The organism is Thalassotalea loyana, assembly GCF_030161435.1.
GTDB classification, from domain to species: domain Bacteria; phylum Pseudomonadota; class Gammaproteobacteria; order Enterobacterales; family Alteromonadaceae; genus Thalassotalea_G; species Thalassotalea_G loyana.
The window spans coordinates 1-57671 of the sequence record NZ_BSSV01000004.1 but is presented as its reverse complement, the minus strand read 5'-3'; the positions used below and the strand labels follow the sequence as shown (position 1 = coordinate 57671).

Genomic DNA, 57671 nt, shown 5'->3' with positions numbered 1-57671 from the left:
GAGTTTTTGTCATGGTTATCGACAAAATTCATTTTTATTGCGTTGTCTGGCCACGCATTTAATGAATGTGCAAAGTAATGGTATACACCTGAAGCATCTTTGTGTCCTTTATAAACGTCTTCTAATGTGTCATGTAATTTCCATGCATAACTCATATCAAATGCTTTTTTGTGTAAATCGCGTGAATCCCACTCCGCAAGCATAAAGACAGGTTTTATTTCATCTAACTCAGACCTTACATTGTCCCAAAAGTCTGTTGGTATGAAGCCCGCAACGTCTGCACGGTAACCGTCAATATTCGCTTCTTTAACCCAGAACTTTAATGCGTCGGTCATGTATTCGCGCATTTCAGGATTTTCAAAATCGAAATCGATAATATCGCTCCAGTCCCACCATGGTGTCGGTTGAAAGTTGCCATTGTGATCTTTGGTATACCACTCTGGATTCGTTTCAGTGAGCGGATTATCCCAAGCACTATGGTTAGCCACCCAATCTAAAATCACGTACATGCCCATACTGTGTGCTTTATCGACTAAGGCTTTTAAGTCATCCATTGTGCCGAACTCAGGGTTTGCCGCCATGTAGTCTTTGACCGCATAGTAGCTTCCTTTTTCACCTTTTCGATTTTTCTCCCCAATAGGATGTATAGGCATTAACCACAGAATGTCGACGCCCATTTCTTTTAATCGAGGCAAGTGCTCAGAAAAAGCGTTAAAGGTACCTTCTGGCGTATATTGTCGAACATTGACTTCGTAGATAGTCGCGTTTTTTGACCACTGCGGATGTTCTATTTCAACATAAGGGGTGGGTTGGTATTTCGACATTTGAGTTTGCTCACTTGTTGTACTTGCTTGCTCGCCACAACCACTTAACCATAGTGACATGATGGTAAGTGGAATAAGCCCAAATTTATTTAACCTACTTTTATTATTCATTTTTATTTCGCTCGCTATGCAAATTTCCTAGCCTCATTGTCTATACATCAGCATGAATAAAAAATAGCAGATGAGAAAATCTCTGTTTCTATATGGAAACAATGGGGTTAATATTTACAAAAATGAATTAATCAGCAGGGCGATTATGCACCTTGAACAACTGAGATTATTTGCTGAACTCGTCAATCACGGCAGTTATACAAAGACCGCCGATGTACTAGGCGTCTCAAAAGCATATATTTCTAAACAAATTAAAGCGTTAGAAAGTGATTTGAAATGCCAACTGCTGTTACGGAACACGCGTTCGATGCGGCTAACGTCAGCCGGTGCGACACTTAATGAACGAGCGCAAAAACTGACATCATTTTGGCAAGAAACACAACAACTGATTCAGCGTCAAGAAGAGGAACTTGAAGGCGTTGTTCGCTTCACTGCGCCCACAGGTTTAATGCAGTCTGCACTTTTTCAACTAGTTGAAGTTACTCATAAAATGTATCCGGGAATTGAGTTGGTTTGTGAGACAGGTAATGAAACTCATAACTTGGTCAGTGAACCATACGACTTTGCAATACGAATAACCAATACGCCTCCGCAGGATATGGTCGCCGTAAATTTAATGACATCCAATTACGTCTGTTGTGCTAGCCCCAAGTTTATCGCTGAGCATGGCCAACCTACTGTGCCCGCGGAGCTTAATGATTTTTCGTGTATCTCTTTATTTTACTGGCGAAATTGGTCGTTTATGGAAAGTGGAAAACATGCTGAAGTTAGTGTGAATCCCAAATACCAGTTTTCTGACAATAGCTTGTTAAAACAAGCATCATTAGCTGGGTTGGGAATCACTCGACTACCTAAATATTTAATTGAAGAGGAATTGGCCGCAGGTTCGTTGGTACCTATACTGAAGGATTATCAAGGCGAAAGCCGAGATGTTTACTTGTTGTATCCACAAGACCTTAACCGGTCGGAACGAGTGAAACGGATTCTTAACGTTGTTAAGCAATGCTTTGCTCAAGATTAATAACAGGTGATGCGGCAAGTAAACGACTCAATGGTTGTTTGGAAATGTGAGTTTTAGTGATAAAACCTTGGATAATTGTCAAAAAAACTTTAGTTAACCTGCCGTTTTGCTTAAACTGTAATCAATATTTAGCGGTTTTTTATTCATATGACACAAGCACTTCTTTGGCAAAATGACGTTGAGCATAATGATGAATATGCCAAGTTGTGTAATGCGTTATATGAAAGAGAGCTTGCGGTACTTGCCGTCGCGGATACATCGAGTGTTCAAGGGTTACAATCTCGTTTAAAAAGCCTGCCTTACTACATTAAGCGCACGGCTGATTACATGACGCTTTGTGAAAGTCCAATGACGCTTGATGTGCAAAATGGCAGTTGGACACTCAAACAGCCAACGAAGATGCCTGACTTTGCGACTGATCATGAAGGAATTCTTGCTTGGTATGCAGCAAAGCCTTTGCCACTGGGCTTAGTTATTCCATTTCAAACAAATACAGGGTTTGTGCTCGACTCGATAGATCGAGTGGATATTGCTAATAATCGTTTTCGTACAAATACCCATGGCTGGTTTCATCTTGATAAGCCAATGCCAAATACCTTAGAAGAAAAGGGCTGGCAGATAATAAAACCTGCAAAAAAAGTAATGATGCTCGCTTGTGCTGGCCACCGTTGGGTAAACCAGCAAAAGATCCAACCTAAACGTTTATCGTTACGTGAGTTACTGCTTTCATGCAATATTCATTGGAAAAATCTAAGAAAAGCCGCTCCACCACTTCGTTAAGTGTAAATTTCCGAACATTTTAATTTACTTAACCGATCACGCTTTTATAATACCTATTAACACATATCAATAATAAGTTTACTCAGCGCTATGCGTGTCGTTTCAATAATCTTAATCACATTTTTACTGCTACTTCAGTATCGACTTTGGTTCGGTAAAAATTCAGTGCCAGATTATTTAGAATTAAAAGAAGAAGTTACTCGACAAGCTGCTGACAACGACAAACTTAAACAACGTAATAAAATCCTTTATGCAGACATCGACGATTTGAAATCTGGTGTTGAAGCTATCGAAGAGCGCGCAAGAAACGAATTAGGCCTAATCAAAGAAGATGAAGTGTTTTTTCGTGTGATCCCAAAACATAAAGAAGAAGCGTTAGATAATCAATCCAAGGAAATCATCATTGAATAAGCAAGAAGCGCCGAGCTTAGCTGTTGTTGTACCCGCAGCTGGCGTAGGAAAGCGAATGAAGTCTGCTTGTCCTAAACAATACTTGACGATTAAAGAGCAAACCGTACTTGAACACACTGTGCTTAGATTGTTATCGCATCCAGCGATAGAGCAAGTCGTTATCGCGTTAGGCAATAACGACGAATACTATCAAGACACAAGTTTGATCAATCACCCTCAAATAAAAACCGTAGTAGGTGGTCAAGAGCGTGTAGATTCAGTGCTAGCGGGCCTGAAATACCTGCAGTCTCAAGGATTTGAATGGGCGCTAGTGCATGATGCGGCAAGACCTTGTATTACGGTTAAAGATATCGATACGTTAGTACAGCAGTGCATAAGTACAAGTAAAGGAGGGTTACTAGCATACCCTGCCAAAGACACGATTAAGCGAACAGCCAATCAACAGGATGTTGATGTGACGGTTGACCGCAGTGTGTTATGGCATGCACTGACACCGCAAATGTTTAAAACAAATGAGCTTGTCGACTCGATAGAGTATGGCCTAGCAAAAGGGCTTACGATCACTGATGAATCATCGGCAATAGAACAAGCGAATTTAGCAAGCCAACTTGTTGAAGGCTCAAGTGACAATATAAAAATTACCCGCCCAGAAGACTTAGCACTTGCTGAGTTCATCTTAACGAATCAAGAAAAATCACAGCAGGAAAAATTATGCGAATAGGTCATGGTTTCGACGTACATAAATTTGGTGGCGAAGGGCCAATCGTTTTAGCTGGGGTAAAAATTGACTACCCACAAGGGTTCGTCGCTCATTCAGATGGCGACGTTGCGCTGCATGCGTTATCTGATGCTATTTTAGGCGCCCTTGCGCTTGGTGATATTGGCAATCATTTTCCTGATACGAGTGACGAGTATGAAAATATCGATAGTCGTATTTTACTTCGCCATGTTGTTGGTCTTATGACTGAGAAAGGCTACAAGCTTGGTAATGCTGATGTCACTATCGTGGCCCAAGCGCCTAAAATTGCTCCGCATTTATTGGCAATGCGTACCTGTATTTCAGACGATCTGATGTGCGATATCGACCAGGTTAATGTAAAAGCAACCACTACCGAGAAGCTTGGCTATGTAGGTCGTAAAGAAGGGATTGCGGTTCACGCCGTTGTACTATTAGAGAAAGTGTCAAATGAGTAATGTCGTTAATTTGCCTTATTTGTATGGCGCCCCTCAAGCCACAGGTAAGTTGCGTGAACAAATGAGTGACTTCAAGGTATTTGAGATTTTACCATTCGAACCCTGTGGAGAGGGTGAACACCTCATTATTCACATAAGAAAAACGGGTGCGAATACGGTATTTGTCGCACGCGAGTTAGCCAAATATTTTGGCATCTCGGAGAAGCTTGTTACTTACGCTGGTTTGAAAGATAGGTTTGCCGTATGCGAACAATTTTTTGGTGTTCATGTACCGGGAAAGCAAGAATTCGACTTATCAAACGTCAATATTGACGGTGTAGAAGTTCTTAGCTGGAAACGTCACAACAAAAAATTAAAAACAGGTGCGCTGATCGGTAACCGTTTTGAAATTAACCTCACTTATGTTAGTGATGTTGACGCAGTAGAAGCGCGTTGGCAGCAAATCTGTAACACTGGTGTGCCGAATTATTTTGGTGAGCAACGTTTTGGTATTGAAGGTGGAAATATCGAACGTGCCCAGAGTATGTTTGAAGGCAAAAAAGTCAAAGACAAAAAGAAACGTAGTATTTACCTGTCAGCAGCTCGCTCATTTATCTTCAACAATATCATTGCCAAGCGTATCGAAACTAACACGTACCATGACCTTCAAACGGGTGATGTATGCATGTTGGCCGGCACTCAATCGGTATTTCTTGCTGAATATATTGATGAAACACTGAAAAACCGCTTGCAGGAAAAAGATATCGATATTACTGCACCTATGTGGGGAGCTGGTGAATTGATGTCAACGGGTGACGTTGCTGCGCTGGAGCAATCAATTGCTGATGAACATCATGTGTTCGCCAAAGGGCTGGGTAAGTTTGGCTTAAAGCAAGAGCGAAGACGTATTCGTTTAAACATCACGCAACCGCAAATTGTACTTAATGAAGGCCAAGTGACGGTGACATTCTTTCTACCTTCAGGTTGTTTTGCAACGACGGTATTAAGAGAGCTAATTGACTATCAAGATATGACGGTGCGTGTAGAAAAAGCTCCGAACAAGGATCTAACATGAACATCTTAGTAAGTAATGACGATGGTGTTAACGCACCTGGAATGAAAGTTCTCGCTCAAGCGCTTTCTATGCTTGGCCAAACTATGGTGGTAGGGCCGGATAGAAATTGTAGTGGAGCAAGCAATTCATTGACGTTGATTAACCCATTAAGAACACAGCAATTAGAAAATGGGTTCATTAGTGTCAACGGTACACCGACAGATTGCGTTCATTTAGCCATTAGTCAGTTATGTGATACACCACCTGATTTGGTTGTTGCTGGCATTAACCATGGTGCTAATTTGGGTGACGACGTTTTATATTCGGGCACTGTAGCGGCGGCAACAGAAGGGCGTCATATGGGGATGCCTGCGATTGCCGTTTCATTGGTTGGTAAAGAAGAGAAACACTATGAGACTGCCGCACAGGTTGCCGTTAAAGTGATTGAACGATTAAAAGAACATCCGCTGAAGTCAGATCAAATACTTAACATCAATGTGCCAGACATCCCATTGAACGAGCTCAAAGGTATTAAAGCAACACGTTTAGGTCATCGACATAAAGCAGAAACCATGAAAAAAATGAAAGACCCTTGGAACAGGGATATTTATTGGTATGGTTCGCTAGGCCAGGAACTCGACGCTGGTGAAGGGACTGACTTTCACGCTGTGGCAAATGGCTATGCATCTGTCACACCGTTAACTGTTGATATGACTGCACATAACAGTTTAAATAATATGCAAGATTGGATAAGTGAAGTGAAATTATGAGTCGACTCGTTGGTAGTAGGATAGGTGGTAAGTCGGGCAGAAGTGGAGAAGTACTTGCTCAACAACTTGCCAACGAAGGCATAGCAGATCAGCGAGTGCTTCAAGCGATTGCGCGCTCACCAAGGCATATTTTTGTTCCTGAGATTTTAGCGCATAAGGCATACGAGAATAATGCATTGCCGATAGGCCAAGGACAAACTATTTCTCAGCCATATATTGTTGCAAAAATGTCTGAATTGTTACTTGAAGATGGTGTGCCTGACAATGTGCTCGAAATTGGCACTGGCTCGGGATATCAAACGTCAATATTGGCACAACTTATTCCTAAAGTGTTTTCAGTTGAACGTATCAAAGCGTTGCAATTCCAAGCTAAACGTCGATTACAGGCGATGGATTTACACAATGTGTCGATGAAGCATGGCGACGGTTGGAAGGGGTGGAATTCAAAAGCACCTTTTCAAGCAATTATTGTAACGGCAGCCCCAACTTCAGTACCTCAAGCTTTACTTGAACAGTTAAGTGACGGCGGGAAATTAGTGATTCCAGTTGGCGATCAAACTCAAGTATTAAAAATAATTACAAAAAAAGGTGAGCATTTTCACGAAAAGCTTGTCGAAGCAGTGAAATTTGTACCATTAGTTCCCGGAGCTGTCATTTGAAGATTTTCTCAAAGTTGTATGAGTGGACTATGCAGTGGGCAGAGCATAAGTTCGCACCACGTGCTTTAGCATTCCTAACATTTATTGAATCAATTATTTTTCCAATTCCACCTGATGTTTTGCTTGCACCTATGGTGTTGTCTAAGCCAGAAAAAGCATGGAATTTTGCGACGATTGCTACTGTATCGTCTGTACTTGGTGGCGCGCTGGGTTACCTGCTTGGCGCGTGGATGTTCGAACCGATTATTGAACCCGTGATTAATCAGCTTGGCTGGGCACATAAGCTAGAGCAAGTGATGCTATGGTTTGAGCAATGGGGTGTTTGGGTTGTATTTATCGCGGGTTTCTCACCAATTCCATATAAGCTATTTACCGTTAGTGCTGGATTCTTGGGCTTGGCATTTATTCCATTCTTGATTGCCTCAACAATTGGTCGCGGTATGCGATTCTTTTTAGTAGCTGGGCTGATCAAATTAGGCGGTAAAGAAATGGAAAGTAAAATTCGTCAATGGATCGATGTGATTGGTTGGGTGGTCGTTTTACTCATTGTTGCTGTTTACATCTACTACACACAAACAAGCTAAGAGGAAAGGGGACGAGTTTGTATAAAGTTGCACTTTTACTTTGTTTAATGTTTTTAGCGGGGTGTTCGGCCAAGCCGAAAAAGCCTGCGCCTGTGGTTGATATCCAGAGCCATGCGCCAATTACAGATAAATCTAAAAACACGCTTAATCAAAGTGAATATATAGTCAAAAAAGGTGAAACTTTATATGCAATCGCATGGCGTGCAAATGTCAATGTGAGACAACTTGCATCATGGAATAATATCTCTGCCCCCTACCACATCTACCCTGGGCAGAAGTTGTCACTTTCTTCGGTTAAATCGACGGCAAAATCTAGTGTAAAAACTCCATCTAAGTCGAATAAATACTCAACCAAGAAAAGTGAAAAAAATGTGCAAAAACAGGTTGATCAGAAAAAAAATCAGGAGTATGGTGGTACTCAAGGTGGACAAAAAATCACCAGGAAAAGCACGGTAAAACAGCCGACTTTTTCTCAGAAAATCCGCCGATGGCAGTGGCCACATAATGGGAAAGTTGTCCAAACTTTTTCTACAAAACCACAAGGAAATAAAGGCATTGATATTGCCGGTCGCAAGGGAGATAACATCAAAGCTGCGGCATCAGGCACTGTTGTATATGCAGGTAACGCATTAAGAGGTTATGGCAATTTGGTCATAATTAAACACAACGATGATTATCTTAGTGCATATGCCCATAACGACCGCATATTGGTCAAAGAGCAACAACAGGTTAATGTCGGTGATGTGATCGCCAAAATGGGAGACACCGATGCCCAAAGAGTCATGCTTCATTTTGAAGTTCGCTTTCGTGGCAAGTCAGTGAATCCGCAGAAGTATTTGCCGAGAAAATAGTTTCATCACGTAATAAATCAATAATAAATAATAAATATAAATGGAGAGCAAACGTGTAGTTTATACCAATAAGAATACTTGCTAACAGGAGAAGTGGCATGGGCATTAATAAAGAAATTAACGATGTTGTTGTTGAACCCGTAAGTAAAAAGAAAGAGAAAGAAGAAGCATCTTCAAACTTAGATGCAACTCAGCTTTACTTGGGCGAAATTGGCTTTTCACCTTTGTTAAGCGCTGAAGAAGAAGTATATTTTTCACGTCTAGCCCTGAAGGGCGATGAACCCGCGCGTAAGCGCATGATCGAAAGTAATTTAAGACTGGTTGTTAAGATTGCAAGACGATATAACAATCGCGGTCTACCACTACTTGACCTAATCGAAGAAGGTAACCTAGGCTTAATTCGAGCCGTCGAAAAATTTGATCCTGAACGAGGATTTAGATTTTCTACTTATGCCACCTGGTGGATTCGTCAGACAATTGAACGCGCTATTATGAATCAAACGCGCACGATTAGATTGCCAATCCACGTTGTAAAAGAACTCAATATTTATCTACGTACCGCACGTGAACTCGTGCAAAAACTTGACCACGAACCAACAGCTGAAGATATTGCAAAAGAGCTTGATAAGCCGGTTGATGACGTAAGCAAAATGCTTAAGTTGAACGAGCGTATCACGTCTGTTGATACTCCATTTGCAGGCGACTCTGAGAAAGCCTTATTAGATGTCATTCCTGATGAAAAAGGGGGCGGCCCAGAGAGTAAGCTTCAAAACAGCGACTTAAAAAACAACATTGTTGTTTGGTTGAATGAATTGAACTCAAAACAACGTGAAGTGTTAGCAAGACGTTTTGGTTTATTAGGCTATGAAGCGGCAACCCTAGAGGATGTGGGCTCTGAAATTGGTTTGACCCGTGAGCGTGTTCGCCAAATTCAAGTTGAAGCGTTAAAACGCTTAAGAGACATGTTAGGGCAACAAAACTTATCATTGGAAGCATTGTTCCAAGAGTAGTTGTAAACAAACATCATGACGAAATAGCAACCAAAGCGGTTGCTATTTTTTTTGCCTTCATTTTGAGCTTGATAAGTTTAAACGAGAATCCCCCAGCAAGTTACATCTCTTAAAGCCTTGCAACTACTACTTTAAAACGTGGTTGCTTTCTTGTCAGTTAGCCGGTAACGGTTTCGTCGTATTGATGCTCTAGCGCCATGGCTTTTTGCGCACCTGGACGTTGATGCATTTCTTGTAAATATTTAGCTAAATTAGGGTAATCGCCTAACAGCTCGAGTGCGAAAGCCATCTCGATAATAAAGGACATCATTATATCTGCTGCTGAGAATGACTCACCAAGAATCCAATGCTTATCTGCCATATGATCGTTAAGATAGCCAAGTACAAGAGACACTTCCTGCTTCGCATAGCCGTCAAGGAAGTTGGTTTTAGCGCCATCAATTTTAAGAAAGTAATGTAATAGTAATGGCAACGCGGCAGAGCTCTCAGCAAAGTGAAGCCACTGTAAGTATTCTTTATACTGGGCAGAGTCTTTTGAAGGAACTAGAGTGTCACTGGCATACGCTTGAGCTAAATACTCAATGATCGCTCCAGATTCTGCCAATACACTACCGTCTATTTCAATGACAGGTGATTTACCTAATGGGTGGATTGCTCGAAGTTCAGCAGGTGCAAGGTTACTTTGGCTGTCACGTTGATAGGCTTTGATTTGGTAGTTCACTTTCAGCTCTTCTAAAAGCCAAATGATTCGTTTTGAACGTGATTTGTTTAAGTGGTGTAAAGTGATCATAAACTTCCCTGAATTATTTTTGTTAATAGAACTACGAAGCAACCAGTTAAATAGTTTACGAGGGCTTTAAATTGCGAGTCAAATTGTTTGACCGTGTTTGAGGTGGATATGCTCGATTAATAAATAGCTAGATAGCAGTTATCGATGCACTGAGACAAATGGTATTAGGTTGATAATAAATGAAGAATTAAATGGTGGCCCCTCCCTGATCTGAATTGAAGGTTAAAGACCTTAATTTTAAAGGCCTAATTATTTTTATCGTGCTGCGATGTTACTAATAGTGTTACTAAATCATAAAGTCACATTTAAATTTGTCTTAATGGATTTTGAACAATCAATTGTCTGTACAAGTAATGGTTCCTATCTCAGATTTGCTTGGTGAAAATGCTGTTACCCATGATTCGGTCATCATTTCGCCTAGTTCCATATGCCATTTTTCTGGGTTATTCTTAAGCCACTTAGAAAAAACCGCCATCAATTGTTTCGAGGTTTTACCGTCTATACAGCCATAAACCAAATAAGCATTTCCTTTAGCTCTTTCATTAAATATCTTCCATTTTTCTGTATCATTTATGAACTCTTCTTTTTCCAAAATAATGAAGATATCCTGATATGCCTGAACTGATGAATAGTAAGAAAGCTTTAACCCTTGTCTCAATCCATTCACAAACATTTCACATGTGACGAATAAACTCGATTTTTTATCAGAACAGGCTTCTACCCATAGTTCAGGATTATCAATCGCCTTAGCCGACTTAGTAAAAAACAATAATGTTGAGAATAAAATACCGCTAATAAATGTTTTTAACATATATAACTCCATTAATATCTAACCATCTTAAGCCATCTTGATGATTGAATGAAATAGTCCATGTAAACCTGAGTAATTGTTTCTTTGAAGCATCCTAAATAATCGCTTTGAAGTCCAATCATTTCCTCGGCTAGTTTTAAAGCTTGAGTTGTTTAGATGGCAACAAACAAATTTATATGATGGTGGGCGATAGCGATTTTTCTTTATTAAGTTATAAACGAATAAAATAACGCTGTTGTTTAACGCTTTCTGTTCTGTTCGATTCATATCTTTACTCATGTATAGTAGTTCGAAAATACCCTTTTAAGGACTCCAGAAATTACCCTTTTTTATAGTGTCGAAAAATACCCTTTAGTTATAACAACTGACTTATAAGCTAATTAAACTGTCAGCAATAATCGGAGTAGCTACATGGTATATATAAGACTCTCCAATTTGATAGTACCAATACACTGAAAAAGGCTAGTTAGTACTCCAAGTTGATTAACTATTACATCCCCCAATTTCTTAGCTATATCAATATGGTGTACTAACTCACTCTAGCTATTCCAATATGATAGTGATTTTCTATGGCGCTTTTATCGTGGGTTGAATGTTCCATTCTGATTTATCCAGCTTCCAATAGGATAACGGGGCAGGGCTAACCTTTACTCCACTGTCATATTTACAGTTAGTTGGTTCATCTATTCCATTCCACGTTATTGCTACCAGTGTTGGGTAACCTCTAATTTTTAGTCCTTGCCTTGTTACCACAATAAAACCAGCGTGAACTAAACGAGCGTATGCTCTATAAAGTGAAGCGGGAGGCCAACCACACTTTTTTAAAAGGGCGTGGCAAGTAGATAACATGCCGTTGTTGTTGCCGTTATACTGAGTTAATAAATCGACTAACAACTTAACTTCTGGCGCTCTCAAGCTTCTAAATTGTTCACTAATGGCAATGTGATAAGGAATCCCTATAAAACGGCCCTTCTTTCTTTTTCTATCAATGCTAGCCATTAGTCACCACCAATACATTTCGCTGTTATTTGGTCAAGTTCGGGGGGCATGGCTTCATCTAACTGGTTGTCTTGATTTAGCGCCTTTTCTATTGCTTCCTTTGTTGAATTGGCTTCGATAGAAAAGAACAACTTTTGAGTTTGTGTAACCTCAATTAGGTAATGATTCTTCATTATGCTAACCTTTAGTTGTGGCTGGCGTGTTGTCCTCTAAAACTTCAACGCCAGCATAAATTGGAAAGTCACTTCTTTATTTAAGTTGTGGCTTTTTTATTTCTGCATCGTTTGCTGCTTCACCTAAGGATAATAGGTACTCCATTTGGGCTTCATTTAACTCCGCCAATGCTTTTGGTATGCGCTCTTTCTCTCTCTGAGCTTGTTTGAGTGAAATTTCTGCTCTTTGGTTTCGTCTAATTTTTCTAGCCTCAGAATCTTGCTTTTGACTACCAACAAGATGCCTATCGTTAAGTTTTAGGCAACTTTCACCATCATCATCGGTATAGCGGTCAATAAGCCAGAAGCCAAATTTTTCTCCTTCTAAATCCTCTAGAGGCGAGCCGTGGTAGCTTTCATTGATAGCTCGCAGCTTTTTCCGTTTACAGCCACGAATTAGCTCAATTAAAATAGGCCAGGATTTACTGCATTGTGGTGGTATGTGTGTAGATTCAGCAGTCAGTTGAATAGTAGTTAATAAAGTACTCATATAACCTCCTATGCGTCTAACTTGCGATTTGCGATAAGGTCAGCAACTAAAGCTTTGATTTGCTCTTTAGACTGGGCTTCAATGCGAGCTTTTATGACAGCATTAACTTCATGCTTGATATAGGCAACTGCGCGATCACCTATTGATATTGGTGGACAGAATAGGCCTGCTTTTTCATCTAGTTGAAGTGAAGATTTTGAGCGACCAATTAAGTTTAAAACTTCTGGGCGGCGAATTAGTTGGTAGTGTTTGTTAATAGTCATATCAGTTCCTCATTGGTTAACTGATTACCTATTATCTACATATAATTAGAAGTGAAAATTGGGGATAAATATAAAATATTTAATCCCCAAGGGGATAAATTAAAAAAGATTTATCCCATACTTATTCAGTTGTTAATTTTTACTTTTTTCAGGAAGTATTAATTTTAAAAGTAAGGGATTATCAATAGCGTCTTGATATATTTTCAATTTTTCCCTTATAAATTTTGGTGACACATTGAGATCTTGAGCTGTCTTTCTTTGAGATTTAGTAACTAGGTAACTTTCTAATATCTTTTGATCTGAAATATCTAATTTAGGACGGCCTCGTTTTTTGGTTATATTGGGAAAAGGATTTTCATCTATCAAGTACTTTATCAAAACTGTTTTAAGAACTGTTTCAGTAGCGCTGTTGGAAGAGCTTGAAATAAAGTCAAATAAGAAAACCTTTTTATCTAAGTCTCTTTTTTCTTTTGGTTCTTCTTTCTCTGGATTAAGGATTTCCTCAGCTCTTTTCTCTAAACTATGCTTTTCTTTTGGAGCAAGTCGTTCAATTAATTTCCCCATTGTAGTTGAGTGGTTTTCTACTTCTCTTGTATAAAGTGCGAGTAAAGAGAAATAGCTCTTAATTAAGCCAGAAATGATAAATTTAGTTTCATCGTCAAATTGTGAAAGGTCAGATAGATTAGATAGTAGACCTAAAGAGTTTTGAGATTCAATCTCTACAATACTGTCTAATTGAACATCAGTTAACTCTTCCAGTTCACTAATAAAATTATATAGATTCATTTGTTTATCCAACCACTTTTAATTTGTTAATAGACTTAGCTACTTTTCCCGTTTTAGCTTGTTCTATTCGTTCAGACCACCAAGCCATCATCACTCGCCTACGCTCAAGATACTCAGCGCGGTTATAAGCGCGTCTGACTTCATTTTTATCTATATGTGCGAGTGCTGCTTCAATAACGTCAGGATCAAAGCCTTGTTCGTTTAACGTGGTGCTGGCTAGCGCACGTAGGCCATGAGAAACCAATTCACCAGCAAAGCCCATACGTTTTAACGCCATATTCGCACTTTGGCTGTTTACGTGACTGTTATTGTTTCTGTGGCTTGGGAATAGATATTCATTGTTTCCTTTTAAGGACTGTAAGAATTCAAGAATCTCTAGTGTTTGCTCTGTCAGTGGAATGGTATGTGGCTTTTTCATCTTCATACGTTCCGCAGGAATAACCCATACTTTATTTTCTAGATCTATATCTTTCCATTTGGCGGTTGCGGCCTCTATAGGACGCGTCATTGTGTGTAACTGCCATTCAACTAATGTGCGTGTTACTCTGGTTATGCTGGCGTTGTAGAGTGCTTTCATTAGTTCAGGTAAACGCTCAGGCTTAATAGTTGCCATGTTTGTCTTTTTGGGGGCAGGGAATAATTTTGTTATATCAGCTAGATAATTAATTTCGATTAAGCCACTGGCAACAGCTAGGCGCATGATCTCATTTATATAGCGACAAAGGCGTTTGACGGTTTCTAAGTTACCTTTGTTTTTAATGGGGGTCATTATGTCGATAATGGTTTTAGGCTTAATAGCATCAACGGGCAAGTTCTTTAATTCAGGTAACACATGCTTTTTCAGTGCTTGCCATGCCTTGTCTGCCGTTTCGGCTTTTACTTGCTCTTTTTTTAACGCCAGCCATTTATCAGCAACAACTCCAAACGTATTTTCTAAAGCGTCTTTTTTAAGTTGTTCTGTTTCTTCACGGTGAGTTTTAGGGTCGATGTTCTGCGCAAGTAACTCTCTAGCGTCTTTACGCTTTGTTCTAGCTTGGGCCAGTGTTACTTCGGGATATTTGCCTAAACCAATGTTAGCGCGTTTTTTGGTGTACGGTCGATAATAGTTAAATAGCCAAAGCTTTGAACCGTTGGGCTTAACTCTAAGCTGTAGGCCATCACCATCAGCAAGGTTATATTCCTTACCTTTAGGCTTTGCTTGTTTAACTTCTGTATTGGTTAACGGGGTAGTAACTCGCGCCATAGTAACACCAAAGTTAGTAACATTAAGTAAGTGTTACTACGAGTGTTACTTAAAAACTTGAATGTAGCAAGTTCTTATTAACCGTTAAAAACCTTGATTTATGGCTGGATTAGGCGTTTTTATTGAAATATTTGAGTGTTATTGACCATTTCTAAGAGTGGAAATGGTGGCCCCTCCCAGACTTGAACTGGGGACCTACCGATTATGAGTCGGGTGCTCTAACCAACTGAGCTAAAGGGCCATTCTTTGAATTCACAAGAATATGTGAATGCGTGGGAGTATAAGCATTTTTTATTTTCTTGTCACCACTGCTGCTTTAATTTTTCCTTTCTTTTTAATCGATAGCTTAATTGTTGAGCAATCAACGAAATATCAATTGCTCAACAGGGCGCAATACTACCTTTTTCGCTTGATTAAACTGCAAGGAATTAACAGCAGTAATAAGCTAAATATCACGCCACCACCAGACGATGAACTTGTTGTCGGTGTTGGCGCTGGTGGAGCAACTACTGAGACTTGAACACTCTGAGAGCTTGATGCCTCACGAAAATCTGTCGCAGTAAAGCTAAACGTTAGTGTTCCAGCTGCATTCGGTGCCGTGAATGTTGCACTTGTTGTTGTTGCATTAGTCAACGTGACGGTTTCACCACCTGTTTGTTCCCATAAGAATGTCATTGAATCACCTTCAGCATCGTTGACGGATGCGTTAAGCGTTACACCTTGACCTGTATTTACTTGGAAGTTCTCAGATAGGGTGATCGTTGGCGCTGTATTGAGATCATTATCAGCAATCGTAATGTTAATTGCTTGGTTTGCGCCCAGTCGACCATCACCAACTGCGGTAAGTTGAACACTAAATTGCTCTGACTCTTCCTCATTCTCATCATCAACAATGCCAAGTTGAATGGTTTGTGGTGCATTGTCACCATCGGCCCACGTTAATGTGCCTGATGTTACTTCAAAATCAGAAGACTCATTTGCCGTATTTGCGATGGTGGCGTAAGTAACTGACAATTCATTGGCCGTATTGCCCACTCGATTCACTGTTAGGGTGATTTCACCCGATTGCTCAGCGACTTCTAGGTTTGCTTCACTAAAACTTGCTGCACCAGTATCCAATTTTCCAGCTATGTTAACTCGTGTGTAACTGTGCTGACCTAATGTTGCACCTTGTGTTGGATTAAATAAACGAATGTAAAAGGCTTCTTGAAGCTCATTGGCATCGGTTTGTGGGGCTATCTCTATTGAAATCGTTTGAGGGGCATTGTCATTTGCCGCCCAATCCAATTGACCGTTGGCAAGCGTAAAATCGTTACCGATTTCTGCGCTACCCGAAAACACTTGATAACTAACGCTTGTTGCATTGGTTAAGTCTGCACCGTCTCGATTCACCGAAAGCAATAAATTACTACCTTGTTCTGTATTTATGCTCGTGCTATCGAATGAAAATCGACCAACGTCAGAGTCTTTAGCATTATCACGTAAGATATATAGACCGCTGTTAATATCACTGACTAAAATATTGCCTGACGGTAAAAATGGGTAAACGCCCCAAGCACCATTAAAGCTTGCGTTATTACTAGGTGGGTAGGTATCAAAGAAGCCTACTTCATTAGGTTGAGTTGGGTCTGTAATATCGAGAATCGTTAGCCCGCGTGTATAGTTCGACATATAGTAGCGATTGCCACGCACATAGCCATTGTGATCAATGGCTGGTGTTGGTCCTGTCCATTGACCAACCTGTACGGGTGCAGATAAATCTTCAATTGAAAAAATACGTACTGTGGTGTTTAAACCACCTCGGTACTCGTCAAACTCATCATGAAGTAATACGTATTGTTGATCGTCAGTGCCCCAGCCAGAGTGAATATATTGGTTGTCTGCGGTGACATCACTGTAACTTATTGAGCTTAATAATTGGCTTTGTTCGAAGTTAGAAATGTTCCAAAGCTTCATTTCATTTTCATTGAAATCAACAAAGATAGTACAGCTGCCTTCGCTTACGCCACAATGGCTTTGTGCACGCTCATCACTCACTGTAATTGATGTGCCATCGTGCGTATAACCATTACCAAAAAAGGTATTTTGGCTTTCAATTAGCGTTTTAGGGTTATCGAGCGAGTAGCTTTGGAAAGCACCAGCTCGCTCATTGGCACCAACTATTTGTAGACTAGCTTCTTGTTCAGGTAACGCGATGTTCAAGCCATAATCAACATTTGAAATGTAGACGTTATGAGCCACGCGCACGACATTGTTGTTTTCAACTAGGCTAACTGAGTGAGGCAGGGCATTTAGGTCGATAATTGAAACAAAGTCAGTTTGGCCTGAACGAGAACCTTCGGTTGTAACATAGGCATATGCTTGCCAAACCTTTAGGTCTTGATCGAAGTATTGGTAAACTTTAACGTCTCGCCAGCCTGAGCTAACACCTTCAATAGTGCCAACTTCTACAGGAGACGTTGGATCCGTGACATCAACAATCACAGTACCATTTTCGACTGCCATAATGGCATATTCGCGTTGGTTATTTAAATCAACATGCCCCCAAATATCGGTACCTGCAGCTGGGCTAGATGACATTTGGCTTAGTGGGAAATGTGCAAGTAGATCGATGTTATTACACGCAAACATATCCGCTTGGCCATTTTCGCACGCCATATTATGTTGTGCCTGCGATAGCTTTTGATAGTCTGCAAGTTTTTTGGTCAATGCACTATCGATTTGCGTTGCTTTACCATCATTTAATACCCGAAAGCCTTGATTACGGAGTGCCTTTGACATTTCTTTTGGAACATTGACTAAGGTCGTAATATTGGTATCAGGGCTTTGCGATTGGAAATGATCAAAGCGGTTATAACCGCCAAGAATCGGAACAATTGTACTTTTTAAATAGAATAAATCTTCACTCGAGCTAACGGAATATTGTCCAGCAGATAGCAGAACACGATCGCCTTTATTCGCTTGTTTTACCGCATATGCTATTGATTTACATGGACGAAATACGTTTTCACATTGACCAGTATCTTTCCCAGAAGGCGATACAAATCTCGCTTTATCGTGCTCAGAATGACTATATACATTTGAAGCAAAACATAAGCCTAATGAGCCAACAATGGTAAGGAGGCTATATCGCATATTAACCCTTTTGTATGAATTCTATTTAACTAAAGATAGTTTATTGTTAACATTTTTTTAATATAAAGCGAGCGATTTTCTGTAGTTCTTAAAAATTGTCGCGATAAGAGAGAAGAGTAAAGCGTTGAAGTATGTAATTATTATTTTATGTTTTTTGGGACTGCTAACGGCTTGTAGTAGTGAGAAACAAAAATCGTTGACCGTAAATATGAAACATGGCGATGTGTTACTAGATTGTCAGTCACCATGGGACAATGGCAACCAATCGTGGGCTATTGACCAAATTCAGCTATACATGAGCCATTTTGAAATCATGACTGAATCAGGGCAATGGCAAACGATTGATCTTGTTGATAATGATTTCCAAGCAAAAAATGTCGCGTTAGTGTCGTTAATCTGTGGTCAGCCCAATACTAACAATTTGACGCTAGCATTTGACTCATCTATTGGGTCTGTTGAAAAGGTTAGGTTCAAATTTGGTGTTCCATTTGAATTAAACCATGTAAACCCATTAGGTCAACCCAGTCCTTTGAATGTTCCGTCGATGTTCTGGGTTTGGCAAACAGGACACAAGTTTGCCCGCGTCGAACTCAATAATAAAAACGGAGATTGGTTGTTCCATTTAGGTTCAACGGGTTGTTCATCAGCAAGTGCGCTTAGAGCACCAGTTCAGCAGTGTCGACAGCCTAACTTATTTACCGTAGAGCTACCGGTTCAAAATGCTCAGCTAAATATTGATTTTGAACATTGGTTTAATGGGGTCTCATTTGGTGACATGCCTAGCTGTAAATCGCAGCCTGATAATTCAACGTGTCAGGTTATTTTGACCAATTTATTAAACAGCTCTGTGAAGCAAGGGCAATAAAATGCGAATAGTGTTTGTTGTCATCATGTCTATTTTATTAATCGCATGTGAAAAGGCTGAAAAAGAAACTAAAGCATACAAATGGCCTATACCCAATAGCTTTCCAAAGCCCCAAGTACCGATAGATAACCCTATGTCAGATGAAAAGGTGGCGTTAGGTAGAGTATTGTTTTTTGATTGCAATCTGTCGTTTAATCGCACACAATCTTGCAGTAGTTGTCATGAACAAAGCGCAGCATTTGGCGAGAAAATTCCAACATCCGTGGGATCAACGGGACAAAAACACAGGCGAAATGCGCAAGTACTCGTCAATGTCGCTTATAACAAAACGCTGACTTGGGCACATGATGGTCTGATATCGCTCGAACAACAAATATTGATACCCATGTTTGGTGAGGCACCTGTTGAGCTGGGGATAACAGGACATGAAGAAGAGGTTTTATCTCGATTCCGCCAGCCAAAATATTCCAAGCTTTTTGAACAAGCCTTTCCTGAACAGCCGATTAGCTATCAACTGATTGTAAACGCGCTTGCCAGTTATGTTAGGAGCTTGGTTTCTCTCAACTCTCCGTTTGATCAATATGCCTATCAAGGCGATGACAACGCATTATCTGCGTCGGCAATACGTGGAATGAATCTGTTTTTCTCTGAGCGTCTAGAGTGTCATCATTGTCATGGTGGATTTAATTTTACTCAATCAACCAGTCATGAAAAGCAGCTTATTGATCGTCGACCATTCCATAATACTGGGCTATATAACGTTCACGGTGAACAAGGATATCCGAAAAGCGATATCGGGCTGGGTGAAATATCACAGTTAGCTAGAGATAACGGACGCTTTCGCGCTCCAACATTGAGAAATATAACCGAGAGCGCGCCATATATGCATGATGGCAGCATTGCGACACTTTCAGAAGTTATTGATTTTTATGCGGCAGGCGGTCGGAATATTGTTGAAGGTATTAACCAAGGTGACGGTCGCCAAAACCCTTATAAGAGTGAATTTGTTAAAGGCTTTGAATTAACTGAACAAGACAAAGCGGATTTACTTAATTTCTTGGCAAGCTTAACTGATAACACGTTTATCACAAATTCGGCTCACGGGAACCCGAACTTTTAGGTGTTAAATTACATTTAGCTTTATTCGAGGCAAAAAAAATCCAGCTTATGCTGGATTTTCTATTTGCAGAGACAGGCTTTATTCGCCGTCTAAGAAACTCTTAAGTTGTTCTGAACGAGAAGGGTGGCGTAGTTTACGCAATGCCTTCGCTTCGATTTGACGAATACGCTCACGTGTTACGTCAAACTGTTTACCAACTTCTTCAAGTGTATGGTCAGTATTCATGTCGATACCAAAACGCATACGTAATACTTTTGCTTCACGAGCTGTTAAGCCTGCAAGTACTTCGTGCGTAGCATTCTTAAGGTTTTCAGATGTTGCAGAGTCAACTGGTAACTCACCGCTGTCATCTTGAATGAAATCACCTAAGTGCGAATCTTCATCATCACCAATTGGCGTTTCCATTGAGATTGGCTCTTTAGCAATCTTCAATACCTTACGAATCTTGTCTTCTGGCATCACCATACGCTCTGCTAATTCTTCAGGCGTTGGTTCACGACCCATTTCTTGTAACATTTGACGTGAAATACGGTTAAGTTTATTAATCGTTTCAATCATATGAACAGGAATACGGATGGTACGTGCTTGGTCAGCAATCGAACGTGTAATCGCTTGGCGAATCCACCATGTAGCATAAGTTGAGAACTTGTAACCACGGCGATATTCAAACTTATCAACCGCTTTCATCAAACCAATGTTACCTTCTTGGATTAAATCTAAGAACTGTAAACCACGGTTGGTGTATTTCTTCGCGATTGAAATTACAAGACGTAAGTTAGCTTCAACCATTTCTTTTTTCGCACGGCGAGCTTTTGCTTCACCAATTGACATACGACGGTTAATGTCTTTAATGCCATGTACGTTCAAGAAGGTTTCTTGCTCTAACATTGATAGTTTTTGAACACAACGTTCAACGTCTAATTCAACGTCAGATAATTTTTTTCCGTATGCTTCACCTGATGCTTTTTGTGCTTCGAACCACTCTAAGCTAGTTTCATTGCCAGGGAATACTTTGATAAATGTTGCTTTTGGCATACCTGCGCCAACAACACAGTGCTTCATTATTAAGCGTTCTTGAACACGTAAACGGTCCATAACTTCACGCATGTTTTTCACGAGGCGATCAAACACTTTTGGTACGATGCGGAACTCTTTGAATATATCAGCTAATTCATCAATGGCAGACTGAGCGTCAGCATGGTCGCGACCTTTGTCTGAGATGATTTTGTTAGCTGCTTCATATTTTTCACGTAATAAGGTGAATTTCTCACGCGCTTGCTCAGGGCAAGGACCAGTATCTACTTCTTCTTCATCTTCAGAGTCGTCATCTGATTCTAAATCTGAATCTTCATCTTCTAACTCTTCTTCTGAAAGCTCAGAACCAATGTGTGTAGCAGCCGCTGCAACGTCGTCATCTTCCGCGTCAGGGTCTAAAAAGCCAACGATGATGTCGCTTAAACGACCTTCTTCAGCTTCAAAGTTGTCCCACTGCTCAAGTAAGAAGTTAATTGCTGGCGGGTATTCTGCAACACTGCGCTGTACTTCTTTAATACCTTCTTCAATACGCTTGGCGATAACAATTTCGCCTTTACGTGTAAGAAGTTCAACCGTACCCATTTCACGCATGTACATACGAACAGGGTCCGTAGTGCGACCGATTTCACTTTCTACAGTAGCAAGTGCTTGCGCTGCAGCTTCAGCAGCGTCTTCATCAGTGTTTGCTTCAGACATCATTAACGTATCGGTATCAGGTGCATTTTCAAATACCTGAATACCCATGTCGTTGATCATTCGAATGATATCTTCAACTTGGTCTGAGTCAATAATGTCTTGTGGCAGGTGATCGTTAACTTCTGCAAAAGTTAAATAACCTTGTTCTTTACCTTTGGTAATTAACTCTTTAAGTCTAGATTGTGGGGCTTGATCCATTGACTAGTGTCCACCTTTTTGGCTGCAAATTGAGAACAAATAAAGCCGTACATTATAGCCAGCTGACTATAAAAATGCCAGTGAATAACTGTTGCTCAGTTAAAAAACTAACGGCAATATAACTTGCTTAATCATATTGGGGCGTATTTGTGAAAAACAACCCTATAATATCGGTGATCAAGATAACTTTTTTAATTATCGTAGATATTGCGAAAGATGCAGATTTATTTGTTCTTGTTATTAGCTATAGCTTAGCATTAACCTTGATTAAGTAAAGCTTGGAGTTCTTGCTTTTCTTGCAAGTTTATTTCGCCGATTCGAGCTTTTTGTAATAGCACTTCAGTGCGCTGCTCAATGAAACTATTGAACAGTTTTTCAATCGTATCTAAAAAGAATTCTTCGGCATTTTCCGCCATCACACCGTGTTGCCAACAAGCCAATTTTGCTAATTGATTTTCTTCAGCTCGACCACGAAAATTCTCGATAAGTTGTGCACTGTTCATCTCAGGTCGTTGAGAGGTAATGTTGATCATTTCATTAAGCAGCGGAATGCCCGGCATGTTTAAATGCGCAAGTAAATGAGGGTTAGGCATTTTGCTTGCTAAGCTGGGCTGCTCAAGTAATAAAGCAATCGCTAATCGTGTCGGTGTTGCTTTTGTTGGTTTTTGCTGAGCAACTTGTTGCGCTGTCGATTGATTAGCATTGGATAAACGTTGAAGTTGCTTTTCATGGCCTGCGCCAAACTTGTTAGCAAGCTCAGTCATCATCGAGTCTTTTAGTACACTCTCAGGTAACTTTTCTAAATAGGGTTGAAACATCTCGACGAGTGCGGACTTTCCTTCCAATGAATTAATATCAACACGTGATAACAGATGTTCAAATAAAAACTTAGATAATGGCGTTGCTTGAGATAATAGTTGCTCAAAGGCCTCTTTACCCTTGTCACGCACCATAGTGTCAGGATCTTCACCGTCAGGTAAGAAAATAAACTTTAAGGTGTAGCCATCACGAATCAGTGGTAATGCATTTTCCATTGCACGCCAAGCCGCATCTCTACCTGCACGGTCGCCATCATAGCAACAGATGACTTCTTTCACTGTTCTGAACATGGTCTGCAGTTGTTCAAAGGTCGTCGCAGTACCCAATGAGGCGACAGCATAATCGACACCGTGCTGAGCAAGGGCAACGACATCCATATAACCTTCAACAACGACAAGTTTATCAAGGTTTTTGTTGGCAATTTTTGCTTCGTATAAGCCATAAAGTTCATGACCTTTATGATAAATACGGGTTTCCGGTGAGTTAAGATATTTTGGCGTACCGTCACCTAATACTCTACCGCCAAATCCGATATGCCTCCCGCGTTTATCACGAATAGGAAACATAATACGGCCACGGAACCTATCGTAAGGTCGTTGTTTATCGCCTTGAATGGCCATGCCTAAATCAACGAGTTGCTGGCTTGAGGCTTTAGATTGACCAAAGACTTTCATCATGCCATCCCATTGATCGGCAATATAACCAATGCCGAATTGCTTGACGATTTCGCCAGTTAATCCGCGCCCTTTTAAGTAATCGATTGCGACGTCCTTATCTTCTGCAACTTTAAGTTGCTGTTGATAAAAACGACTAATTTGCGCCATTAGTTCATAATCGTCTTTGCGTTGCTGGGCAGCTTGGATGTCTTTGCGTTGTTGCTCTGGTGATTTGTTTGATTCTTCACGCGGTACGTCAAGTGAATGGTATGAGGCGAGTTCTTCGATTGCGTCAACAAATTCAAGGCGATCAAATTCCATGATAAAGGAGATAGCATTACCATGAGCTCCACAGCCAAAGCAATGATAAAACTGTTTATCTTGGCTAACCGTAAATGAAGGTGATTTTTCGGTATGAAAAGGACAGCACGCTTGGTAATTTTTACCTGCTTTTTTTAGCGGAACGCGTGAATCAACAAGCTCAACGATATCCGTTCTTGCTAATAGGTCGTCGATAAATTGTCGTGGGATCAAGCCTGCCATAAAGAAAAATCTTTACCTTGAAAATGAAAATTTTAGTGTGCCTATTCTACACATTAAATACGATCAATGTAGAGGATAGGGAGAAGAATTTTGAATTATTATAATAGAAAAAATAAAGCCGTATTAACCTATGGCTAATACGGCTTTATCAGAAGGTGTTTCTGCAATTAAACTAGTTGTTTAAGGCTGCTCTCACTTTACCGCTTACCGCGCCTAAGTCTGCTTTGCCTTGCATTGCTGGTTTAAGTAAACCCATTACTTTACCCATGTCTGCCATAGAAGCAGCGCCAGATTGTGCAATAGCATCAGAAATCATTGATTCGATTTCTTCATCAGTTAAAGGTTGTGGTAAGAAATCTTCAAGTGCTTTCACTTCAGCAGCTTCTTTAGCTGCGAGTTCATCACGACCACCATCAAGATACATCGTCATTGATTCTTTGCGTTGCTTAACCATTTTGGTTAATACGCCGATAATGCCGTTATCATCAAGTTCGGTTTTGTTATCGATTTCAGCCTGCTTAACAGCAGAAATCGCCATGCGAATAACGCCAAGACGGTCTTTGTCTTTGGCACGCATAGCGACTTTCATTTCGTCTTTGAGCTTATCTAGCAGAGACATCTGCAATTCTCAACAATATATAACTAAGGTTAATTAGTACATACGAACGCGACGAGCGTTTTCTCTAGAAACTTTTTTAGCGTGACGTTTAACAGCTGCTGCTTTCTTACGCTTACGTTCCCAAGTTGGTTTTTCATATGATTCGCGACGGCGTACTTCTGAAAGAATACCTGCTTTTTCACATGAACGTTTGAAACGACGTAAAGCTACGTCAAATGGTTCGTTTTCTCTTACTTTAATTACTGGCATGTTGCCTTCTACCTTAGAAATATATCTATATAATTCGGCGACTATCTTCGGTTTTAAAAACCTGATATTCACCCGCTCTATCAAAAATGGGTGGCACATTCTATTCCGTTATTCTTGTTGTGTAAAGTTAATTCATCTTTAATCTGGTTAATTTGTTTCAAGACGGGTAAAATCTCGCCTCAATTAAGAGTTAATAAAGCTTAAAGGGTTTAAGTAAATGCGAATTTTGGGTATCGAAACCTCATGTGATGAAACTGGTATTGCTATTTACGACGAAGAAAAGGGCATTATGTCCCATCGTCTATATAGTCAAATAAAAGTTCATGCCGACTATGGCGGGGTAGTGCCAGAGCTTGCATCACGTGACCATGTTCGCAAAACCATTCCTTTAGTTAAAGAAGTCTTAGCTGAGGCAGGCATATCACCAAATGAGTTAGATGGTGTCGCATATACTGCAGGACCCGGTTTAGTGGGAGCCTTATTAGTAGGTTGTTCGATAGGGCGAAGCCTTGCTTATGGCTGGGATTTGCCTGCGGTTCCTGTTCATCATATGGAAGGGCATTTACTTGCACCAATGTTAGAAGATGATGTACCTGATTTTCCATTTGTTGCATTGTTAGTATCAGGTGGTCATACGATGCTAGTGCGCGTCGATGGTATCGGTAAATATGAGTTACTGGGTGAGTCCGTTGACGATGCCGCAGGCGAAGCGTTCGATAAAACGGCTAAATTGCTAGGGTTGGATTACCCAGGTGGACCGGTTCTAGCGAAAATGGCGCAAAACGGTACGCCGGGACGATTTAAGTTCCCACGTCCTATGACCGATCGACCAGGATTGGATTTTAGCTTTTCTGGCTTAAAAACGTTTGCAGCAAATACGATTGCGAAAGAAGAACAAACGGAGCAAACAAAAGCTGATATTGCTTTTGCGTTTCAAGAAGCCGTTGTTGATACTTTGGCGATAAAATGTAAGCGAGCATTGACTCAATGTAACTTGAACCGCTTGGTTATTGCTGGTGGTGTAAGCGCCAACACGTCGCTACGAGAGAAGCTTGATCAAATGACAGCGAAACTTGGTGGTAAAGTCTTTTATCCGCGCCCAGAGTTTTGTACCGATAATGGTGCAATGATTGCGTACGCTGGTATGCAACGATTGAAAGCCGGTGTCTTTGCCGATTTAACATTTAAAGCAACACCGCGTTGGCCTCTAGATACACTACCTTCAGTATAGCTCACAACAAATCACAACTAAAAAAGCAGAGTCTCAAACTCTGCTTTTTTTATTCTGCACCTAAATCGTCGTCTTTTTGTGACTTGGATACTTTGGGTTCTGCACCTCTAATCAATCTCATAATATTGTGTTTGTGTCTGAAGACAATAAGTATTGAAATCATCAGTACTGGGTACACATAAATTGGTTTGAGTAAATAGGTATAAATAGGTGCAAGACTTACGGTTACTATCGCCGCTAAGCTTGAATATTTTGTCTTTTTAAGGACGAGTATCCAGGTCAGTATCAATAAACCCGAAAGGTCGTATCCGATAGGTAACATGACACCGAAAGCTGTGGCGACGGCTTTGCCTCCTTTGAAATCAAAGAAAATAGGGTACATATGACCCAAACACGCCGCGACCGCAATGACGCCTAAGTAAACAGGTTCTAGCCCCAGAAAGTAACCACTCCAAACCGGTATTGTCCCTTTAAGTACATCAAAGATTAATACCATGGCTGCTGTTGGTTTATTACTAAGGCGAAGTACGTTGGTTGCACCAGGGTTCTCTGACCCCGCCGTTCTAGGATCGGGTAGATTGAGCATCTGGCAAAGAAGAATTGCACTCGAGATAGAAGCAAACAGGTAAGCGAGGATAGACATGATGATCGTAATCAATAACATGATTTGTAACCTCCCTTAGCGAAAAAACGATTGTTTGCTACTCATTTTGCCATTCTATCCTTACCCACACTAGTTTTTCTAGGTATTATACCAATTTAATTAAATATTTAATCGATTCAGAGCTTCTTCAGGGAAGCAGAACAAAGTAAATTGATGTAGGTGTAGTCATTCTTCATCAAAAAAATTTACACCGTTATCACTTTCCTGACGAGCTCCCAAGGGCTAGTTTAAAAGGCTTATATGCGTCGTTGCTCAATTTAACAAGGGAATAATCATTTTCTGCATTAAGCGCTTAGCCTCTAAGCCTTTTAATTCTCGCTGAATGACCAAATATTTAATGTAATTGGTATTGATGGTAAACTCATGCCAATTTTTAGTTATATCAAATTATCTGCTGTAAAAGATAATGTGCAAATTGTGCTTATAGCAGTATCGAGAATAATAAATGGATAAAGTATTTATTTCGGGTTTATCAATTCAAACAACGATTGGTTTCTATGACTGGGAAAAAGAAATTAAACAAACGTTAGTATTTGATTTAGAGCTCGGTTGGGACATTAAGCCTGCGGCTGAAAATGATGAACTTGCAAAAACGTTGGATTATGCTGAAATCTCTCAAGAAATAGAGCGCTTTGCTAACGATAACCCAGTTGATTTGCTTGAGACGTTAGCCGAACGAACAGCGAAGCATATTATCACTCAATACAACGTTGAATGGCTAAAAATGAAAATTCACAAGCCAAATGCTGTGCACAATGCACAAAGTGTCGGCGTAGAAATTGAACGCACAAAGGCTTCTTTTTTATAATGGCACAAATTTATATTTCGATCGGCTCTAATATAGAGAAAGAAATAAATATTATAAAAGGCTTAAATGCGCTTAGAGAGACCTTTGGCACGTTAAGTCTTTCTTCATTATTTGAAAGTGAATCTATTGGATTTGATGGCCCCGTTTTCTACAATATGGTGGTAGGTGCAAGTACTCACTTATCTCTCGAGGATTTAGCAATAACGCTTCGAGATATTGAGTTTTCACATGGTCGAGATTTTGATGCGGTGAAAAATAGTCCAAGAACGTTAGATTTAGATATACTGCTTTATGACAATCTTGTCACCAACGATCCTGTTCAATTACCAAGAGAAGAAATTACTCGAAATGCATTTGTGCTTTGGCCACTTGCTGAATTAGCGCCAATGCTAAAGCACCCTGTAACAAACCAGAGCTATCAAGCGCTTTGGCAAGCGTATGACAAAACAACTCAACAACTAAGGAAAGTGCCACTTAATTGGCAATAAAGTTTATGACGACGTTAGAAGTATTTTTACTTGCATTGATTCAAGGATTAACAGAATTCTTGCCAATATCAAGTTCAGCACACTTAATTTTGCCATCGCAAATTTTAGGTTGGATTGACCAAGGAATGGGGTTTGATGTTGCGGTTCATGTTGGCTCCTTGGTTGCGGTGTGTTTATATTTTCGTAAAGAGATTCGAGATATTCTTGTCGCATGGTATGCAACGCTTACACCGAATAAAGAAGATGACGCGCTACTAACCGCCGAAGAAAAACTCAATGGCCGACTCGCTTGGTGGATACTATTTGCTACTATTCCTGCTGGCGCTTTTGGGTATTTAGGTGCCGATTTTATTGACGCTAACCTTCGTTCTGCACTGGTTATTGCGATAACAACGATCGTTTTTGGTCTGCTTTTAGGTTTTGTTGATATTAAAGCGAAACAAAACGTGCCATTGGAAGCGTTTACTTTCAAGAAAGCAATGATTATTGGTTTTGCCCAAGCGCTAGCAATTATTCCTGGAACATCACGTTCGGGTATTACAATGACGGCCGGTTTGATGCTTGGTCTTAGTCGAGAAAATGCAGCACGCTTTTCATTTTTGATGTCAATTCCTGCGATCGCAATGGCAGGTGGCTACATGACGTTAAAACTCATCACGGGCAATGAAGTGGTTGATTGGTCAGCGATGGGTATGGGAGCTATTGTTGCGTTTATTAGTGCTTATGCGTGTATCCACTATTTCTTAATTTTAGTGAATAAGATTGGCATGATGCCGTTCGTTATATACCGTCTTATACTCGGTGTAGTGTTACTCTGGTTCGTTTACCAGTAAATTAAGTGTACAAATAACGAAACAAAACAAGCGCACCAATTGGTGCGTTTTTGCTTTCTGAAGCCTGAAAACATCACTCGAGCATGAGATACTGAGCCAATACAAGACAACAGGTAGAGAACAATAATGGATTTTTCATTAACAGAAGAACAATTGATGATCCAAGATATGGCCAAGAAGTTTGCTGACACTGAGCTTGCGCCTATTGCCGCTTCACTTGATGAAGGCAAGAATCACGATAAGTTTTTAGTAAATCTGAACCAATTAGCTGAGTTAGGTTTCATGGGGATGAATGTTAAAGGGGAGTATGGTGGTGTTGAGGCCGGAACCGTAGCATTTAGTTTAGTTATTACTGAACTTGCAAAGGCTTGTGCATCTACTGCCGTTACAACTTCTGTGACAAATATGGTGGCGGAAGTCATCCAAGCCGTTGGTACCGAAGAGCAGAAAGAGACACACTTAACCAAGATTTGCACAGGTGAATATAAAGCGGGTGGGTTTTGTTTAACTGAGCCAAGTGCTGGTTCAGATCCGGCTGGTATGAAAACAACCGCTGTTAAAGACGGCGATGAATACGTACTTAACGGTAGCAAAATATACATTACATCGGGAACATTTGCCGGTGTTTTTGTCGTTTGGGCAGTTACCGACCCTAGTGCGCCGAAAGGTAAAGGTATTTCTTGTTTCTTGGTTGAAGCGAATACGCCAGGCTTAAATATTGGCAAGTTAGAAGACAAGATGGGCCAGAAGGCGTCTCATACGACCGAAGTTCACTTTGAAGATTGTCGTATTCCTGCGAGCAATTTAATGGGGCAAGAGAATAAAGGCTTTGCAATTGCTGTTGGTGAATTAGCTGGCGGTCGTATTGGTGTTGGCTCTTTGGCGCTTGGAATTGGAATGGCAGCCATGGATTATGCTCGTGAGTTTATTACTGAACGTAAGCAATTTGGTCAGCCGTTAGCTAATTTTCAAGGTTTACAGTGGATGCTAGCGGACAGGTACACAGAGCTTGAAGCTGCTCGCTTGTTATTAATGCAAGCTGCTTGTGATAAAGATGCGGGCAAGAATTTCTCGAAGGGCGCTTCGATGGCAAAACTATTTGCGTCAGAGAAAGCGAATCAAGCATGTTACGATGCATTACAGATGTTAGGTGGTGCTGGGTATATTAAAGAATATCCGGTCGAACGAATGGCGCGAGATGTGAGAATTACCTCTATTTATGAGGGCACAAGCGAGGTTCAGCGTATTATTATTTCTCGTGAATTACTCAGAGAAATCGCTTAATTCAGTAGACTATTGAAAAATTTTGGGGCAAATGCTTGTGAAAAAGTCCTTTGCCCCCAAATAATAAGGACATTATTCGAAAATTTGAGCGTGCCATGATCAAACCGGCTTTACCGATTACGATTGAAAACTTCCAACAGGTTATCTTAGAAGACTCTAAAATTAAGCCTGTCCTTATCGCCTTTTGGGCCGATCAGGTCCCCGAGAGCGTCGAGCTAAAAGCTAAGTTAGAACAAGCAACTGCTGCCTTTCATGATAGTATTTTGATGGCTGAAATTGACTGTCAATCGCAACAACAAATTGCTGCTCAATTTGGTATTCAAGGCTTGCCTACAGCGATTATTATTAAAGACGGTCAACCTATTGATGGTATTGCTGGTCCTCAGCCTGATGACGCTATTCAAGCCTTTTTAGATAAGTACTTACCTAAACCACAAGACGGTTTACTAAAACAAGCACAAGAAGCACTTGCCCAACAAGATGCTAATCAAGCATTCACATTGGCTAAACAAGCCTATGAGTTAGATCCGGAACGTGTAGATATAAAATTTACCTTAATCGAAGCGTGCATTTTAATAGGAAAATTAGAGGATGCTAAAGCCTTGCTAGATACTATTAAAATGGTTGATCAAGATGCTACCTATCAAGCGCTCGTGTCAAAATTACAATTAGCACTAGAGGCGTCAGATTCACCAGAATTAAAGGCACTTGAAGATGCACATGCTCAAGCACCTGATGACGTAGATGTGATCCATCAACTTGCGGCGCAATATAGCCAAGCGAACCGACATGAAGATGCCCTCAATCTGTTATTTAGACGCGTACAAACCACTCGAGATGACGCTGATTCAAAGAAGAAGTTACTCGATGTGATTAATGCGTTGCCAGATGGTGACCCATTGGTGATGAAGTTTAGACGTAAACTATATACCTTGATGTATTAGTCATACGCGATAAACAAAAAAGGCAGAGTATTTATACCCTGCCTTTTTTTGTGGAGAACAAGTTTACTGAACGGCTATAAACCCAATACTTGTTTACCTTGTTTGAAGGTAATATCAACAGGTATTTCTGCTGCTTCAAGGCGAGCCAAATCTGCCGCTAAATCAGCCTTGATCATACCTGATGCTTCAACGAGTTTAGCAACGCCTTCATAATCACCGTTCCCCTGTAAGGTCAGGATTAATTCAGAAAGCGAGTCGATAGCTTGCGTCATTTTTTCCATGTTTACACTATACAAACCGTCTTCAGATCGGCTAAATGCCCCATGCTCTTGGAAATAATTAAAACGAACCATGTTTGCTTTTCCGTGAGCAGAGCTTGCACCAAAACGTACTGAACGGAAAATACCTGCCATAAATGTTGTGTAGTAATCTTCTAATTGACCTTCTGTGATCGCACCTTTAGCAAGTAATTGGCGAACCATGTAAAGACCTAAGATATCCGCTTTGCCTTCCTCTAAAGCAGAAGCGTGCTCTTTTAAAGATTGGCGCACTGTACCTTTGCCGTTGATTGTATTCTTGATACCTAAACCATGTGCAACTTCGTGGAACATAGTATTGGCAAAAAATGCGGTAAAAGTGACGTTTTCTCTTTGCTCAGGTACGATTAGCGTTGCTGCAATAGGCTGCATAATGCTGTCGAATTTTGCTTGCATAGCATTCTTCAGCTGAAGGCGACGAGTACCTTTGGCTAACTGAACTTCTTCGTCATTGGGTAAGTTGATAGCGATTGTTTTACCACCGGCATTTGAGTGGCCTGCGTAATAAACAACGTCATATGCGTTTAAGTCGGCATCAGAACCCGGCACTTCCGCTTTATATTTCTTATTAACCGGAAGTTCTTTTTGAAGTTCAGGTAGGTAAGCAGCGTATTTAGCGAGTTTCTCACTCCATGCCATGTCTTTTACTAAGACATAAGATTCAAAGCCAGCACGGTAACCATACAACTGATCTTCGTAAGTTTCGATTGGACCAATCACAACATCTATCATGTTCTTCTTCATGTCCATCCATGCAAAATCAGAGGCTTGATAATCGTCATTACGCATAGCAGTTGCACGCATTTTTAAGTAATTAGCAAACTCTTCGTCTTCTGCATAATCAGAGGCCTTTTCTAATATTGCAGCTGCACGGCTAATTTCATCACTGAAAGCTTCTGAATAGGCAATAGTTGACAATTGGCCTTCGTGATCGCGTCGCACTAGAGAATACAAACCATCTTTGTCATCAAATTTAGCGGCTTCAAATTCAGCTTTTGTCATATCATGAGGGTAGAATTCCGCGCCAGCAGACTTACCTTCGAATCCCTCAAGGAATGGCTTATCACCATTCATGCGGTCCCATGGACCATAGTTTATTGCAGCAAATTGGCGAAGTTTTTCATCTTTGATGCCAGCAAGAAAGCTTTCCTTATTTTCCCCGAACGCTTGCTTCCAGAATAACTCATCCATGATGTCAGAAGCGTCAATTAATAAGCTAATTAATTTTCTTTGATTATCGGAAAGGTGAGATAGGTCAGCTGATAAGGTCACCGGCTCATAGATATCTAAACGGTTTTTGTATTCAGGAACAACTTGATATTGTGCTTGTTGTGCTGCTTGGTCCGCTTGACCACAACCTGCTAAGGCAGTACCGGCAACGACGAGCATAGCTGCAATTTTATTTAATTTCATTTTATTTTATCCGAAGCATTTAACGGGTAGAGACTAGAAAATTATCGTAAGAACTTCAAGTGCCATTATTGGCAGATGATATTTTTATGAGGATATAAAAAAACCGGCAGTAGCCGGTTTTTTTAAATTTTATAAAAACAAAGATTAAAGTGCTTGGATAGCAGCGTTTAAACGGCTCTTGCTACGAGCAGCTTTGTTTTTGTGAATAAGACCTTTAGTTGCGTAACGATCTAAGATCGGTGTAGCTGCTGCAAGTTCTTTAGTTGCAAGTTCTTTGTCACCGGCTTCAATTGCAGCGATTACTTTTTTAACTAAAGTGCGCATCATTGAACGACGGCTTGCATTGTGTTGACGGCGCTTTTCAGATTGTACCGCGCGCTTCTTAGCTTGCTTTGAGTTAGCCAAGGTGAACTCCTAAAAATAATAAAAAATATAGCCTAAATTTAAGGCGACGAAATATGCCTGTTTTTGTGGCGAATGTCAAATCTTTTGATGATTAATTTATCGCCTGAATCACCTGGTGCAGTATTATATAGTCTTCGAGCGCGCAAGCAATAAGTTTTCTATTGTTTATGTTAAGTTTTTACAGGCATAATAATTCTTTTGTGCGCAATGCCGTGTTTTCCATATTTCTGAGTAATTTACCTTGAGTAAAAAGTTAATTAAATCGGGCTTTATTGTTAGCTTTATGACACTGATTTCACGAGTGTTGGGCCTCGTTAGAGACAGTGTTATTGCTTACATCATGGGTGCTAATGCTGCAGCCGATGTGTTTTTATTCGCGAATAAGATCCCTAATTTTTTGCGTCGCTTATTTGCCGAAGGTGCTTTTGCTCAAGCTTTTGTTCCTGTGCTAAGTGAAGCCGAAGCGCAAGATGAAAAAGAGGGGCTTGATAAATTTCATACGAAAAAACTGATTGCCCAAGTTTCTGGGACACTCGGTACCATTGTGACCGTTGTCACGTTAGTGGGTGTGATTGCTTCTCCAATACTCGTCGCGACTTTTGGTTTTGGTTGGTTTCTTGATTGGCTTAATGGCGGGCCACATGCTGATAAATTCGAATTGGCAAATTCGTTACTAAAAATTACCTTTCCATATTTGTGGTTTGTTAGCTTTGTTGCATTGGCGGGTTCTGTACTCAATACGCTCGGTAAGTTTGGTGCGTCGGCATTTACGCCGGTTCTGTTAAATGTTGCCGTTATATCATGTGCAATTTTTCTTTCTCCTCAGTTTGAAGAGCCAGCATATGCTTTAGCTTGGGGAGTGTTTTTAGGCGGGGTATTACAATTACTATTTCAAATCCCTTTTATGTACAAAGCGGGTGTTCTTGTTAGGCCTAGGTGGGCATGGAATGAGCCAGGTGTTATCAAAATTAGAAAGCTGATTGTACCTGCTTTGTTTGGGGTATCGGTGACTCAAATTAATTTATTGCTTGATACTGTCATTGCCAGCTTCTTGGTTACTGGCTCTATAAGCTGGCTTTATTACGCGGATCGGCTTTTAGAGTTTCCGCTTGGCTTATTTGGCATTGGTATAGCCACTGTTATCTTACCCAGTTTATCGGGCTTGGCCGCGAGAAAAAATTTACAAGAATTCTCTGATACGCTCGATTGGGGTATTCGTGTTATTTGCTTGTTTGGTTTCCCTGCATTAGCCGGTTTGATGGTTATGGCACAGCCGATTATCATGGTGCTCTTTATGCGGGGGGAGTTTTCTGAACACGACGTTATTCAAGTCTCTATGGCATTGTTTGCTTATCTCTCTGGCTTGCTTAGCTTTATGTTTATAAAAATCCTAGCGCCGGGGTACTACTCTCGTCAGGATACCAAGACACCCGTCAAAATAGGCATTATAGCTATGGTTGCAAATATGGCGTTTAATTTGGCATTAGCACCATTTTATGGCTATGTGGGTCTTGCGATGGCAACGACGTTATCGGCAACCTTAAATGCATATTTACTCTATAGAGGATTAAAGGGGCAAGGTGTCTATCGTTTATCAAGTACCGCAATCAAAATGATGGTGAAAATGCTTTTCAGCGCTTTGACGATGGCGTTTGTTGTTTACTGGTTGTCGCCATCATTTGACGAATGGTTGAGGTTAAGTTTCTTCAATAGAATTGTTCAACTAATACTGTGTATCGGTGTGGGTGTCGTCTGTTATTTCGTTACTGTTAGTCTGTTAGGAATTCGGGTTAGACACTTCAAAGTGACATCAAATACCGATACTTAAGCGTCGAAATATAAAATTCCAAAATAAATTGTTTGAATTTGCTCGCAGGTGCTGATTCTTCCTGCTGACTGATATATAATTCGTCAGTTTTTATGGTGTAAGTTTTAAAATGGGATTAAAACGCGGCTTTTAGACGCTTTATTCTCGTAAAACTAAATTAGGGTTTTTTGATTAAATGCAACTGATTAGAGGTATAAAAAATATACAACCAGAAGATCATGGTTGTGTATTAACCATCGGAAATTTCGATGGTGTGCATTTAGGTCACCAACGAGTGATTCAAGCCTTAATTGAGAAAGCTAAGCAGCATGATGCGGTGCCAACGGTAATGGTTTTTGAGCCTCAGCCACAGGAGCTTTTTGCTGGCGATAAAGCCCCTGCTCGGTTGACAAGATTACGTGATAAATATCGTTATCTTGAAGAGCTTGGTGTTGAGCGTTTGATGTGTGTAAATTTTAGTAAATCTTTTGCCAGTCAAACAGCAGAAACGTTTATCGAAGAATTGTTAGTTAAACAGCTTGGCGTCAAGCATTTGATTATTGGTGATGATTTTCGATTCGGTAAACAGCGCCAAGGTGATTTCACCATGTTGAAAAGTTACGGTGAACAATTAGGTTTTACGGTAACAGATACAGCAAGTTTTAAATTTGAAGACTGTCGTATCAGCTCGACAGCCATTCGTAGTGCTTTAGAGCAAGACCATTTAGATGAAGCTGCCCGAATGCTTGGTCGAGACTATGCAATTTCGGGAAAGGTTTTTCACGGAGATAAAAACGGTCGAAAGTTGGGTTTTCCAACAGCTAACGTTTTACTAAAACGACGAGTTTCACCTGTGTCAGGCGTCTATGTAGTAAAAGTAAAACATAACGAGATTGAATATTTTGGTGTTGCCAATATTGGTTGTCGTCCGACACTCGCTGGCGTTAGACAACAACTAGAGGTCCATATCTTTGACTTTAATCAAACGATATATGGGCAACACATTGAGGTGATTATGTTGAAGAAGTTACGTGCTGAACGTAAGTTTGATTCCTTAGACGCCTTAACACAACAGATTAAAATTGATAGTGAGCAAGCTAAATCATTTGTAGCAACGCTTGCCTAATAACAACGGATATAAAAGTAGATGACTGATTATAAACATACGCTGAATTTGCCAGATACATCGTTCCCAATGAAGGGCAACATGGCAAATCGTGAACCTAACATGCTTAAAGATTGGAATGAAAAAGGTCTTTACAGCAAAATTCGTGCGGCGAAAAAAGGTAAGAAATCATTTATTTTGCATGATGGCCCTCCGTATGCAAACGGTAACATTCACTTGGGACACTCTGTAAACAAGATCCTAAAAGACGTTATTATCAAAGCGAAAACGTTATCTGATTTTGATGCTCCATATGTACCTGGTTGGGACTGTCATGGTCTTCCGATTGAGCTTGTTGTTGAGAAAAAACATGGCAAGCCAGGTCAAAAGCTAACACCTGCACAGTTTCGTCAAAAGTGTCGTGAGTATGCTGCAAAGCAAGTTGACGGCCAGCGCAAGGACTTCAAACGTTTAGGTGTGTTTGGTGATTGGGAAAATCCTTACCTTACAATGAATTTTGACACCGAAGCGAACATTATCCGCGCTTTAGGCAAAATTACAGAAAATGGTCACTTGCAACAAGGTTTCAAACCAGTTTACTGGAGTGTTGTTGGCGGCTCTGCGTTAGCTGAAGCAGAAGTAGAATATGCTGATAAAACGTCATTCTCTATTGATGTGAAATACCCTGTTGTAGATGAGTCGGCGTTAGCAGACGCAATGCCTGGATTAGCAGGCAGCGGCAAAATTTCTGTTGTTATCTGGACAACTACGCCATGGACGTTACCTTCAAGCCAAGCGGTAAGTATCCATGAAGAGTTAGAGTACGTCGTTGTTCAAGCGGGTGACGAGCGTCTCTTAATGGCTGAGGCCCTTCATGAGAGCGTGATGGAGCGAGCAGGGATTGAAACATTTGAAGTTGTAGGTCGTGTAAAAGGTGCTGCATTAGAGCTATTACAATTACACCACCCATTTTATGAACGCACATTACCGGTGATCTTGGGCGACCACGTAACGACTGACGCGGGTACAGGTTGTGTACATACAGCGCCAGACCATGGTGTAGAAGATTTCACGGTTGGTAAAAAATACAATATCGAGACGTTAAACTATCTTGATGATAACGGCCTTTACCGTGCAAACGTAGAGTTGTTTGCTGGTGAACACGTTTATAAAGTCGATGAGAAAATTATCGCGGTTGTAGAAGAACACGGTAATCTGCTTTACCAAACTAAATTTGTCCACAGTTACCCACATTGCTGGCGTACTAAAACACCATTGATTTTCCGTGCCACACCTCAATGGTTTGTGAGCATGACCAAAAACAGCCTTCGTGATGAAGTTAAGAATGCTGTTCAAGGTGTACAGTGGATTCCTGATTGGGGTCAAGCGCGTATCGAATCAATGCTTGAGTCTAGCCCTGACTGGTGTATCTCTCGCCAACGTACATGGGGTGTGCCGATTACCTTGTTTGTGCACAAAGAAACTCAAGAACTTCATCCTGAAACGTCTCGTTTGTTCGAAGAAGTAGCGAAACGTGTTGAAGAAAAGGGTATTGATGCATGGTATGACCTAGATGCTAAAGAGTTGTTAGGTGACGAGGCCGATAATTACAGCAAAGTTACTGACACCTTAGATGTATGGTTTGACTCAGGTGTTACACATTATTCTGTTATGGCACAGCGTGAAGAGCTTGGTTACCCAGCTGACCTATACCTAGAAGGTTCAGATCAGCACCGTGGTTGGTTCCAGTCTTCATTGAAAACTGCGATGGCAATAAAAGGCAGTGCACCATACAAGCAAGTATTGACTCATGGCTTTACTGTTGATGAGAAAGGTCACAAGATGTCTAAATCTTTAGGCAACGTGATTACCCCTGATGAAATCACCAACCAATACGGTGCTGATATTTTGCGTTTGTGGGTGTCTTCAGTGAACTACACACAAGAAATCACTGTGTCGAAAGAGATCTTCAAGCGTCAAGCCGATGCTTACCGCCGTATCCGTAACACGTCGCGTTTCTTACTAGCTAATATCAATGGTTTTGATCCAAAAACTGACCAAATCGCTGTTGAAGATATGGTGGCACTAGATCGCTGGGTTCTTAGCAAAGCAGCCGAATTACAAGAAGACATCGTTAACGCATATGACGAATACGAGTTCAGCCAAGTGGTTCAGAAGTTAATGAATTTCTGTACTAATGAGCTAGGTGGTTTCTATTTAGATATCATCAAAGACAGACAGTACACAGCGAAAGATACATCAGTAGCACGTCGTTCATGTCAAACAGCAATGTACTTGATTGCTGAAGCGATGACGCGTTGGATGGCGCCAATCTTATCGTTTACTGCACAAGAAATTTGGACTGCGTTACCAGCTCCTGCTCAGGGTGAACGTGATGAGTTTGTTTTCACTGACGTTTGGTTTGATGGTTTAACATCATTACCTGCAGATGCTGAATTAAACGATGAGTACTGGGAACAATTATTAAAAGTTCGTGCAGAAGTGAACAAAGCATTAGAACTTGCTCGTAAAGAGAAAGTAGTTGGTAAAGCATTAGAAGCAAGCGTTACGTTATATGCAGATGAAGCAATCAGTGCTCAACTTGCAAAATTAGAAAACGAATTGCGATTTGTTTTAATTACTTCAGGTGCACAAGTTGTCGCTCTAGCGGATAAGCCAGCTAATGCGACCGAGACAGAGTTAGCAGGTTTATGGCTAACCGTTGCTCCTGCAACAGGTACAAAGTGTGACCGTTGTTGGCACATTACAGACGATGTAGGCTCGCACGAAGGACATGAAACCTTATGTGGCCGCTGTGTAACGAATGTTGATGGCGAAGGCGAAGTGCGCAAATTCGCATAAGATGATGATGAATTCAGCGAGCAGTTTGAAGTGGTTGTGGTTAACATTAATTTTTTTAATCGTTGACCAAGCGACTAAACATTACGTAGCGAATAACATGGACTTGTATCAATCGATAGAAGTCCTTTCGTTTTTCAATATTACCTATGTTCATAACTTAGGAGCCGCATTTAGCTTTTTGGCAGACCAGTCTGGCTGGCAGCGTTGGTTTTTTGCGGCAATTGCGACAATAGCAAGTGTAATATTCACTTATTGGCTGTACAAAACGCCGGTGAATAATAAAAAGCTGTGTATAGCCTTTGCTTTGCTATTAAGTGGCGCGCTAGGAAATTTAATCGATCGCGTCATGCTAGGTTATGTTATCGATTTCCTTGATTTTACTATCATTAATTATCGCTGGCCGGCATTTAATGTGGCCGATAGTGTCATTTTCATTGGCGCTGGGTTAATGATTATCGATTCTTTTGCTCAAGAAAAGCCAGAAGAATCAAAAAGCAACGTCTAGTTTGAGAATATTTTTATGAGTAAGACGATTTCATCTGAATCAACAATTATTGCCCATATCACAATGAAATTATCTGATGGAAGTGCCGCAGATAGTACCAAGGTCAATAATAAGCCTGCCAAGATTATCATGGGTGACGGTTCAATCTCTCCTGCATTTGAAGCACAGTTGATTGGCTTGGGCGAAGGTGAGAGTAAAGAGTTTACGCTTGAAGCGAAAGATGCTTTTGGCGAATCAAATCCGGATAACATTTACCACATGGATAGAACAAAGTTCTCAGGGGATGCTACAGCCGAAGTAGGTGCTATTATTACCTTTGAACAACCTGGTGGTGTTGAGCTTCCTGGTATGATTACTGAAGTCTCTGGTGGTTCAGTGACGGTAGATTTTAATCACCCACTTGCTGGGCAAGATGTAACGTTTGTCATTGATATTGTTGGCATCGAATAAGTAAACAAAATATTAGGTGTAACATGGAAATTATATTAGCTAATCCTCGTGGTTTTTGTGCAGGTGTTGATCGTGCAATCAGTATCGTTGACCGAGCTTTAGATTTGTTTGATGCACCGATTTATGTGCGTCATGAAGTTGTTCATAACAAATTCGTTGTTAACGGATTGAAAGATCGCGGTGCTATTTTTGTCGATGAACTTGATGAAATCCCTGACAATAATACCGTTATTTTTAGTGCTCACGGTGTTTCAAAAGCCGTTCGCCAAGAAGCCAAAGACCGCGGTTTAAAAGTGTTTGATGCAACTTGCCCACTTGTGACTAAAGTACATATGGAAGTATCTCGTGCAAGCCGCAAAGGGATTGAGTGTGTATTAATCGGTCATGCAGGTCACCCTGAAGTTGAGGGGACTATGGGGCAATACGAAAGTGAGGAGGGTGGTATATACCTTGTAGAGTCACCTGACGATGTCGCTAAGCTCGAAGTAAAGAATGCGGACCAGTTATACTTTTGTAGTCAAACAACATTATCAGTAGATGATACTTCGGATGTTATTGATGCCCTCATTGCTAAGTACCCGAAAATTGAAGGTCCTCGAAAAGATGATATTTGTTACGCGACACAGAACAGACAAGACGCTGTTCGTGCTATCGCCAATCAAGTTGACTTATTACTAGTCGTTGGTGCCAAGAATAGTTCAAACTCAAATCGACTTCGTGAATTGGCCGAAAAAATGGGTACAACAGCCTATCTAATTGATACTGCAGATAATATTGAGCTCAAATGGCTAGAAAATATTACTAAAGTAGGTGTTACAGCGGGCGCATCAGCACCAGATATCCTTGTTAGACAAGTTATTGAAAAACTTAAACAACAAGGTGGCAAAGAGGTTGTTGAACATCCAGGTCGTGAAGAAAATATAGTATTTGCAGTACCCGCCGAATTGCGATAATCTCACTGGTGGAATTTTGTACAAGCATGTGCATAATTCCGCCGCAAACATTGCAGCAGTAGATTATTTTGCTCATGAATGAGCTAATATGCAAAGGATAATGTTGGGGGTAAATGATGTTCACCTATGTGATTTTTTCCGCCGTTAAAAACTCAAGTTTATGCTTTTCGGCACCAGTCTTGGTTACAAGTCGTCGCTTGTTGACCTCGCTCCCTCTCGTTATAAATTCCAGCTTTTTCCCCGCTAAAAACGTTATTTTACCCCAAGTCGATTCTTTAAGAGGTTTGTTGCATGCGTAAACACCAAGGTATCTCTTTTATCGAAGTGTTAGTGTCTCTCGTTGTCTTGTCCACCGGGATTATTGGTGCTGTAGCAATGCAAGCATCTGCTAAAAAAGGTAGCTTTGATGCCATGCAACGCTCAATGGCGAGTGCATTAGCTCAAGACATTATTGAACGCATGCGTTCCAATGACTCAGACCCAGCCAGTTTAGAAAACTATCAAGGTACCTATGGTGATGGTTCCCTTAGCGCTCCGAGTAATCGTTGCAATGATCCAGATAATCCATGTAATTCACTAGAAATGGTGAGCAATGATCTTTATGAATGGGAGCAAAAGCTAAGAGGCAGCTATGTTACTCAAGGCAGTAAGTCGTTAGGTGGGTTGATAGGGGCTCGTGGTTGTGTCGATCATACCAATCAATCCGTTACTGTCGTTGTAAGCTGGCAAGGGCGTGTATCGTCACAAGATTCAGCAGATTCAGATAATACGTTGGCATTTAATTGCGGTTCTGCAACAGATAAGCGTCGACAAGTAGAAATATCAGCGTTTATTTTTTAAGGGTGAATATGAAGCAGCAACGCGGTTTTAGTTTAATCGAAATATTTATCTCTCTCGCGGTTGGTACGGTGTTGTTGGGGGGCGTACTTGCTGCATTTGTCTCAATGAGAGTGACGACCACTGAAACAACGAGCTTTGGTTCTTTACAGGAAAATGGGCGTTTTGCCGTACAGGTATTAACAGAAGATCTTATCAGAGTGGGGTTTTGGGGAGACTTGTCTGGTGAGTTGACGACAAATAGATTAACCCAAGTACCGAACCAAAATGCGACTGACTGTGTTGGCGGTGGCGCAAACAACACTTCTTTCCCTCAGGATATTGGGCACTATCGTGAAATATGGGGCGAAACCAGTACAAGTGCCAGTGGTCTTGGTTGCATTACAAATGCCTCTGTTGGGAGCGACATACTTCAACTTAAACGTGTTGTGTCTTCGACTACAGCCGCAGCTGATGTCGCAGCTGATCGTTATTACCTCATGACAAATATGAATCAGGGCGCTATTTTCGCAGGTGATGAGGCAATACCTACTATTGATAATGGGAATATTTGGGAGTATCAACACTATATCTATTATGTTCGTGAAGATACGGTGGGTGATAATACGATACCTGTGTTAGTGAAAGGGCTACTTAGAAATGACACGAATCCACCCATTCTATTTGATCCTATTATCGATGGCGTAGAAATGATTCGATTTACTTATGGTGTTGATACAGATAATGATGGCGTCGTGAATTCATTTGTTTCGGCTGATGATATGACCCAAGCGCTATGGGACAACGAAGGCGATAATCAAATCCTTGCTGTCACTATGTACGTCTTAGTACGGGATTTATATCCTGATTTCGATTATGAGAATAAGAACACCTATACTTTAGGTGATATTTCTGTCGATTTTATGAACGCTGAGGGCGAAGGTGATAACTTTAGGCGTATGCTTTTTTCTTCAACTGTCACGCTTTACAACACGAGGACTGACTCATGGTAGTACAACAAAAGCGTCAGCAAGGGGTTGTTTTGCTGGTATCTCTTATTTTTCTTATTGGCTTGACTGCGGTCGCTTCTGCGTTAATGCAAGTAACGACATCTGATATGAAAATGTCTGGCGCCACGGAAGATAAAACTACCGCTGTGCAAGAAACTCTGGGCGCTACCGATGAAGTTATTTTCAATGAGGTTACCCAAACAGCGGGTACCAATGCCTTCACCGATAAAATAGAAACATTTCCAAAGAACAGAGCCGTTTCAGCTCAAGATACTGTTGCGCAACTTTCTATTGCCAACCCAAACAACTTAGAATCAGATTGCCCGCACTCTCGTTCTGGCTCGTCAGTACAGGTATTTAAATGCAATGTACTAAACGTGCAAGTAACAAGGCAGTACGGACGTAAAAAACACCAAGAAATTGTTGTTCAATCAGGTGTTGCTCAGCAGCTGTTAAATGTAGGGAATTAATGATGAAGAAGTTTATAGTCAGTACCTTATTAACGTTAGTGTCAACTTCGCTTATTGCCGAAGATATTGAGCTTTACATTGGTAATGCCGCACAGAGGACAGGTAACAAACCGCAAGTATTAATCATCTTTGATAACTCAGGCAGTATGTCAACAGATGAAACGGTCAAACCACTATACGACCCTAATACTACTTATCCCGCAGTTGGTGGTCTCAACTCACTTAGTGAAAACTTTATTTATTTTACTAAAGGTAGTGGTATTGATAATGCGAGCGTTCCGGTGCCGGATAGTCCCAGCGAGTCAAGAAGGTTTCTTGATGCTATTAACAGTTGTGAGGAAGCGCGAGTTCGATTAGAGACGGTAGGATTTTATACCGGTTATATTCGAGAATACGCATTCTCTGGCAACTCGGGTAGTTGGCAAGAAATACCTGATAACAATGGTGCAAATATTGAAGTAATTGATTGTTGGGATGACATTAGAGAAGAGAATCCCAAAAATTCTGGCATTGAGAAAAAGAATGGCACAATAGAGGCTTTGCCAGAAGGCTATCCAGTTGATGGCTTAGGCACCAAAGGAAATCCTGTCTATTACACATCAGATGTTAATGCGAGTAATACTGCTTTCGGTACCGGTGAAGTTGTCACCCTATATAGTGATAATTATCTCAGATATTACCAAAACAACACGTTAACCAACGTATCTATTTCGCGAATGGATATTGCGAAGGCCGTAATGACGGATCTCATAGAATCAGCTCCATCTGTTGATTTTGGTTTACAAGTGTTTAATTTCAATGCTTATGATGAGTATGAGCACGACGGTGGCCGAGTTGTTTTTGGCATCCAAGATATGACGGATTCTGCAACAACCGAACTGGTTAATATTATCGATAATGACTTAGTTCCCCAAACCAATACGCCGTTGTGTGAGTCGTTATATGAAGCGATGCGTTACTTTGGCGGACAAGCTGTTTTATACGGAAATAATAGAAGATCGTCTGGTAATCCAAAACCTGTGGATCAACCCGCACGAGATCTCGATATAGAAAACAGCGGAAAATATATTGCCCCTTACGAGGGATGTAGCAATGAAGTTTACGTCATTATGATGACGGATGGTGTTCCTACAAAAGATAATGCTGCGGATGGGTTGATTGGAGCCTTACCTGATATTGGCTCAAAATTCAGTGGTAATTATTTACCTGCCCTTGCTGGGTGGATGAAAAATAATGATATTAATAATGCTATTGAAGGTGTTCAGACAGCTACAACATATACAATAGGATTTAGTAGTGGTGCCGATGATGCTGCGCCAATATTAAAAGAAACAGCTAAATTAGGTGGTGGTGAATACTATCCCGCTCAAGATGCTGCCGGTTTGCTCGCGGCGCTTCAATCTGCTCTTGTTGAAATTTTAAGAGTCAATGCAAGCTTTACCTCCCCCTCAATTGCGTCGAATAACTTCGATAGGACTGAAACTTTAGATTCTGTTTACTATGCGATGTTTTTACCAGATCGCGGTCCAAGATGGCAGGGTAATATTAAGAAATTGAAATTAGCGGCGGGTAAACAAGTTGACCGTGATGGCAATGTGGCTATTGATGAAAATGGAAATATTAAAGCTACGGCAAAAACCTTTTGGTCAACCAACCCTGTTGCCGATGGTGAAGATGTTACAGAAGGTGGTGTCGCTGAGATGCTGCGCTCGCAAAGTGCTCGCAAATTATATAGTGATGTTGGGAGCTCTGACGCATTAGTAACCTACAATAAAACAAACATTTCCAATGCGTATGGCGGCGATACAGCGCTAGCATCATATATGAATGTGCCTGAAGATGAATTACAAGGTTATTTAGATTGGTTTAAAGGGGCAGACGTCGATGATGCGGATGCGGATGGCTCAATAACCGATATAAGAGATGATATTTTTGCCGATCCGTTGCACTCTAAACCACTTGTTGTGAACTATGGTGGTAGTTCATCATCACAAGATGTACGCATTATAGTCGGGACAAATGCCGGTGTTTTGCATATGTTTGATGATAACGGTGATACAGTTACCGAATCTTGGGCAATCATGTTTAAAGAGTTCTTCCCTAATATAGCCCCGTTAAGAGCGAATTATACTAGCTCAGATAAGATTTATGGTATTGATGGTTCTGCTACGGTTTATCTTCAGGATAAGAATGGCGACGGCAGTATTGATGATGCCGCAGGAGATAAAGCTTGGTTGTTTTTTGGTTTAAGACGTGGCGGTAGCTCATATTATGGCATCGATATTAGTGACCCTGATACACCAGTAATGCTCTGGAAGATAGATGAAAGTACCAGTGGCTTTAGTCGACTAGGGCAATCATGGTCTAAACCAAAAGTAACATTTGCAAAAAATAATGTTGTAGACGGTATTCCTAAACCCGTTGTTATTTTTGGCGGGGGTTATTCAAGTGCGAAAGATATCGCTGGTGTAGGTCAAGCTGATACTGTTGGAAATGGTATTTATATGGTTGATGCTGAGACAGGTTTGTTAAAATGGAGCTTAACGCCTGACACTGCTAGTGCTACCAATACAAAGTTTGAAGGTTTAACTGACAGTATTCCATCGAGTGTTGCAGTGCTTGATAGCGATTCCGATGGCTTAACAGATAGATTATATGTTGGAGATACTGGCGCTAATGTATTTAGAGTTGACATGCCATCCGCATCGCCATTTGATAACGAGGCACCATGGACGGCATATACACTAGCAACGCTTGGTGGTGATCACCCCAATTCAAATAATGATAGACGTTTCTTTAACGAGCCATCGATAGTAAGAGCGTTAATCACGAATACGATTTCAACAACTCGAACAGATGAGCTAGGCGATGATTATGTTGAAATTACACGACAAGATACACCGTATGACGCCATACTTATTGGCAGTGGTGATAGATCAACGCCATCTTCTACTGATACAAAAGACATGTTCTTCATGATTAAAGATAAGAATATTATTACACAATCTTTTAGCGGTGATAATGTTCCTCCTTCGACAATTGAAATATATGATTTATATAACTATACCAACGATCCTTTTGGACAGTCATTGTCTGCAACTGCTCGAACCGAGTTGGAAATAGCGGTAACGGAAAAAGAAGGTTGGTATATAGATTTTGCAGCAGATGGTGAGAAAAGTATGTCTTCGGCGACTGCGCTTGCGGGCGTGGCATACTTTAATAGCTTTACTCCTGCAGAGAGTGTGAGCGATGGTCAATGTACGTTAAATACAGGTTCAGGTAAGTTGTATGCGGTTGACCTGGCACAAGGTACCAGTATCTATAATTGGCAGAATAAAGATGCCTCTGGTCGAGACTATTTAGATGTGGGTGATAGAGTGCCGGATACGCCGACGGTAGTCATTCCACCACCAGAAGAAGGCGTGGCAGGCTCAGGTAAAATTATGTTCGTTGGTGTCGGTGCAGGTAGTGACGGACAAGGTGGTAGCGGTGATGGTACATTGACATTATGTGAAGCTGCGAACTGTGACGTTTTAAATGGTTTTACACTAGAAACGATGCGAACGCATTTATACATTGAAGAGGAAAACAAGTGAGAAAACTAAACCAAGGTTTGACACTTATCGAATTGATGGTCGCGGTAGCAATCATCGGTATATTAGCTGGTATTGCTTATCCATCCTATGTTGGTTTTGTTAATCAATCCAATCGTGCAGAGCCTCAACGTGAATTAATGCGTATCGCTAATTTACAAGAGATGTTTTTTGTCGATAACCGTGAATATACGTCTGATATGAAAGACCTCGGTTTAGGGGCAGATCCATTTATTACGGAATCTGGTAATTACTCAATCGATGCAACGGTTAACGCTGGTAAAGATACTTTTGTCTTAAAAGCGACAGCGCTTGGTCAGCAAGCGACTAATGATGCAGCATGTTTAAATATGCAAATTACTGAGACAGGCGTTAAATCGGCTACATCCACCGATTGTTGGGAGAAGTAAATGAAAAGATTGATAACTTTTACATTATTAACTTTTTTGTCAACTACGCCGGCTTATGCGGCAGAAAAACAAGAAATGAAATGCTATGTTAAAGATTCGTCTGGTATCGATGGTGTTTATTTAATTAACGCTTATCTTGAGAGGATCCCTTATTTAAAGGCTGATTTAGTTGGCAGGACCTTTAGTAAAGGACTTTATAAAAACAGAAAAGTTGAGACGGTTATTGAGTGTGTTAAAGAAACAGAGTTATTTAACAACGTTGTTGCACGTCAACTTGATCGCGAAACCCTGCGCTGATCATAAAAAAATAAAGCGGTGTGTTAGTCACAGCTAATCACGCCGCCACTTCTATTCTCTTCTTTACCATCGTTATTGGTATCCGATGACAAGTAAGCTCTTCCTGAGCGGGAGATAATTACGCCCCTTGATAAGTCCGCGTAATTCTGAGGGCAATACTCAAAGGTTCCATTACTTACGCCTGTTAGGCGGCCAGTTGGTGCAAAACGTACGCTAGTGCGTGGAAAGTCGAGTTGATCACCATCTTTAATCGCTGATTTAACTTTTATAATGGCGTCGTTATCTGACTCTTCGTAAACCGCATCACCGTCTACATCAATAAAAACACTAATTTCATTTTGCCAGTTGTTACTGCAACTATTATTTGAAGCAAGAGGACATACGGTGACCACTTCTTCACTATTAACAGCATAGTTTTTTGCCAAAACAGTTAAGCTGTGAATTTCAGTCACTTCGTTGTCGACACGCATACGGACCATAAATTCGGTCATGTTTGGCATTGCAATAGCGGTGACGATGCCTAGAATCGCTACCGTTACCATGAGCTCAATCAAACTAAATCCTTTGCTCAAAAATTTCATGGCTCTAACTCCTTTCAACAAACATGACCTAATTTATTTAATCATAAATCGTAGGGATAGGTTGACGTTTGTGCTGTGTTCTTAAGTAAATATCGATAATGCGTTTTTCTACATCGGTAGAAACTGGCTTACCTTCTAAAAAGTCGTCTAATTGATCGTAGCTTAAACCCAGTGCATCTTCATCTTTTTTACCAGGGTCAAGCTCTTCTAAGTCAGCAGTAGGTGCTTTGGTAATAAGAGATTCAGGAGCACCTAGTTCTCTTGCTAACATTCTTACTTGGCGTTTTGATAAACCAAATAGTGGTATTAAATCACATGCACCATCACCCCACTTAGTGAAAAAGCCTGTGATGTTTTCTGCTGAATGGTCTGTTCCTAACACTAATCCACCTAGAATACCTGCGATATGATATTGTGTGACCATGCGTGTACGAGCTTTTACATTACCTTTTGAAAAGTCTATTTGTGCATCATTAGCGGATAAAATGTTTTGCTCGTCTAATGCTTTTAGCGTCTCATTGTGAATGCCTTGAGCACCGTTAAAAATGTTTGTTGTTACACAGTGGGTTGGTTGAATAAACTCTAATGCCAACTGTGCGTCTGCTTCGTCCGCTTGAATGTCATAAGGTAAACGAACTGCAATAAATTTGAAGGTGTCGGCTTGCTCTTCATTTAACTCATTAACCGCTAACTGTGCTAAACGTCCACAAGTCGAAGAATCTACACCGCCACTAATACCTAGAACAAGATGTTTTAATCCTGACTGCAACAGCTGCTTTTTAATAAAGTCGACGCGGCGTTTAATTTCAAAACCTGGGCTGATTTCGCTTTGAACTTGCATTTCTTCAATGATCGTTTGTCGATCCATTTTTCTACCTTGTGAAATATTCGTTAAATAATGAAATTAAAAATAGTTTACCTAATTCGGTAGCATATTTATACAGACAAAAATATCCTATCTCAGGTAAACTGTATCCGTATTACTTTATAACAGTGGCGAGTTGAATTTAATAATGAAAAAAATTGAAGCGATAATTAAACCATTCAAAATGGACGATGTTCGAGAAGCATTAGGTGAAATTGGTATTACGGGGATGACGGTATCTGAAGTAAAAGGATTTGGTCGTCAAAAGGGGCATACTGAGCTATACCGAGGTGCCGAATACATGGTAGATTTTTTGCCGAAGGTGAAATTGGAAATTGTCGTTGATGATGAGACTGCAGAACGCTGTATAGAGGCAATAATGTCAACTGCCCAAACAGGCAAAATTGGTGATGGTAAAATTTTTGTCACAAATGTTGAGCGTGTCATCCGAATTAGAACGGGTGAAGAAAACGCTGATGCGATCTAATTGTTGTTAGTTATGCATGTAACTAAAAAGCCGACGTTAAGTCGGCTTTTTTGATCTCTAATTGCGTTAGTCTTAATCGACTAAACGATTATCTGGGTAATTAGCAGCTAAAACTTGCAATGCGTTAACACGTAAATCATCTAAGCCAAGTTTTTCATAGCTTTGAACCATAATTTCTAATGCTGGCTCTAATTCTGGGCTTGGTGCGAAGTTTTCGACAATATAACGGCCACGGTTTGCAGCAGAGGCAAATGCGCCACGCTTCACGTAGTAACGAGCAATTGCTAATTCATATTTTGCTAAGCGTGATTTAATCGCCACCATACGTTTGCGTGCGTCAGCAGCATACTTACTGTCTGGGTAGCTTGATAGGATGTGTTTTAAGTCTTTAAATGCTTCACGAGAAGCTGTTGGATCGCGATCATCACGCTCAATGCCAGCTAAATCCTGAAACAAGTTTTCTTCAGTGCTGATATTAATCAAAGCACGCATGTAATAAACATAATCAACTTGAGGGTGATTAGGGTTTAATTTTAAAAAGCGGTCGGTTAAGGCAATACCTTGAGCAGAGTCACCACTTTTATAATAGGCATAAATCAAATCTAATTGAACTTGATGCGAAATAGGGCCGAACGGAAAGCGTGAGTCAATTGCAGACAAAATTATGATGGCTTTTTGAAATAAGCCACTTTCTAGTGCTTCTCGAGCGTCAACGAATAGTGCTTGTGCAGATTTATCTGGTACCACCTCAACGTCTTTATTATCAGATGAAGAACAGCCGGCTAAACCAATTGCTAGCGCGACAATCATCGCTTTTATTGTCAAATTTTCCATATATTTCAGTATCACTACACGGTTTTTGTTAAAATAAATTATGAAACCCCGTTATGACGGGGTAAAATACTAGCAAGCATTCTAACCTAGCAAACATGCCTTGCACAGTGCTAATTAATGAGAGTTTAATGGCTGAAAAAATTCAACATCAAAATATCGTCCCAGAATCTTGCCTAGGTAAGCGTTTGGACCAAACTTTAGCCCAAATGTTTCCTGATTATTCTCGATCTCGTTTAAAAGATTGGATATTAGCGGGTAACGTTACCTTAAATGGCCAAGTAATTACAAAGGCTAGAGAGAAGGTCGTTGGTGGAGAAAATATTGAAATAAATGCGGAAGTAGAAGCAGATATTCGCTTTGAACCACAAGATATACCACTAGATATTGTTTACGAAGATGACGACATTTTAGTAATCAATAAGCCAAAAGATCTCGTTGTACACCCAGGTGCTGGTAATCCTGATGGGACAGTATTAAATGCATTGTTACATCATTGCCCGCAATTAGATGTAGTGCCTCGAGCTGGTATTGTGCATCGCCTGGATAAAGACACAACGGGCTTAATGGTTGTGGCAAAGACAATTGCGGCTCAAACCAACCTAGTTGAAGCACTTCAGGCACGCGAAATTACTCGTGAATATGAAGCGGTTGCTAACGGGATAATGACCGCAGGTGGCACGGTCGATGAGCCGATTGGTCGCCATGGTACAAAACGAACACAAATGGCGATATCTCCGTTTGGCCGGCCATCGGTTACTCATTATCGAGTGATGGAAAAGTATCGCTTACATACGAGGTTGCGTCTGCGCCTCGAGACGGGTCGTACTCACCAGATTCGTGTACATATGGCACACATAACACATCCGTTGGTCGGGGATCCGGTATACGGTGGTCGCCCGCGCCCACCTAAAAATGCTACGCCCGAGCTTTTGGAGTACTTGCGAGGATTTAAACGCCAAGCATTACATGCAACTATGCTATCGTTATTCCACCCGATCACAGGTGAGCAAATGACGTGGCATGCGCCAATACCTGATGATTTCAAAAAATTAGTCGAACTCTTAAAAGAAGATACGCAACTCAATGCGAGCGACGAATACTAATTCGGCATTAATATCTGTTGATTGGCCACTGACCAGTGTAGTGGCCTTTTCGACAACGCGTTTATCTCCTTCAGGGAGTAAACAAAGCCAATCTCCATTTAATGACTTCAACATAGCGACTCATGTAGATGATGAACTCGCTGATGTGCTTGTGAACAGAAAATCACTGGCTCAATATTTACCGCCAGACACTCAGATTCAGTGGCTTAATCAAATACATGGTAATCATGTTGCGACTATTGAGCAGTTTACTGAGGCAATACCCGATGCCGACGCAGCAATTACCTCTAAAAAAAATATCGCATTAGCGATTATGACCGCTGATTGTTTGCCTATTTTACTTATCGATGAATTAAACCAGGAAATTGCTGCCATTCATGCTGGTTGGCGGCCTCTAGCGAAACAGATTATCGACAACACGGTTAAGCAAATGAGTGGAGAGCCGTCAAATATTAAGGCTTGGCTAGGCCCTTGTATTTCAGCCCAATCTTTTGAAGTTGGTAAAGACGTTTTCGAGACTTTTACCGAACTGGATCCACAACTAACGGCTGGGTTTACCGCTCAAAAGGATGGAAAATATTTGGCTGATTTACAGTTTATTGCTGAGTATCAACTAAGACATTTAGGTGTAGTCAATATCGAGTGTGACAGAAGGCGTACTTATATCGACGAAACACGATTTTATTCATATCGTCGAGACGGAATCACGGGTCGAATGGCAACGATCATTTGCCTCAAATAATCCCAACCCAAATGATCTAAATCAAATTCCTTAGTTGAATTCTTCTTCATCTACCCCTATTAACTTAGATAGTGAACGTAAGACCAGTAGTATGGCAGTAAGGAGAAAATGAATGCGTTTAGATAAATTAACTCAAGCTTTTCAAGTAGCTATTTCAGATGCTCAATCATTAGCTTTGGGTAAAGATCATCAGTTTATAGAGCCAACACACTTAATGCTATCTTTGTTGAATCAGCAAGGTGGCAGTATTGTAACTGTGTTAAAAAGTGCTGGTATCAATGTTAATGCTTTAAAAGTGCAACTTGAAAAAAACTTTGAGTCACTTGCCCAAGTTGAAGGGGTTGGTGGTGAAGTTCAATTCTCAAGCAATATGGTGACTTTACTTAACTTGTGTGACAAGTATGCCCAAAAGCTTGGCGACAAATTTATTTCTTCTGAAGTCTTTTTATATGCCGCGGTACATGACAAAGGTGTATTAGGGCAAATTCTTAAAAACCTTGGCGCAACCGAGAAGCGTATTAAGGATGCAATCGACCATGTTCGCCAAGGCGAAAATGTGAATGAGCAAAACGCTGAAGACTTAAGACAAGCATTAGATAAGTTCACCGTAAATTTAACAGAGCGTGCGGAAGAGGGGAAATTAGATCCTGTTATTGGTCGCGACGATGAAATTAGACGCACAATTCAAGTGTTACAACGCAGGACTAAAAATAACCCTGTCTTAATTGGCCAGCCTGGTGTGGGTAAAACAGCCATTGCCGAAGGGTTAGCCCAGCGTATTGTCAATGGTGAAATCCCTGAAGGTCTTAAAAATAAGAAAGTGCTTTCGCTGGATATGGGCGCATTAGTTGCTGGCGCCAAATATCGCGGTGAATTTGAAGAACGATTAAAGTCGGTGTTAAACGAACTTGCAAAGGAAGAAGGGCAGGTTATTCTGTTTATCGACGAATTACACACGATGGTTGGTGCAGGAAAAACCGATGGTGCAATGGATGCCGGTAACATGCTCAAGCCAGCGTTAGCTCGTGGCGAGCTTCATTGTGTGGGCGCAACAACACTTGATGAATATCGACAGTACATTGAAAAAGATGCTGCTCTTGAGCGACGTTTCCAGAAAGTCTTAATCGATGAACCAAGTGTTGAAGATACGGTTGCGATATTACGTGGTTTAAAAGAGCGTTATGAATTGCACCACAATGTTGAAATTACAGATCCTGCGATTGTAGCTGCTGCTAGCCTATCTCATCGATACATCAGTGATCGTCAGTTACCAGACAAAGCTATCGATTTAATTGATGAAGCGGCTTCTAGTATTCGATTACAGATGGATTCAAAGCCAGAAAACTTAGATCGTTTAGAACGCCGAATTATTCAATTGAAGCTTGAACAAAAAGCATTGGAAAAAGAAAGCGATAGTGCCTCTAGACAAAGGTTGTCAGCGTTAACTCAAGAACTGGATGATAACCAAGCGCAATATGACGAGCTTGAAGAAGTTTGGAAAACTGAAAAAGCTGCTATCCATGGTACACAAACAATTAAAGAGGAATTGGAGCAGGCTCGAATTGAGTTAGACATGGCAAGGCGCAATGGTGACTTAAACAAAATGTCTGAACTGCAATACGGGAAAATTCCTGAGCTAGAAAAACAGCTTGATTTGGCAAGCCAAGCAGAAATGCAAGACATGAACTTGCTAAAGAATAAAGTAACCGACGTTGAAATTGCCGATGTTTTAAGTCGAGCGACTGGGATTCCTGTTGCCAAAATGCTAGAACAAGAGCGTGAAAAGCTGCTGAGAATGGAAGATGAGCTTCATCAACGTGTTGTTGGTCAAGACGAAGCCGTTGTTTCTGTCTCCAATGCTATTAGACGCTCTCGCGCTGGACTTGCTGATCCAAACCAACCTATCGGTTCATTCTTGTTTTTGGGGCCAACGGGGGTTGGTAAGACAGAGCTAACAAAAGCGTTAGCGGCTTTCATGTTTGATAGTGAGGAAGCGCTAATTCGTGTCGACATGTCTGAGTTTATGGAGAAACACTCTGTTGCCCGCTTAGTAGGTGCTCCTCCAGGTTATGTAGGGTACGAAGAAGGTGGTTATCTGACTGAAGCCGTCCGAAGAAAGCCATATTCAGTCGTTTTACTAGATGAAGTGGAAAAGGCACACCCTGATGTCTATAATATCTTATTGCAGGTATTAGATGAAGGTCGACTAACGGACGGGCAAGGCCGAACAGTCGACTTTAAGAATACTGTCATTATCATGACGTCAAACATAGGTTCTGAAATTATCCAGACTTTCGGAGGCGATGAGCATTATGATGCAATGAAATCTGGGGTAATGGCTGAATTGGGTAATCACTTCAAGCCAGAGTTTATCAATCGCATTGATGAAACCGTGGTATTTCATTCTTTGGAGGCTGAACAAATTCAGCATATTGCGCGAATACAACTGTCTGGCCTAGAACAACGCCTTAATGATAATGGTTTGAAATTAAGAGTCACCGATGCTGCAGTATCATTAATTGCAGAAGCTGGGTTCGATCCATTATTCGGCGCAAGACCATTAAAACGTGCTATTCAAAATGGCATTGAAAACCCATTGGCGCAAAAATTGTTAGCCGGTGATTTTGAAAACAGCCAATCAATTACTATTGATCAGCAAAACGGTGAGTTAGTTATTTTATAGGTTACTGGGATCTACTGGCTTTTTATTGGCAGTAGATCTCAACTTGTTTTTGGCTCAATAATAGTTGCTGTCGCTTTTCTTCTTTAGATAAGATATGAACTTGTCCTTGGCTGTCGGTATATTGGACTTGGTCAAACGCACTTAATGTTTTTATGTTGTTTTGTGCATCTTCACAGCGTTGTTCAATCGTCATTGATACGACCGAGCTAGGGGGATCGTTCTCATCATTGAAGCTTGGCGTAGGACTTGGTTCTTCAGGTTCTGTAGGTTGAGGTGATTTTGTTGTTTGCTTGCTGCGAGAAGACATTGTGATTGTTGTGTAATTATCATGGGCCGGTTGTTGTTGGCTAAAGTGAACCACATTATTTTCATCAACCCATCGGTAAACAACTACATTTTGTCCGAAACAAAAGCTTGAAAAAACAAGTAACCCTAAAACATATTTTTTCATCTGCCCGCTGTTCTCCATTTTAGCTATTTGTCTGCAATTTATTACAACTTCGTCTTAACTTATAACAATTCAACACACAGTTGACAAATATTTAGCATGATAAACGCTACATCTCATCATTCTAATATGCTAAATTACCGTCAATTTTCGATTATTTAAATTATTCTATGTCACAACCTGAAAACGAAACGACGCCAAATCGTGGTATTTATTTGTTACCTAACCTGTTAACAACAGCAGGATTATTCTCTGGCTTTTACGCTGTTGTTTCTTCTATGAACGGTCATTTTGTTAGTGCAGCCATCGCTATTTTTATTGCGATGATTTTTGACGGACTGGATGGTCGCGTTGCTCGTATTACTAATACACAAAGTGAATTTGGTGCTGAGTATGACTCTATGGCTGATATGGTGTCATTTGGTATAGCACCAGGTTTAGTTGCTTATAATTGGGCGTTATCAGGTATGGGCAAATTTGGTTGGTTAGCCGCTTTTGTCTTTGTTGCCGCAGCAGCATTGCGCTTGGCAAGGTTTAATACACAAGTTGGTGTCGCAGATAAGCGATATTTCCAAGGTTTAGCGAGCCCGGCTGCAGCAGGTGTTATTGCTAGTATTGTTTGGGTTGGTTCGGAATACCAAATAACCGGGCATGATTACGGCCTAATTATGGGAATCATTACGATTATTTCCGGCTTATTAATGGTGAGTAACTTTAGATACAACAGTTTTAAAGAAGTTGATTGGAAAGGTAAAGTTAACTTTCTTGTTGTGCTATTCATCGTTTTAATTTTTGTCGTTGTAGCTTCTAGCCCAGCAGAACTGCTAATGGCAATTTTTGTGTTATATGCGCTATCTGGCCCAGTTACTACAATAAGGTCTGTTAAGCGGCTGAGATTAGAGCATGTGGTTGGCGATGATCATGATGCTGACTTTGATAACGACAAAAAATAATCAATCACATTAAAATAGAAAAGCCAGCAGTTTCGCTGGCTTTTTACATTTTAAACCTATATCTGCCATAAAAATAACAATACCGTGAACCCCAATTAGCTATTATTGACTTAGACGCTTAATCAAGGTTTATGAGCAAATGGCTAAATTATCTATCTATTCAATAGCACTTCTTTTATTTACTCCGTCATTTTTATTGCTCGCCTCAACTGAAAACGAGGAAAAGTCTTTTGCTGTTGCACCTATCATCTCATCGAATCCAAGTATGGGCACGGGGGTAGGTGTCACGGGATCGTATTTATATAATGTGGGTGAAGAAAACCCACGTTCGCAATTATTAGGGTTAACACAATATACCGACACAGACAGCTATACGATTGGTGCAAGAAACATGATGCACTTTGATGATGGAAATCAAAGAGCAGTGACCGCAGCTTGGCTTTTACATATCAACAATGATTTCAGTAATGCAGAGTTTGTCAGTGAATCATATGGACTGTTTCATCGTCAGAGTTGGAAAGTTGCAGAGAACTGGTTTGCAGGTATCCATGGTATTGCTATGTTCAATAATTATTCACCTGATAATGAAGCTGGAAAGGAATTTCTTGAATTGACAGGTGCGTCTGATAATGAAGTTTATGGTGTTGGTTTAAATGTTACATATGACAGTCGAGATAACTTCTACTACCCGATGCAAGGTGCGTTATTTGAAGTGAGCACATTTTCCTACCTGGATTCACTTGGTTCTGATGAAGACTATGATCTACTCGAACTAAAATACAGCAAGTACATAACTGTTAGGCAAAAGGATGTTGTCGCGTTGGGATACTATGGTCGGTATGTAAATGATGAGGCGCCATATTCTGGGGAATCATACTTGGGACGACGAAGTGCATTAAGAGGTTTTAATGCGGGTGAGATATCAGGACAAAGATTGAGTGCTATTCAAGCGGAGTATCGTTACCACATATCCGAAAAATGGAAGATTGTTGGTTTTGCAGGTGTGGCAAATATTGAAGGCGGCACGGCAGAAGAAAATAATCGAGAAGGAATGTATTACTCTGCCGGCGTGGGAGCTCGTTATGCACTTCAACCTAAAGATAAGGTTCATTTACGTTTTGATATTGCAATTGGGAACGATGACAATCAAGGTTTTTATATAGGCTTGCAAGAAGCATTCTAAGAAATATTGAGAAAAAAGTGCGCTAATTGTGCGCTTTTTGTGCGTTTGAACTATAATTTGAAATTATTTCAAATTAAGTGTTGACGTGGGAAATAAAATCCCTAAAATGCGCATCCACTTCAACGGGGCAGCTCGACGAAGTCACAAGATAAGTTTTAGAAATAGGGCTTATCCTTTCATCTAAGAATGAAAGATTTGTTTTGAAATGTTTATTTAACCAAATGATTAATTAAACCCTCAACAAACTTGTGAAAACATCTTCTAAAGTTTTAGAAAAAAGTTTTCAAAAAATTGTTGACATCAAAACTGAGAAGCGTAGAATGCGCATCTCGCTTCGAGGCAACGGCCAC

58 protein-coding genes and 1 tRNA gene (1 of these 59 running past the window's edge) are annotated in these 57671 nt (G+C 40.6%); 37 read left to right on the top strand and 22 right to left on the bottom strand.

Translation table 11 applies throughout. The annotated features are described in order from the left end of the window. Positions 1-935: the 5' portion of an alpha-amylase family glycosyl hydrolase gene (locus QQK05_RS10115; protein ID WP_284298190.1), read on the bottom strand. It extends 478 nt beyond the left edge of the window; only the first 935 of its 1413 coding nucleotides appear in the window; its start codon is at positions 933-935; its stop codon lies off the left edge, out of view. 145 nt (positions 936-1080) lie between these two features. Here QQK05_RS10115 and QQK05_RS10110 point away from each other — a divergent pair, with 145 nt between their 5' ends. The 11 genes from QQK05_RS10110 to rpoS all read left to right on the top strand — a co-directional run bounded on the left by QQK05_RS10110 (position 1081) and on the right by rpoS (position 9248). After that, positions 1081-1956: a LysR family transcriptional regulator gene (locus QQK05_RS10110; RefSeq protein ID WP_284298187.1), complete on the top strand. Its 876-nt coding sequence runs from the start codon at positions 1081-1083 to the stop codon at positions 1954-1956. Between the two features lie 147 nt (positions 1957-2103). Beyond that, on the top strand, positions 2104-2736 hold the full coding sequence (locus QQK05_RS10105; RefSeq protein ID WP_284298185.1) for a hypothetical protein: 633 nt from the start codon (positions 2104-2106) through the stop codon (positions 2734-2736). A 90-nt stretch (positions 2737-2826) separates the two neighbouring features. Continuing rightward, the gene (gene ftsB, locus QQK05_RS10100) at positions 2827-3147 is read left to right on the top strand and encodes a cell division protein FtsB (RefSeq protein WP_284298183.1); all 321 of its coding nucleotides are present in this window, start codon (positions 2827-2829) and stop codon (positions 3145-3147) included. Continuing rightward, positions 3140-3868 carry a 2-C-methyl-D-erythritol 4-phosphate cytidylyltransferase gene (gene ispD, locus QQK05_RS10095; RefSeq protein ID WP_284298182.1) on the top strand — a complete coding sequence of 243 codons (729 nt, stop codon included), beginning with the start codon at positions 3140-3142 and terminating at the stop codon, positions 3866-3868. The genes ftsB and ispD overlap by 8 nt, the downstream gene beginning before the upstream one ends. Continuing rightward, the gene (gene ispF / locus QQK05_RS10090; RefSeq protein ID WP_284298180.1) at positions 3859-4341 is read left to right on the top strand and encodes a 2-C-methyl-D-erythritol 2,4-cyclodiphosphate synthase; all 483 of its coding nucleotides are present in this window, start codon (positions 3859-3861) and stop codon (positions 4339-4341) included. The genes ispD and ispF overlap by 10 nt, the downstream gene beginning before the upstream one ends. Then, positions 4334-5395, top strand: coding sequence for a tRNA pseudouridine(13) synthase TruD (truD, locus tag QQK05_RS10085; protein ID WP_284298178.1), 1062 nt, complete (start codon positions 4334-4336; stop codon positions 5393-5395). The genes ispF and truD overlap by 8 nt, the downstream gene beginning before the upstream one ends. Continuing rightward, on the top strand, positions 5392-6144 hold the full coding sequence (gene surE / locus QQK05_RS10080) for a 5'/3'-nucleotidase SurE (RefSeq protein WP_284298176.1): 753 nt from the start codon (positions 5392-5394) through the stop codon (positions 6142-6144). Before truD ends, surE begins: the two co-directional genes overlap by 4 nt. Further along, entirely contained in the window at positions 6141-6803 is a 663-nt protein-coding gene (locus QQK05_RS10075; protein WP_284298175.1) for a protein-L-isoaspartate(D-aspartate) O-methyltransferase, read from the top strand. The genes surE and QQK05_RS10075 overlap by 4 nt, the downstream gene beginning before the upstream one ends. Next, positions 6800-7387, top strand: a complete 588-nt coding sequence (locus QQK05_RS10070; RefSeq protein ID WP_284298173.1) for a YqaA family protein — start codon at positions 6800-6802, stop codon at positions 7385-7387. The genes QQK05_RS10075 and QQK05_RS10070 overlap by 4 nt, the downstream gene beginning before the upstream one ends. A 47-nt stretch (positions 7388-7434) precedes the next feature. Next, positions 7435-8238: a peptidoglycan DD-metalloendopeptidase family protein gene (locus tag QQK05_RS10065; RefSeq protein WP_284298633.1), complete on the top strand. Its 804-nt coding sequence runs from the start codon at positions 7435-7437 to the stop codon at positions 8236-8238. Between the two features lie 98 nt (positions 8239-8336). Beyond that, positions 8337-9248: an RNA polymerase sigma factor RpoS gene (gene rpoS, locus QQK05_RS10060; protein WP_284298171.1), complete on the top strand. Its 912-nt coding sequence runs from the start codon at positions 8337-8339 to the stop codon at positions 9246-9248. A gap of 157 nt (positions 9249-9405) precedes the next feature. On the opposite strand, the gene QQK05_RS10055 is transcribed toward rpoS, so the two are convergent. From QQK05_RS10055 to QQK05_RS10010, 10 genes are all read right to left on the bottom strand, one after another. Further along, complete coding sequence (locus QQK05_RS10055) at positions 9406-10038, bottom strand: glutathione S-transferase family protein (RefSeq protein WP_284298169.1); 633 nt, start codon at positions 10036-10038, stop codon at positions 9406-9408. 334 nt (positions 10039-10372) lie between these two features. Further along, positions 10373-10849: a hypothetical protein gene (locus QQK05_RS10050; protein WP_284298167.1), complete on the bottom strand. Its 477-nt coding sequence runs from the start codon at positions 10847-10849 to the stop codon at positions 10373-10375. A 567-nt stretch (positions 10850-11416) separates the two neighbouring features. Then, entirely contained in the window at positions 11417-11848 is a 432-nt protein-coding gene (locus QQK05_RS10045; protein ID WP_284298166.1) for a hypothetical protein, read from the bottom strand. Then, a complete protein-coding gene (locus QQK05_RS10040) occupies positions 11848-12021 on the bottom strand; it encodes a hypothetical protein (RefSeq protein WP_284298164.1) in 174 nt (57 codons plus the stop codon). Before QQK05_RS10040 ends, QQK05_RS10045 begins: the two co-directional genes overlap by 1 nt. A 76-nt stretch (positions 12022-12097) precedes the next feature. Beyond that, entirely contained in the window at positions 12098-12550 is a 453-nt protein-coding gene (locus tag QQK05_RS10035) for a hypothetical protein (protein WP_284298162.1), read from the bottom strand. An 8-nt stretch (positions 12551-12558) separates the two neighbouring features. After that, entirely contained in the window at positions 12559-12813 is a 255-nt protein-coding gene (locus QQK05_RS10030) for a helix-turn-helix transcriptional regulator (protein WP_284298160.1), read from the bottom strand. A gap of 132 nt (positions 12814-12945) precedes the next feature. Continuing rightward, positions 12946-13599 (bottom strand): hypothetical protein, encoded by a 654-nt coding sequence (locus QQK05_RS10025; RefSeq protein WP_284298158.1) that lies wholly within the window; start codon positions 13597-13599, stop codon positions 12946-12948. A 4-nt stretch (positions 13600-13603) separates the two neighbouring features. Next, the gene (locus QQK05_RS10020; protein ID WP_284298156.1) at positions 13604-14842 is read right to left on the bottom strand and encodes an integrase domain-containing protein; all 1239 of its coding nucleotides are present in this window, start codon (positions 14840-14842) and stop codon (positions 13604-13606) included. A 164-nt stretch (positions 14843-15006) separates the two neighbouring features. Beyond that, positions 15007-15083: transfer RNA gene (locus QQK05_RS10015), tRNA-Ile, on the bottom strand. A 155-nt stretch (positions 15084-15238) separates the two neighbouring features. After that, positions 15239-17977, bottom strand: a complete 2739-nt coding sequence (locus tag QQK05_RS10010) for a choice-of-anchor B family protein (protein ID WP_284298154.1) — start codon at positions 17975-17977, stop codon at positions 15239-15241. Positions 17978-18101: 124 nt separating this feature from the next. On the opposite strand from QQK05_RS10010, the gene QQK05_RS10005 reads away from it, so the two are divergent. Then, a complete protein-coding gene (locus tag QQK05_RS10005; protein ID WP_284298152.1) occupies positions 18102-18842 on the top strand; it encodes an MbnP family copper-binding protein in 741 nt (246 codons plus the stop codon). 1 nt (position 18843) lies between these two features. Next, the gene (locus QQK05_RS10000) at positions 18844-19962 is read left to right on the top strand and encodes a methanobactin export MATE transporter MbnM (RefSeq protein ID WP_284298150.1); all 1119 of its coding nucleotides are present in this window, start codon (positions 18844-18846) and stop codon (positions 19960-19962) included. 78 nt (positions 19963-20040) lie between these two features. Here QQK05_RS10000 and rpoD read toward each other — a convergent pair whose 3' ends face one another. From rpoD to rpsU, 4 genes are all read right to left on the bottom strand, one after another. After that, entirely contained in the window at positions 20041-21891 is a 1851-nt protein-coding gene (rpoD, locus tag QQK05_RS09995; protein WP_284298148.1) for an RNA polymerase sigma factor RpoD, read from the bottom strand. Between the two features lie 257 nt (positions 21892-22148). Then, positions 22149-23909, bottom strand: coding sequence for a DNA primase (gene dnaG / locus QQK05_RS09990; protein ID WP_284298146.1), 1761 nt, complete (start codon positions 23907-23909; stop codon positions 22149-22151). Between the two features lie 172 nt (positions 23910-24081). Further along, positions 24082-24528, bottom strand: a complete 447-nt coding sequence (locus QQK05_RS09985; protein ID WP_284298144.1) for a GatB/YqeY domain-containing protein — start codon at positions 24526-24528, stop codon at positions 24082-24084. A 33-nt stretch (positions 24529-24561) separates the two neighbouring features. Beyond that, positions 24562-24777: a 30S ribosomal protein S21 gene (rpsU, locus tag QQK05_RS09980; protein WP_193022122.1), complete on the bottom strand. Its 216-nt coding sequence runs from the start codon at positions 24775-24777 to the stop codon at positions 24562-24564. A gap of 217 nt (positions 24778-24994) precedes the next feature. Here rpsU and tsaD point away from each other — a divergent pair, with 217 nt between their 5' ends. Continuing rightward, entirely contained in the window at positions 24995-26008 is a 1014-nt protein-coding gene (tsaD, locus tag QQK05_RS09975; protein ID WP_284298142.1) for a tRNA (adenosine(37)-N6)-threonylcarbamoyltransferase complex transferase subunit TsaD, read from the top strand. Positions 26009-26057: 49 nt separating this feature from the next. On the opposite strand, the gene plsY is transcribed toward tsaD, so the two are convergent. After that, positions 26058-26672, bottom strand: a complete 615-nt coding sequence (gene plsY / locus QQK05_RS09970) for a glycerol-3-phosphate 1-O-acyltransferase PlsY (RefSeq protein ID WP_407704880.1) — start codon at positions 26670-26672, stop codon at positions 26058-26060. A 445-nt stretch (positions 26673-27117) separates the two neighbouring features. On the opposite strand from plsY, the gene folB reads away from it, so the two are divergent. From folB to QQK05_RS09945, 5 genes are all read left to right on the top strand, one after another. Beyond that, the gene (gene folB / locus QQK05_RS09965; RefSeq protein ID WP_284298140.1) at positions 27118-27480 is read left to right on the top strand and encodes a dihydroneopterin aldolase; all 363 of its coding nucleotides are present in this window, start codon (positions 27118-27120) and stop codon (positions 27478-27480) included. Then, positions 27480-27968, top strand: a complete 489-nt coding sequence (folK, locus tag QQK05_RS09960; protein WP_284298138.1) for a 2-amino-4-hydroxy-6-hydroxymethyldihydropteridine diphosphokinase — start codon at positions 27480-27482, stop codon at positions 27966-27968. The genes folB and folK overlap by 1 nt, the downstream gene beginning before the upstream one ends. A gap of 5 nt (positions 27969-27973) precedes the next feature. Further along, complete coding sequence (locus QQK05_RS09955) at positions 27974-28801, top strand: undecaprenyl-diphosphate phosphatase (RefSeq protein WP_284298136.1); 828 nt, start codon at positions 27974-27976, stop codon at positions 28799-28801. 126 nt (positions 28802-28927) lie between these two features. Beyond that, positions 28928-30085: an acyl-CoA dehydrogenase family protein gene (locus tag QQK05_RS09950; protein WP_284298134.1), complete on the top strand. Its 1158-nt coding sequence runs from the start codon at positions 28928-28930 to the stop codon at positions 30083-30085. Positions 30086-30180: 95 nt separating this feature from the next. Next, the gene (locus QQK05_RS09945; protein ID WP_284298132.1) at positions 30181-31029 is read left to right on the top strand and encodes a tetratricopeptide repeat protein; all 849 of its coding nucleotides are present in this window, start codon (positions 30181-30183) and stop codon (positions 31027-31029) included. Between the two features lie 74 nt (positions 31030-31103). Here QQK05_RS09945 and QQK05_RS09940 read toward each other — a convergent pair whose 3' ends face one another. Together QQK05_RS09940 and rpsT are read right to left on the bottom strand one after the other, a co-directional pair. Further along, on the bottom strand, positions 31104-32759 hold the full coding sequence (locus QQK05_RS09940; protein ID WP_284298130.1) for a dipeptidyl-peptidase 3 family protein: 1656 nt from the start codon (positions 32757-32759) through the stop codon (positions 31104-31106). A 144-nt stretch (positions 32760-32903) separates the two neighbouring features. Further along, positions 32904-33164, bottom strand: coding sequence for a 30S ribosomal protein S20 (rpsT, locus tag QQK05_RS09935; protein ID WP_193022114.1), 261 nt, complete (start codon positions 33162-33164; stop codon positions 32904-32906). Positions 33165-33405: 241 nt separating this feature from the next. Here rpsT and murJ point away from each other — a divergent pair, with 241 nt between their 5' ends. From murJ to QQK05_RS09875, 12 genes are all read left to right on the top strand, one after another. After that, on the top strand, positions 33406-34992 hold the full coding sequence (gene murJ / locus QQK05_RS09930; RefSeq protein WP_284298128.1) for a murein biosynthesis integral membrane protein MurJ: 1587 nt from the start codon (positions 33406-33408) through the stop codon (positions 34990-34992). Positions 34993-35167: 175 nt separating this feature from the next. Then, a complete protein-coding gene (gene ribF / locus QQK05_RS09925) occupies positions 35168-36097 on the top strand; it encodes a bifunctional riboflavin kinase/FAD synthetase (RefSeq protein WP_284298126.1) in 930 nt (309 codons plus the stop codon). A 21-nt stretch (positions 36098-36118) separates the two neighbouring features. Beyond that, entirely contained in the window at positions 36119-38938 is a 2820-nt protein-coding gene (ileS, locus tag QQK05_RS09920; RefSeq protein WP_284298124.1) for an isoleucine--tRNA ligase, read from the top strand. Next, positions 38907-39443: a signal peptidase II gene (lspA, locus tag QQK05_RS09915; RefSeq protein WP_284298122.1), complete on the top strand. Its 537-nt coding sequence runs from the start codon at positions 38907-38909 to the stop codon at positions 39441-39443. Before ileS ends, lspA begins: the two co-directional genes overlap by 32 nt. Before the next feature lie 15 nt (positions 39444-39458). Beyond that, a complete protein-coding gene (fkpB, locus tag QQK05_RS09910) occupies positions 39459-39893 on the top strand; it encodes an FKBP-type peptidyl-prolyl cis-trans isomerase (RefSeq protein WP_284298120.1) in 435 nt (144 codons plus the stop codon). A 23-nt stretch (positions 39894-39916) separates the two neighbouring features. After that, a complete protein-coding gene (gene ispH, locus QQK05_RS09905; RefSeq protein WP_284298118.1) occupies positions 39917-40846 on the top strand; it encodes a 4-hydroxy-3-methylbut-2-enyl diphosphate reductase in 930 nt (309 codons plus the stop codon). 291 nt (positions 40847-41137) lie between these two features. Then, entirely contained in the window at positions 41138-41686 is a 549-nt protein-coding gene (pilV, locus tag QQK05_RS09900; RefSeq protein WP_284298116.1) for a type IV pilus modification protein PilV, read from the top strand. 8 nt (positions 41687-41694) lie between these two features. Continuing rightward, the gene (locus QQK05_RS09895) at positions 41695-42675 is read left to right on the top strand and encodes a PilW family protein (protein WP_284298114.1); all 981 of its coding nucleotides are present in this window, start codon (positions 41695-41697) and stop codon (positions 42673-42675) included. Next, positions 42669-43142: a pilus assembly PilX family protein gene (locus tag QQK05_RS09890; protein ID WP_284298112.1), complete on the top strand. Its 474-nt coding sequence runs from the start codon at positions 42669-42671 to the stop codon at positions 43140-43142. Before QQK05_RS09895 ends, QQK05_RS09890 begins: the two co-directional genes overlap by 7 nt. Positions 43143-43144: 2 nt before the next feature. Then, positions 43145-46738: a pilus assembly protein gene (locus QQK05_RS09885; RefSeq protein WP_284298110.1), complete on the top strand. Its 3594-nt coding sequence runs from the start codon at positions 43145-43147 to the stop codon at positions 46736-46738. Beyond that, positions 46735-47145 (top strand): type IV pilin protein, encoded by a 411-nt coding sequence (locus QQK05_RS09880; protein WP_284298108.1) that lies wholly within the window; start codon positions 46735-46737, stop codon positions 47143-47145. The genes QQK05_RS09885 and QQK05_RS09880 overlap by 4 nt, the downstream gene beginning before the upstream one ends. Then, positions 47146-47442 carry a TapY2 family type IVa secretion system protein gene (locus tag QQK05_RS09875; protein ID WP_284298106.1) on the top strand — a complete coding sequence of 99 codons (297 nt, stop codon included), beginning with the start codon at positions 47146-47148 and terminating at the stop codon, positions 47440-47442. Positions 47443-47465: 23 nt separating this feature from the next. Here QQK05_RS09875 and QQK05_RS09870 read toward each other — a convergent pair whose 3' ends face one another. Both QQK05_RS09870 and nadE read right to left on the bottom strand, forming a co-directional pair. After that, positions 47466-48023, bottom strand: coding sequence for a GspH/FimT family pseudopilin (locus tag QQK05_RS09870; RefSeq protein ID WP_284298105.1), 558 nt, complete (start codon positions 48021-48023; stop codon positions 47466-47468). A gap of 37 nt (positions 48024-48060) precedes the next feature. Then, positions 48061-48891, bottom strand: a complete 831-nt coding sequence (gene nadE / locus QQK05_RS09865) for an ammonia-dependent NAD(+) synthetase (protein WP_284298103.1) — start codon at positions 48889-48891, stop codon at positions 48061-48063. A 145-nt stretch (positions 48892-49036) separates the two neighbouring features. Here nadE and glnB point away from each other — a divergent pair, with 145 nt between their 5' ends. Next, entirely contained in the window at positions 49037-49375 is a 339-nt protein-coding gene (gene glnB, locus QQK05_RS09860; protein WP_284298101.1) for a nitrogen regulatory protein P-II, read from the top strand. A 72-nt stretch (positions 49376-49447) separates the two neighbouring features. Here glnB and QQK05_RS09855 read toward each other — a convergent pair whose 3' ends face one another. After that, positions 49448-50209, bottom strand: a complete 762-nt coding sequence (locus QQK05_RS09855; protein ID WP_284298099.1) for an outer membrane protein assembly factor BamD — start codon at positions 50207-50209, stop codon at positions 49448-49450. Positions 50210-50337: 128 nt separating this feature from the next. Here QQK05_RS09855 and rluD point away from each other — a divergent pair, with 128 nt between their 5' ends. The 3 genes from rluD to clpB all read left to right on the top strand — a co-directional run bounded on the left by rluD (position 50338) and on the right by clpB (position 54737). Beyond that, on the top strand, positions 50338-51312 hold the full coding sequence (rluD, locus tag QQK05_RS09850) for a 23S rRNA pseudouridine(1911/1915/1917) synthase RluD (RefSeq protein ID WP_284298097.1): 975 nt from the start codon (positions 50338-50340) through the stop codon (positions 51310-51312). Then, the gene (gene pgeF, locus QQK05_RS09845; protein WP_284298095.1) at positions 51293-52054 is read left to right on the top strand and encodes a peptidoglycan editing factor PgeF; all 762 of its coding nucleotides are present in this window, start codon (positions 51293-51295) and stop codon (positions 52052-52054) included. Before rluD ends, pgeF begins: the two co-directional genes overlap by 20 nt. 112 nt (positions 52055-52166) lie before the next feature. Continuing rightward, complete coding sequence (clpB, locus tag QQK05_RS09840; RefSeq protein WP_284298093.1) at positions 52167-54737, top strand: ATP-dependent chaperone ClpB; 2571 nt, start codon at positions 52167-52169, stop codon at positions 54735-54737. A 22-nt stretch (positions 54738-54759) separates the two neighbouring features. On the opposite strand, the gene QQK05_RS09835 is transcribed toward clpB, so the two are convergent. Further along, the gene (locus QQK05_RS09835) at positions 54760-55188 is read right to left on the bottom strand and encodes a DUF4124 domain-containing protein (RefSeq protein WP_284298091.1); all 429 of its coding nucleotides are present in this window, start codon (positions 55186-55188) and stop codon (positions 54760-54762) included. Between the two features lie 167 nt (positions 55189-55355). On the opposite strand from QQK05_RS09835, the gene pssA reads away from it, so the two are divergent. Both pssA and QQK05_RS09825 read left to right on the top strand, forming a co-directional pair. Next, positions 55356-56138, top strand: a complete 783-nt coding sequence (pssA, locus tag QQK05_RS09830) for a CDP-diacylglycerol--serine O-phosphatidyltransferase (RefSeq protein ID WP_284298089.1) — start codon at positions 55356-55358, stop codon at positions 56136-56138. Between the two features lie 139 nt (positions 56139-56277). Beyond that, positions 56278-57321, top strand: a complete 1044-nt coding sequence (locus QQK05_RS09825; RefSeq protein ID WP_284298087.1) for a BamA/TamA family outer membrane protein — start codon at positions 56278-56280, stop codon at positions 57319-57321. Positions 57322-57671 lie beyond the last annotated feature (350 nt).

What these genes read in the sequence shown, in the direction of transcription:
- QQK05_RS10110 (WP_284298187.1), top strand. Translation starts at nt 1,081, where the DNA reads ATGCACCTTGAACAACTGAGATTATTTGCTGAACTCGTCAATCACGGC.
- QQK05_RS10105 (WP_284298185.1), top strand. Translation starts at nt 2,104, where the DNA reads ATGACACAAGCACTTCTTTGGCAAAATGACGTTGAGCATAATGATGAA.
- ftsB (WP_284298183.1), top strand. Translation starts at nt 2,827, where the DNA reads ATGCGTGTCGTTTCAATAATCTTAATCACATTTTTACTGCTACTTCAG.
- ispF (WP_284298180.1), top strand. Translation starts at nt 3,859, where the DNA reads ATGCGAATAGGTCATGGTTTCGACGTACATAAATTTGGTGGCGAAGGG.
- truD (WP_284298178.1), top strand. Translation starts at nt 4,334, where the DNA reads ATGAGTAATGTCGTTAATTTGCCTTATTTGTATGGCGCCCCTCAAGCC.
- surE (WP_284298176.1), top strand. Translation starts at nt 5,392, where the DNA reads ATGAACATCTTAGTAAGTAATGACGATGGTGTTAACGCACCTGGAATG.
- QQK05_RS10075 (WP_284298175.1), top strand. Translation starts at nt 6,141, where the DNA reads ATGAGTCGACTCGTTGGTAGTAGGATAGGTGGTAAGTCGGGCAGAAGT.
- QQK05_RS10065 (WP_284298633.1), top strand. Translation starts at nt 7,435, where the DNA reads ATGTTTTTAGCGGGGTGTTCGGCCAAGCCGAAAAAGCCTGCGCCTGTG.
- rpoS (WP_284298171.1), top strand. Translation starts at nt 8,337, where the DNA reads ATGGGCATTAATAAAGAAATTAACGATGTTGTTGTTGAACCCGTAAGT.
- QQK05_RS10055 (WP_284298169.1), bottom strand. Translation starts at nt 10,038, where the DNA reads ATGATCACTTTACACCACTTAAACAAATCACGTTCAAAACGAATCATT.
- QQK05_RS10050 (WP_284298167.1), bottom strand. Translation starts at nt 10,849, where the DNA reads ATGTTAAAAACATTTATTAGCGGTATTTTATTCTCAACATTATTGTTT.
- QQK05_RS10045 (WP_284298166.1), bottom strand. Translation starts at nt 11,848, where the DNA reads ATGGCTAGCATTGATAGAAAAAGAAAGAAGGGCCGTTTTATAGGGATT.
- QQK05_RS10040 (WP_284298164.1), bottom strand. Translation starts at nt 12,021, where the DNA reads ATGAAGAATCATTACCTAATTGAGGTTACACAAACTCAAAAGTTGTTC.
- QQK05_RS10035 (WP_284298162.1), bottom strand. Translation starts at nt 12,550, where the DNA reads ATGAGTACTTTATTAACTACTATTCAACTGACTGCTGAATCTACACAC.
- QQK05_RS10030 (WP_284298160.1), bottom strand. Translation starts at nt 12,813, where the DNA reads ATGACTATTAACAAACACTACCAACTAATTCGCCGCCCAGAAGTTTTA.
- QQK05_RS10025 (WP_284298158.1), bottom strand. Translation starts at nt 13,599, where the DNA reads ATGAATCTATATAATTTTATTAGTGAACTGGAAGAGTTAACTGATGTT.
- QQK05_RS10020 (WP_284298156.1), bottom strand. Translation starts at nt 14,842, where the DNA reads ATGGCGCGAGTTACTACCCCGTTAACCAATACAGAAGTTAAACAAGCA.
- QQK05_RS10010 (WP_284298154.1), bottom strand. Translation starts at nt 17,977, where the DNA reads ATGCGATATAGCCTCCTTACCATTGTTGGCTCATTAGGCTTATGTTTT.
- QQK05_RS10000 (WP_284298150.1), top strand. Translation starts at nt 18,844, where the DNA reads ATGCGAATAGTGTTTGTTGTCATCATGTCTATTTTATTAATCGCATGT.
- rpoD (WP_284298148.1), bottom strand. Translation starts at nt 21,891, where the DNA reads ATGGATCAAGCCCCACAATCTAGACTTAAAGAGTTAATTACCAAAGGT.
- dnaG (WP_284298146.1), bottom strand. Translation starts at nt 23,909, where the DNA reads ATGGCAGGCTTGATCCCACGACAATTTATCGACGACCTATTAGCAAGA.
- QQK05_RS09985 (WP_284298144.1), bottom strand. Translation starts at nt 24,528, where the DNA reads ATGTCTCTGCTAGATAAGCTCAAAGACGAAATGAAAGTCGCTATGCGT.
- rpsU (WP_193022122.1), bottom strand. Translation starts at nt 24,777, where the DNA reads ATGCCAGTAATTAAAGTAAGAGAAAACGAACCATTTGACGTAGCTTTA.
- tsaD (WP_284298142.1), top strand. Translation starts at nt 24,995, where the DNA reads ATGCGAATTTTGGGTATCGAAACCTCATGTGATGAAACTGGTATTGCT.
- plsY (WP_407704880.1), bottom strand. Translation starts at nt 26,672, where the DNA reads ATGTTATTGATTACGATCATCATGTCTATCCTCGCTTACCTGTTTGCT.
- folB (WP_284298140.1), top strand. Translation starts at nt 27,118, where the DNA reads ATGGATAAAGTATTTATTTCGGGTTTATCAATTCAAACAACGATTGGT.
- folK (WP_284298138.1), top strand. Translation starts at nt 27,480, where the DNA reads ATGGCACAAATTTATATTTCGATCGGCTCTAATATAGAGAAAGAAATA.
- QQK05_RS09955 (WP_284298136.1), top strand. Translation starts at nt 27,974, where the DNA reads ATGACGACGTTAGAAGTATTTTTACTTGCATTGATTCAAGGATTAACA.
- QQK05_RS09950 (WP_284298134.1), top strand. Translation starts at nt 28,928, where the DNA reads ATGGATTTTTCATTAACAGAAGAACAATTGATGATCCAAGATATGGCC.
- QQK05_RS09945 (WP_284298132.1), top strand. Translation starts at nt 30,181, where the DNA reads ATGATCAAACCGGCTTTACCGATTACGATTGAAAACTTCCAACAGGTT.
- QQK05_RS09940 (WP_284298130.1), bottom strand. Translation starts at nt 32,759, where the DNA reads ATGAAATTAAATAAAATTGCAGCTATGCTCGTCGTTGCCGGTACTGCC.
- ribF (WP_284298126.1), top strand. Translation starts at nt 35,168, where the DNA reads ATGCAACTGATTAGAGGTATAAAAAATATACAACCAGAAGATCATGGT.
- ileS (WP_284298124.1), top strand. Translation starts at nt 36,119, where the DNA reads ATGACTGATTATAAACATACGCTGAATTTGCCAGATACATCGTTCCCA.
- lspA (WP_284298122.1), top strand. Translation starts at nt 38,907, where the DNA reads ATGGCGAAGGCGAAGTGCGCAAATTCGCATAAGATGATGATGAATTCA.
- fkpB (WP_284298120.1), top strand. Translation starts at nt 39,459, where the DNA reads ATGAGTAAGACGATTTCATCTGAATCAACAATTATTGCCCATATCACA.
- ispH (WP_284298118.1), top strand. Translation starts at nt 39,917, where the DNA reads ATGGAAATTATATTAGCTAATCCTCGTGGTTTTTGTGCAGGTGTTGAT.
- pilV (WP_284298116.1), top strand. Translation starts at nt 41,138, where the DNA reads ATGCGTAAACACCAAGGTATCTCTTTTATCGAAGTGTTAGTGTCTCTC.
- QQK05_RS09895 (WP_284298114.1), top strand. Translation starts at nt 41,695, where the DNA reads ATGAAGCAGCAACGCGGTTTTAGTTTAATCGAAATATTTATCTCTCTC.
- QQK05_RS09890 (WP_284298112.1), top strand. Translation starts at nt 42,669, where the DNA reads ATGGTAGTACAACAAAAGCGTCAGCAAGGGGTTGTTTTGCTGGTATCT.
- QQK05_RS09885 (WP_284298110.1), top strand. Translation starts at nt 43,145, where the DNA reads ATGAAGAAGTTTATAGTCAGTACCTTATTAACGTTAGTGTCAACTTCG.
- QQK05_RS09875 (WP_284298106.1), top strand. Translation starts at nt 47,146, where the DNA reads ATGAAAAGATTGATAACTTTTACATTATTAACTTTTTTGTCAACTACG.
- QQK05_RS09870 (WP_284298105.1), bottom strand. Translation starts at nt 48,023, where the DNA reads ATGAAATTTTTGAGCAAAGGATTTAGTTTGATTGAGCTCATGGTAACG.
- nadE (WP_284298103.1), bottom strand. Translation starts at nt 48,891, where the DNA reads ATGGATCGACAAACGATCATTGAAGAAATGCAAGTTCAAAGCGAAATC.
- glnB (WP_284298101.1), top strand. Translation starts at nt 49,037, where the DNA reads ATGAAAAAAATTGAAGCGATAATTAAACCATTCAAAATGGACGATGTT.
- QQK05_RS09855 (WP_284298099.1), bottom strand. Translation starts at nt 50,209, where the DNA reads ATGGAAAATTTGACAATAAAAGCGATGATTGTCGCGCTAGCAATTGGT.
- rluD (WP_284298097.1), top strand. Translation starts at nt 50,338, where the DNA reads ATGGCTGAAAAAATTCAACATCAAAATATCGTCCCAGAATCTTGCCTA.
- pgeF (WP_284298095.1), top strand. Translation starts at nt 51,293, where the DNA reads ATGCGAGCGACGAATACTAATTCGGCATTAATATCTGTTGATTGGCCA.
- clpB (WP_284298093.1), top strand. Translation starts at nt 52,167, where the DNA reads ATGCGTTTAGATAAATTAACTCAAGCTTTTCAAGTAGCTATTTCAGAT.
- QQK05_RS09835 (WP_284298091.1), bottom strand. Translation starts at nt 55,188, where the DNA reads ATGAAAAAATATGTTTTAGGGTTACTTGTTTTTTCAAGCTTTTGTTTC.
- pssA (WP_284298089.1), top strand. Translation starts at nt 55,356, where the DNA reads ATGTCACAACCTGAAAACGAAACGACGCCAAATCGTGGTATTTATTTG.
- QQK05_RS09825 (WP_284298087.1), top strand. Translation starts at nt 56,278, where the DNA reads ATGGCTAAATTATCTATCTATTCAATAGCACTTCTTTTATTTACTCCG.